Annotated in this window: 34 protein-coding genes and 1 pseudogene (2 of these 35 running past the window's edge); 17 read left to right on the forward strand and 18 right to left on the reverse strand. The window is 51.7% G+C overall.

Features of this window, described 5'->3' with window-relative positions:
• Positions 1-270, reverse strand: partial view of an ISL3 family transposase gene (locus JMI88_RS01840; RefSeq protein ID WP_201360149.1) — the start only. It extends 1,347 nt beyond the left edge of the window; only the first 270 of its 1,617 coding nucleotides appear in the window; the start codon lies at positions 268-270; its stop codon lies off the left edge, out of view.
• Positions 271-507: 237 nt separating this feature from the next.
• Between JMI88_RS01840 and JMI88_RS01845 the strand changes: the two genes are divergently transcribed.
• Entirely contained in the window at positions 508-2,145 is a 1,638-nt protein-coding gene (locus JMI88_RS01845; RefSeq protein ID WP_201360044.1) for an IS1182 family transposase, read from the forward strand.
• A 75-nt stretch (positions 2,146-2,220) separates the two neighbouring features.
• Here the strand turns inward: JMI88_RS01845 and JMI88_RS01850 are convergent, their stop codons facing one another.
• Positions 2,221-2,505 carry a hypothetical protein gene (locus JMI88_RS01850; RefSeq protein ID WP_201360045.1) on the reverse strand — a complete coding sequence of 95 codons (285 nt, stop codon included), beginning with the start codon at positions 2,503-2,505 and terminating at the stop codon, positions 2,221-2,223.
• 472 nt (positions 2,506-2,977) lie between these two features.
• On the opposite strand from JMI88_RS01850, the gene JMI88_RS01855 reads away from it, so the two are divergent.
• A complete protein-coding gene (locus tag JMI88_RS01855; protein WP_201360046.1) occupies positions 2,978-3,796 on the forward strand; it encodes a nucleotidyltransferase domain-containing protein in 819 nt (272 codons plus the stop codon).
• On the opposite strand, the gene JMI88_RS01860 is transcribed toward JMI88_RS01855, so the two are convergent.
• Positions 3,752-4,726 carry a hypothetical protein gene (locus JMI88_RS01860; protein WP_201360047.1) on the reverse strand — a complete coding sequence of 325 codons (975 nt, stop codon included), beginning with the start codon at positions 4,724-4,726 and terminating at the stop codon, positions 3,752-3,754. The two genes, JMI88_RS01855 and JMI88_RS01860, sit on opposite strands and share 45 nt — an antisense overlap.
• A 177-nt stretch (positions 4,727-4,903) precedes the next feature.
• Between JMI88_RS01860 and JMI88_RS01865 the strand changes: the two genes are divergently transcribed.
• Positions 4,904-6,232: a transposase gene (locus JMI88_RS01865; RefSeq protein ID WP_201360048.1), complete on the forward strand. Its 1,329-nt coding sequence runs from the start codon at positions 4,904-4,906 to the stop codon at positions 6,230-6,232.
• Here JMI88_RS01865 and JMI88_RS01870 read toward each other — a convergent pair.
• The 5 genes from JMI88_RS01870 to JMI88_RS01890 form a co-directional block, all read right to left on the reverse strand.
• Complete coding sequence (locus JMI88_RS01870) at positions 6,204-7,346, reverse strand: AfsR/SARP family transcriptional regulator (protein ID WP_201360049.1); 1,143 nt, start codon at positions 7,344-7,346, stop codon at positions 6,204-6,206. The genes JMI88_RS01865 and JMI88_RS01870 overlap by 29 nt on opposite strands.
• A gap of 278 nt (positions 7,347-7,624) precedes the next feature.
• Complete coding sequence (dnaE, locus tag JMI88_RS01875) at positions 7,625-11,149, reverse strand: DNA polymerase III subunit alpha (RefSeq protein WP_201360050.1); 3,525 nt, start codon at positions 11,147-11,149, stop codon at positions 7,625-7,627.
• A gap of 175 nt (positions 11,150-11,324) precedes the next feature.
• Positions 11,325-14,597 (reverse strand): lantibiotic dehydratase, encoded by a 3,273-nt coding sequence (locus JMI88_RS01880; protein ID WP_201360051.1) that lies wholly within the window; start codon positions 14,595-14,597, stop codon positions 11,325-11,327.
• Positions 14,598-14,677: 80 nt separating this feature from the next.
• Complete coding sequence (locus JMI88_RS01885) at positions 14,678-15,988, reverse strand: lanthionine synthetase C family protein (protein WP_201360052.1); 1,311 nt, start codon at positions 15,986-15,988, stop codon at positions 14,678-14,680.
• A gap of 83 nt (positions 15,989-16,071) precedes the next feature.
• Positions 16,072-16,254 (reverse strand): hypothetical protein, encoded by a 183-nt coding sequence (locus tag JMI88_RS01890; protein ID WP_201360053.1) that lies wholly within the window; start codon positions 16,252-16,254, stop codon positions 16,072-16,074.
• Positions 16,255-16,890: 636 nt separating this feature from the next.
• Here JMI88_RS01890 and JMI88_RS01895 point away from each other — a divergent pair.
• From JMI88_RS01895 to JMI88_RS01905, 3 genes are all read left to right on the forward strand, one after another.
• Positions 16,891-17,664 carry a class I SAM-dependent methyltransferase gene (locus JMI88_RS01895; protein ID WP_201360054.1) on the forward strand — a complete coding sequence of 258 codons (774 nt, stop codon included), beginning with the start codon at positions 16,891-16,893 and terminating at the stop codon, positions 17,662-17,664.
• Positions 17,665-17,685: 21 nt separating this feature from the next.
• Positions 17,686-18,036 carry a hypothetical protein gene (locus tag JMI88_RS01900; protein ID WP_201360055.1) on the forward strand — a complete coding sequence of 117 codons (351 nt, stop codon included), beginning with the start codon at positions 17,686-17,688 and terminating at the stop codon, positions 18,034-18,036.
• Between the two features lie 412 nt (positions 18,037-18,448).
• Entirely contained in the window at positions 18,449-19,666 is a 1,218-nt protein-coding gene (locus tag JMI88_RS01905) for a hypothetical protein (RefSeq protein WP_201360056.1), read from the forward strand.
• Between the two features lie 739 nt (positions 19,667-20,405).
• Here the strand turns inward: JMI88_RS01905 and JMI88_RS01910 are convergent.
• The 6 genes from JMI88_RS01910 to JMI88_RS01935 all read right to left on the reverse strand — a co-directional run bounded on the left by JMI88_RS01910 (position 20,406) and on the right by JMI88_RS01935 (position 24,559).
• Entirely contained in the window at positions 20,406-21,068 is a 663-nt protein-coding gene (locus JMI88_RS01910; protein WP_201360057.1) for an alpha/beta hydrolase, read from the reverse strand.
• Between the two features lie 293 nt (positions 21,069-21,361).
• Complete coding sequence (locus JMI88_RS01915) at positions 21,362-21,628, reverse strand: hypothetical protein (protein WP_201360058.1); 267 nt, start codon at positions 21,626-21,628, stop codon at positions 21,362-21,364.
• Positions 21,606-21,893 (reverse strand): hypothetical protein, encoded by a 288-nt coding sequence (locus JMI88_RS01920; protein ID WP_201360059.1) that lies wholly within the window; start codon positions 21,891-21,893, stop codon positions 21,606-21,608. The genes JMI88_RS01915 and JMI88_RS01920 overlap by 23 nt, the downstream gene beginning before the upstream one ends.
• Positions 21,894-22,400: 507 nt before the next feature.
• Entirely contained in the window at positions 22,401-23,192 is a 792-nt protein-coding gene (locus JMI88_RS01925; RefSeq protein WP_201360060.1) for an LLM class flavin-dependent oxidoreductase, read from the reverse strand.
• Between the two features lie 133 nt (positions 23,193-23,325).
• Positions 23,326-23,463 (reverse strand): YceI family protein, encoded by a 138-nt coding sequence (locus JMI88_RS01930; RefSeq protein ID WP_201360061.1) that lies wholly within the window; start codon positions 23,461-23,463, stop codon positions 23,326-23,328.
• Positions 23,464-23,488: 25 nt separating this feature from the next.
• A complete protein-coding gene (locus tag JMI88_RS01935; RefSeq protein ID WP_201360062.1) occupies positions 23,489-24,559 on the reverse strand; it encodes a Gfo/Idh/MocA family protein in 1,071 nt (356 codons plus the stop codon).
• Positions 24,560-24,692: 133 nt separating this feature from the next.
• On the opposite strand from JMI88_RS01935, the gene JMI88_RS01940 reads away from it, so the two are divergent.
• Positions 24,693-25,211, forward strand: coding sequence for an Lrp/AsnC family transcriptional regulator (locus tag JMI88_RS01940; RefSeq protein ID WP_201360063.1), 519 nt, complete (start codon positions 24,693-24,695; stop codon positions 25,209-25,211).
• 733 nt (positions 25,212-25,944) lie between these two features.
• Here the strand turns inward: JMI88_RS01940 and JMI88_RS01945 are convergent.
• Both JMI88_RS01945 and JMI88_RS01950 read right to left on the reverse strand, forming a co-directional pair.
• On the reverse strand, positions 25,945-27,000 hold the full coding sequence (locus tag JMI88_RS01945) for a gamma-glutamyl-gamma-aminobutyrate hydrolase family protein (RefSeq protein ID WP_201360064.1): 1,056 nt from the start codon (positions 26,998-27,000) through the stop codon (positions 25,945-25,947).
• 130 nt (positions 27,001-27,130) lie between these two features.
• A complete protein-coding gene (locus JMI88_RS01950; protein ID WP_201360065.1) occupies positions 27,131-28,528 on the reverse strand; it encodes a WD40 repeat domain-containing protein in 1,398 nt (465 codons plus the stop codon).
• 274 nt (positions 28,529-28,802) lie between these two features.
• On the opposite strand from JMI88_RS01950, the gene JMI88_RS01955 reads away from it, so the two are divergent.
• The 6 genes from JMI88_RS01955 to JMI88_RS01980 all read left to right on the forward strand — a co-directional run bounded on the left by JMI88_RS01955 (position 28,803) and on the right by JMI88_RS01980 (position 52,640).
• A complete protein-coding gene (locus tag JMI88_RS01955; RefSeq protein ID WP_201360066.1) occupies positions 28,803-30,167 on the forward strand; it encodes an IS701 family transposase in 1,365 nt (454 codons plus the stop codon).
• A 160-nt stretch (positions 30,168-30,327) separates the two neighbouring features.
• Entirely contained in the window at positions 30,328-31,110 is a 783-nt protein-coding gene (locus tag JMI88_RS01960) for a hypothetical protein (protein WP_201360067.1), read from the forward strand.
• Positions 31,111-31,871: 761 nt separating this feature from the next.
• Positions 31,872-39,704, forward strand: a complete 7,833-nt coding sequence (locus JMI88_RS01965; protein WP_201360068.1) for a SpvB/TcaC N-terminal domain-containing protein — start codon at positions 31,872-31,874, stop codon at positions 39,702-39,704.
• Positions 39,705-40,461: 757 nt separating this feature from the next.
• Positions 40,462-49,536, forward strand: coding sequence for a Tc toxin subunit A-related protein (locus JMI88_RS01970; RefSeq protein ID WP_201360069.1), 9,075 nt, complete (start codon positions 40,462-40,464; stop codon positions 49,534-49,536).
• 1,443 nt (positions 49,537-50,979) lie between these two features.
• Positions 50,980-51,744, forward strand: coding sequence for a hypothetical protein (locus JMI88_RS01975; RefSeq protein ID WP_201360070.1), 765 nt, complete (start codon positions 50,980-50,982; stop codon positions 51,742-51,744).
• On the forward strand, positions 51,738-52,640 hold the full coding sequence (locus JMI88_RS01980) for a protein phosphatase 2C domain-containing protein (protein ID WP_201360071.1): 903 nt from the start codon (positions 51,738-51,740) through the stop codon (positions 52,638-52,640). The genes JMI88_RS01975 and JMI88_RS01980 overlap by 7 nt, the downstream gene beginning before the upstream one ends.
• 78 nt (positions 52,641-52,718) lie before the next feature.
• Here JMI88_RS01980 and JMI88_RS01985 read toward each other — a convergent pair whose 3' ends face one another.
• The gene (locus JMI88_RS01985; RefSeq protein WP_201360072.1) at positions 52,719-53,192 is read right to left on the reverse strand and encodes a hypothetical protein; all 474 of its coding nucleotides are present in this window, start codon (positions 53,190-53,192) and stop codon (positions 52,719-52,721) included.
• 5 nt (positions 53,193-53,197) lie between these two features.
• Complete coding sequence (locus JMI88_RS01990; RefSeq protein WP_201360073.1) at positions 53,198-53,410, reverse strand: hypothetical protein; 213 nt, start codon at positions 53,408-53,410, stop codon at positions 53,198-53,200.
• A 172-nt stretch (positions 53,411-53,582) separates the two neighbouring features.
• On the opposite strand from JMI88_RS01990, the gene JMI88_RS01995 reads away from it, so the two are divergent.
• The 4 genes and pseudogenes from JMI88_RS01995 to JMI88_RS02010 form a co-directional block, all read left to right on the forward strand.
• Positions 53,583-53,798 carry a helix-turn-helix domain-containing protein gene (locus JMI88_RS01995; RefSeq protein WP_201360074.1) on the forward strand — a complete coding sequence of 72 codons (216 nt, stop codon included), beginning with the start codon at positions 53,583-53,585 and terminating at the stop codon, positions 53,796-53,798.
• A gap of 107 nt (positions 53,799-53,905) precedes the next feature.
• Positions 53,906-54,835, forward strand: coding sequence for a phosphotransferase enzyme family protein (locus tag JMI88_RS02000; protein ID WP_201360075.1), 930 nt, complete (start codon positions 53,906-53,908; stop codon positions 54,833-54,835).
• A gap of 104 nt (positions 54,836-54,939) precedes the next feature.
• Positions 54,940-55,071, forward strand: a pseudogene (locus tag JMI88_RS02005) (transposase); the annotation flags it as partial.
• A gap of 97 nt (positions 55,072-55,168) precedes the next feature.
• Positions 55,169-57,671 carry the 5' portion of a S41 family peptidase gene (locus JMI88_RS02010; protein ID WP_201360076.1) on the forward strand. Its footprint extends 746 nt past the window's final position, so only the first 2,503 of its 3,249 coding nucleotides appear in the window; the start codon lies at positions 55,169-55,171; its stop codon lies beyond the right edge, outside the window.

A 57,671-nucleotide genomic window follows, 5' to 3' on the forward strand; every position in this document is an offset into this window, starting at 1 on the left:
CCGCTCGGTAAACACTTTCTGGGAGCAGTATGGATTACGGCAGTAGAATTTGCGCACAGTCAGGATCAGTTGAACCTGGCGACCCACACAGGGAGCATCTCGTAACGTGCGGCGATAGTGCGTCTTGATGGAATCTGAGGATTGAGTACACAGTGGACAACACGATGTGGGATGCGAAGCCTCGACTGCAATCACCAAACCATGTTCAGTGATTTGGATCTGCTCGACACGCATCCCTTCTGGTAAAGAAAGTAGAGATGCCTCTTCCATCATGGACTCCCTCTTGCGAGAAAAACACATGTTTAGATGAGACTATATCACCATTTCCCGATATATAGCAAAGCAAGCGAGCAGAAAACCCCAAGAGTGGACAAGAGCCATATCCTGACTCTTACGCAACCTGACACTGTTGGCGAACTCCCTTCCCCTCGCTAAATGAGAGGAAACCTGTTATGCTCGGACAAGAAGAGATCGTAAAGCAAGCTCTGAGCCAAAGAGGAGAAGGATATGTCACTCAAACCAGAACCTATTCATCCCGTACCTCAAGAAACAGCGCGCGTTGCCAAGGCAGCCTTCCCAAAAGGGAGCACCTTTATCCGCATGCGAGACGAACTCGGTATTCTCTACCAAGATGAAGCGTTCGCTGCCCTTTTTCCGCAAAACGGTCAACCCGCTCTGGCTCCTTGGAGACTAGCCTTGATTACCATTATGCAATTCGCTGAGGAACTATCTGATCGACAAGCGGCCGACGCAGTGCGCGCTCGCCTCGATTGGAAATACGCACTCAGCTTAGAATTAGAAGATAGTGGCTTTGACTTCTCGGTCCTGAGTGAGTTTCGCTCACGACTCCTTGGAGGCAATGCTGAATATCTCCTGTTTGACACGATGCTCGATCATTTCAAACAACGAGGTCTTGTCAAAGCCGGTGGGAGACAGCGCACAGATGCCACCCACATCTTAGCCAAAGTCCGTGCCTTACATCGCGTGATGTGTGTTGGTGAGACCTTTCGTGCCACCTTAAACAGCCTGGCTGTTGTTGCTCCCACCTGGCTTCAGTCGTTTGCTCCAGAAGAATGGCATATCCGCTATGACCATCGGATGGAGGAGCATCGCTTCCCACGGGACACAATCAAGCGCATCGCAGCGGCTCAAACGATAGGAGCTGATGGATACCAGTTGCTCAATGCAATTGACACCACTCCAGAGCTCCACTGGTTGTACCAGGTTCCGGCGGTGCAAACCTTGCGACGCGTGTGGCTCCAGCACTTTGAACTGGTCGATGGACATGTCCACTTTCGTTCCGATGACAATATTCCACCGCCGGCAACGATGATTTGCTCCCCCTATGATACTGAGGCGACATATGGTCGCAAACTCACGACCTGGTGGGTGGGATACAAAGTGCATCTGACGGAAAGCTGTGATGAGGACCAACCTCGGCTGATCACACATGTTGAAACGAGTCCTGCTGGGAAGGGAGATGTCGATGTGACGCCAGTGATCCATCAAGCCTTAAAAGACAAGCAATTACTGCCCAAAGAGCATTTGACCGACACGAACTATGCAGAGTCCAAACAATTCGTCGCCAGCCAGGTGGACTATGGAATTGATTTGATCGCTCCAACCAGAGCGGATAACAAGTGGCAAGGCCAGGCCAAACAGGGTTTTGCAGCCAGCAGTTTCCAGATCGATTGGCCTGCACAACAAGCCATCTGTCCAACTGGGCACCCAAGTTCAAGTTGGACGCCAGCCATTGATCGACGTGACAATGAGGTCATCAAAATCAAGTTTTCGACCAAGGATTGCCAAGCATGCCCTTGCCGTTCTCAATGTACCAGGACGGATCGACGAACGATTACCGTCAGGAAAGAGGAACATCACATGGCCTTAGAGAAGGCCAGAGCACGCGAAAAAACTTCTGAGTTCTGGAAGGTCTACGACCAACGAGCTGGGATCGAGGCGACGATGTCACAGGGAGTACGAGCGTTTGACATGCGCCGAAGTCGGTATGAAGGATTTTCTAAAACCCATCTCCAACATCTTGCCTGTGCCACAGCAATGAACATCGTGCGTGTGTTAGCCTGGTTGGAAGAACCGTCCGTTGCCAAGACACGAACCTCTCACTTTGCAGCCTTAGCTGCTTGAGTTTGAGAAGTTCGCCAACAGTGTCAGGTTGCGTAAGAGTCAGGATATGTGTCACCAGCGAGGACAAAGAGATTGTCAAATCACACTTACGTACCGAGACATAATCAGACGCACATCTACCTGCTCACGTGGCATATTAAGCAGACCAGCTACCGCTTGCCGAAGCGCAGGAACATTATTCGCCAGATCTTCAATACCTGTTGTCGGTGCCAAACCAACTTTGGCCAGAATAGGATTGACCACATCAGGATAGATCGCATTGAGCACCTGAACCGTCTGTCCCGACATGCTTACCGCTTGCATCAGCTTATAAATCAATGCAAGATGCCAGGGAAGTCGAGGACCAAGTTGGGCTGACAACAAACGCTTTGCTACAGGACCCGGAAGATCCTGAAATATGTCCTTTTTGAAGTGTTGCAGCACATACAATAATATCTGGTTGAAAAGCTGCGATGGTTTCTGCCGTTTGCTCTCTCTGCTCTAGATCAAGATACGTACAGGCAATGTCTGGCTCATAGCCAAGTTGTAAAGCGGACAAAAGGGAGAGATTTGTGCGCTGCTGTAGATAGTCCAGGTTTCTTCCCCCAACAAGGAATGAATGTCGTCCGCTAGTGCGAACAAGCGGGTCAAACATGTGAGAACCAAGGTCACCCAGGCCAATAAACAAGATGCGTTTTGAAGCCACATTTCCTCCGTACACTATTGAATTTAGTATGTATATCTCCGTCGCAGAAACGATAGAAAGAGATGACATAAGCAGCTTTGTTGTATCTATCCAGGAACAATCTCAACCTTAAAGTAGTGTATAATTCATAGAAAGTTCAGTTTTGCTATGAAAGGTTCAACAATGGCATCTGTATCTCCATATCTGTCTGATGCATTTTTGCAAAAACTGGTTGCTGACATCGACGATGAAACGGTTACAGCTATCATTCTTCATGGCAGCTATGCACGTGGAGATGCAAAACCTCCATATAGTGATATCGACATCGTCAGGATCACACGAGAGACACCTGAACGGCCTCAACAAAAACAATTCATCTGGTATGAAAGCTATCTCCTCAATCTTTCAAGCCGTCCACTCTCTATTTATCGAGAATGGCTACGCATTCCACAAGAGGCTATTTTCCGAGTATCGACGATTCGAGATGCTCACATCCTACTTGACAAAGAGGGGATATTTCATGCATTCCAGGAAGAAGTATCTCATTGGACATGGGATCCTCTGCAAACAAATGCAGATATATATGCAAGCAAAGTACTTGTCGAGTTATCAGAAGTTATACTCAGAACATTGGGAGCCATCCAGAGGAACGACACAACAATGCTTGTCGAACGCATCTGTCTACATATTCTTCCAGCAGTGATGGAAGCTGTCGGCGTACAAGGCGGAATTCTTGCGAAAGGCGATCATTACCTCCAACAAGTTCAAGAGGTACTGGGTCTCCAATCAAACTGGACACGATATTATATGGAAGCAGCAGGAGTATCCCCTTCCTCACCTTTTATGAGACAACGAGGAATTGCCGCCATCCGCCTTTATCAAGAAACAGTATTCAGACTCAGAAACCATATTCAACCGGAACATCAGGATACAATAAACACATTAATCAACCAGATTGATCATGCGCTGCAAAAAAAGGTTCCCTAGATCATATATACGTGCCTCTGTTGGCCATACTTCTTTCATCTGTTGAAAAACGGTAAAGGCTTCTTGAAAGCGTTTACGACTGCCAATAACAGTAGAAGCTTCTACAGCTGTTTTAATATAAGCACATGCTTGCTCTAGATCTCTTACAGCAGCCAGGGCCTTCGCCTGATAGTTGAGCAATTCAACTCGAATGCGCTCAGGAATTTGTTCTGTAGGCTCAAGCGTAGGAATTTCTTGGAGGATCTTGTGCGCTTTTAATGGTTGCCCCAGTTCCAAATGGTTTAAACCATCCCATAGTATTAGTGTATGATAGCTCGCATTAATAGTGCGAAGATATCCAGGCTCATTTTGTCTATCGCCGGGATACTTTTCATATGCTATCCCCATAAAATGATGCGCTTCTTGCTCTTGTTGTAATTGGGCATACACACCAGATAAGGCTGAATAAATACATGCTTGCAAACGCGGAGAAACATCTTTCAGAAGTGGAAGAGCTCGTTGATAGGTTTGTAAAACGTTTTGGGGAAGCGCCAGGTAATCGAATGTAACAGCGAGCTGCCGAAGAGCTGCTACCTGCAACTCCACATTTTGAGCACATTCTGCATACCATATTGCTCTTTCACTATAACTTTGTCGGGATTGCAAATCATTATGATGCCCTACTAATGATGCCGCTAATACATACGCCTGAGAAGTTATTGCAGCGGCCGATTTCTGATGGGGAGATTGAACTTGCGCAAGCGCTTCAATCTGTGGAAGATACGACCACAGCACACGTTCTGCTGTCTTCAATTCATTCCCTTCACTCAAGCTCCGACAAGTCTCTGTTAATTGAGAAAAATCATCCAGGGTCTCTGTGGAAATCTTTCGTGAAGAACGTTGCTTTACAGTTGGAAACTCTGAGAGGGGTGCAACTAAAGTATTTTTCAAAATGGGCTTTCCGAACGACTGTTGATTGTTTTCTCATTCTCTAAAAACGAGAGCAACTAAATCGCTGATCGAAAAGTCCACCTGTTTTCTCTAGAAATATCGTTTTTGCTTGACAAAAGAGAAACTCCTTTGCAGTGTATTCATATCACAACAACTGCTCCAAAGGAGTCGCTAGATATGATACCTGTTTCTCACATCTTTGACCAGTCCATCCTGGCCGCTCTCCTTGACCATGATCCTGTGGTTCAGGAGTATCGTGCCTTCTTTTCCTTGATTGATTGGTCCCTGGTTGACCGCTGGGAACGTTGCCAATCTTCGCATCGACGACCACCACTTCATCCTGAAAGCGCCTACATCAAAGCCTTTCTCTTGCGCATTCGAGAAGGGCTGCTCTATTCAACGCAACTACGACAGTTTCTGCTCAAACATCCTCTGCTCATCATTGACTTCGGCTTTCATTTGGTGCTTGATCCTCAGGCTCCCTACGGCATTGATGCTTACAGGACCCTCCCCTCGCGCTTTTGGCTCGGGAAAAAACTGCGTCTGCTGGATCAGAGCCTCCTACAACAGATGCTTGAGGCCACCGTGTCCGCATTACAGGCCCAAATCCCTGGACTTGGAGAAACGGTGGCCTTCGATGTCAAACATATCTACGCCTGGGTCAAAGAAAACAACATGCGGGCGTATGTGAAGGAACGTTTCAACAAGGATCAGATCTTGGTGGGCGATCCTGACTGCACGCTGGGTGTCAAGCGCAGTACCAACCAGGAACAGGAGGATGGATCAAGCAAAGAGAAAAAAGAATTCCTTTGGGGCTATGGTTCAGGTGTTGCCGCTGCCACGACCCCTGACTATGGCGATGTGGTGCTCGCTGAATATACCCAGCCTTTCAATGAAGGCGATATCACGTATTTTCGTCCGCTCTCTCACCGAACGGCGCTCGCTTTGCAACACTTTCCCACCCATATTACGGCGGATGCCGCCTTCGATGCCTGGTATGTCTATGAAGCGGCGGTTCGTCATGGCGGGATTGCAGCCGTTCCGCTCAATCAGCATGGACATTTGGTCTACGAACGAGCCTCCGATGGGGTTCCATTGTGTCCCAAAAAGCTCCGGATGCAGCCAACCTATCAATTTGATCATACCTACGGATATCGGGCTCAACGTTTTCGCTGTCCCCTGCTGTTTCCGCACGCCACTGGAGAGGGGTGTGATCATGGGCAATTTGTCAAAGGCAAAGGCTGTGTCAAAGACGTCAATTGGGAAAAAGGAGCACTCATGCGTGTCACCTTGAATCGCGAGAGTCCGCTCTACAAGGCCATCTACACACAACGAACGAGTTGCGAACGCATCAATAGCCAGGCAAAAGAGCTTGGGATCGAGCGCCCCAAAGTGCATAACCGCCGCTCTGTGGCCAATCTAAATACATTAACCTATGTGATTATTAATGTACGTGCTCTCAGTCGAGCCATTTCGATCAATAGAGGACTTCTACCAATGATTTAGTTGCACCCCTCAACTCTGAGGGATTAAAACTACACAATGCATTCACATCTACCGAGACCATGGGGGACAAAGCAGTCGCCCCCATCCAACCAATGAAGTTTTGAAGCATAGTGCGACGAGATGTATTCAAGGGAAATGCTCCGTCTAAAACATGCGGTATCTCCAGGTTATCCTGAACAGCACGAGTAAAAGAAGAGGATAATATTTGTTGTTGACATTGCTTGCCTGATATTGGGTAGTCTACAGATCCGTATTGAATCTGCTTCACTTTACAATACTCCGCACTATCTTTCGTACGTTCATCAGGCAAAACACCATCCTCTTGCAAAATACTACAGAGTTGATCATAATATCCAAGCGCCTCTTGATACCGATCTTGTTGAATAAGAATTTGCATCAGGAGACGTAATGCATCTTCATCCTTTGGATGTTGCTGCCAATACGTACGCAGGAGAAGGAGTGCTTCAGAAGCTCCCGCTGTACCATAGCGAGATAGGAACAAATGGGCTAGAGCATGAACGGTTTGACGATAATAGCCCTCAACCTCGTTTCGTCGCTGCACTGCCCAATCAACATATCGATCATCAGGCAGAAATACGCCACGCTTGCCAAGAGCATAGGCACGTTCCCAGAATGGCTGGGCATCATCACCAAACCGTTCCATACGAGCGGCCTGCTCAACATTCCATATCAAAGCATCGACATCTAGCCACAGTTGAGGAGCCTCAGCCAGTTGATAGATCATGCCATTCTCTTTTCCTGCACGAAAAGAACGTAACAGGCTCTCACCAGTGACAGGATGGCAGACCATCTTACGCAAAACAGAAAAGATATTTTCTAACCGGTGGGCTGCTGCATTGCGTCCATTCTCAGGCCAGAATTGCTCCATAATCCAGTCTCGATGTGCTCGCCGCTGTGGCTGACACAACAGTAATTTGAGCAACGAGAGTGCTGCCGCATGATCTCTTCCTCTACCAGAGAGATCAGCCTTGGAAAGAGCTTCTCCTGTCACGGGGTCCATCCACTCAACTGTACAAGCACCACAGAGCCAGATACGTACTAATGGAGAGCCTAGCACGTTTCTTTCATACCTCTCATACTGTACATCTCCCATAGCTCATTCTCCCCCAGAAACATATATTCTGCCCTAAAACGTTTCTCTCGTATTATAGCAGTGGGGTGCTCTGTAGGGATACCCCTTCTACAGAAATACTACCCGGCCTTTTTCCTCCCAAACTCCTACCAAGCAATAAAAAAAGCGGGTGAACTCCTCATTCACTCCTCACACTGACAAAGATGTGCGAAAAAAGGCCTTTCTGAGCCATACACATGGGCAGCGAAGGTTCAGAAAAGCCTTTTCCTTGTGGACCAGAATCAAACAATTATATTCGTTCAGAAATCAGTTGATCGTACCTCGACCATACCAGTCCCTAGCAGTTGTTCTAAGGACGTTACGAGTGTCTCACTATAGCCGAGCGTATTGTTGCCTGGAGTCAAAAGGGCCTGCCATTCATGGTTTGAAACGATAATGTCATAGTGATCACGTCCCGGGTGCTGCTGGATGCAGTGCTTCAAATCTTGTATTTTGATCAAGTCGTCTGAAACGGAAAGCTCATCGTCGCCACTGAGTTGGAGGTGCAGCCAGACATGATAGCGTTTGCGATTCATCTCTTCTTCCACTGCCTGCAAGGCTGATACGGCATTGCAAAGGATTAATGGCTCATCTCGACGAATCTGAACCTCGCCATGAATGATGAGCACCACACCCTCTTCCCATTTCTCACTACTTTCAGCATATAGACGAGGAAAGACTGTTACACTTATTGAACCAGTCATATCTTCTACCTGACATACACACATAGCATCACCTTTTTTCGTGGTGATCTTGCGTACATCTTTGATCAAGCCACCCAAAACGACCTTTTGTCTCTCCAGTTCCGCACTGATCTCTCCAGCAGTGCATGTGACCACATCCTTCAACACCTCTGCCAAATAGGAAAGAGGATGATTCGAAAGATACACGCCCAGCACATCTTTCTCCCAATTCAACAGGTGCTGACGCGAAATCTGCGGATACTGCTCATTGAGTTGAAAGCCAAAGGCCTCAGGCACTGTTTCGGCACTTTCAAACAAGCTCACTAAACCTTGCAACCGTGCCGTACGTTCGTGTTTACCAAAGAGCATCGCTCGCTCTAGAGAACCAAGCAGCTTTGGACGATTGCTTGCCGCCAAACAATCCATCGCCCCTGCTTTGGTCAGTGTCTCTATCACCCCTTTCCCAACACAGCGCGTATCAACACGGGCACAAAAATCTCCCAGTGAGGTAAAGGGTCCACCATCAATGCGGGCACGTACAATTTCAAGAATAGGTCCTTCTCCAACACCCTTGATCGCACGAAGTCCAAAGCGCACGCCACCCTGCTCAATTCGAAAACCCATCTCACTTTTGTTGATGTCCGGTCCCAAAATTTCAACCCCTAAGCGCTTGCACTCCAAAACTGCATTGGCGATCTTTTTCGCATCGTCAGACACAGCAGTCAGGGTTGCGGCCATAAATTCGGCTGTGTAGTTGGCTTTGAGATAGGCGCAATAAAAAGCAACCACGGCATAACTGGCGGCATGAGGCTTGTTAAAACCATACCCACCAAACGGCTCAATCAGGGTGAAGAGCCGTTCAGCATTTTCTGGAGCGACGCCATTCGCGATACAACCACGAATGAAATCACTGCGATAGCCTGCCACCTCATCCATTTTCTTTTTGCTGAGAGCCTTGCGAAACTTATGTGCTTTGCCCCAGGAAAAGCCTGCAATATGTACGGCTATAAACAATACTTGATCCTGATAGACAATAATGCCATAGAATTCATCAAGCCAGGTCGCCAAACGAGGATCAAGATACGTCACCTTTTTGCGCCCATGCTTGGCATCAATAAAATCTGGAATGCTCTCCATCGGGCCTGGGCGATAGAGGGCCACCATCGCCATAATGTCTTCAATTCGATTGGGAACCAGTTGCTTGATATATTCGCGCATCTTGGCACCTTCGAGTTGAAAGATTCCAGTCGTTTCTCCAGCGGCAAGCAGGGCAAACGCTTTAGCTCGGCGTGCATTTTGTCTCTCGTCACCAGCAACTTCTTCCAGTGGGATTTTCTCTAGTACGACCTCTTCCTGTCGTTCTGCACGCACGAACGCAATGGTCGTGTCCAGGATCGTCAGGTTGACCAGGCCAAGGAAGTCAAACTTGATCAGCCCTAACTCCTCAAGATGGATCTGTTCATATTGAGTCACGCGTCCCTGCGCAGGATCTTTGGGATCCTTCGAACGAAGCGGAACAAATGCTTCCAGCGGTGCATGGCCAACCACGACGCCAGCGGCATGCACGCCAGTCGAACGCACCGTCCCTTCTATCTTCAACGCCTGCTTGAGAATCTCCTGAGCCTGTTCATGGTGTTGGGCAAGCTGTTGGAGCTCTGGCACCTCATCTATGGCTCCCTGTAACGTCACATTGGGGCCCGTCGGAATCAATTGACTCATCCGATCTCCAACCTCTTGCAATGCAAGGACGCGAGCAACATCTTTGACCGCATTCTTGGCTCCCATCGTATTAAACGTCACTAGTTGAGCCACACACTCAGGTCCATATTTTGCGCTCACATAAGCAATCACCTCTTCGCGGCGATTGTCCTGAAAATCCATATCAATATCAGGCATGTCTTCACGTTCAGGCGTAAAGAAACGTTCAAACGGCAACTGATAGCGTAATGGATCCACATTGGTGATTCCCAGCACATAGGCCAGTAAACAACCTGCTGCTGAACCCCTCGCCGAACAGCGTATGCCACGCGAACGCGCATAATTGACAAAATCCCATTCAATTAAAAAATAATCAACAAAACCTTTCTGAGCAATGACATTAAACTCGTAATCCAGCTGCCGCTGCACCGGCTCAGTCATTTCTCCAAACTGCTCTTTCACTCCTTGCAAGCATAGGGCATACAGATATTCATCGGGTGAGGCATAGTCTGGTGGAATCGGGTAAAAATGCGGCAGGTGTGCTTTTACAGACAAAGGATCGACGTCACACTGCTCGGCGATACGGACGGTATTCCATAGCGCCTCTGGCAGTTCCGCAAAGAGCTCGAACATCTGCTGGGGGCTCCGTAAAAAGAATTCGGCACTTTCAAACTGAAAATGTTTGGGATTTGAGAGGGTATCTTGTGTCTGCACGCACAGCAATATTTCGTGCGTATGGGCGTCCTGGGCGTCAATATAATGTAAGTCATTAGTTGCAATCAGTGGCACATCCAGTTCTTTATGCATCCGATAGAGTTGCTTATTGACGACTTCCTGCTCGGGATAGCCCTGATGGACCTGCAGCTCTAAATAATAGTTGTCTGGACCGAGCACATCGCGATACCATCGCACGACCTTACAGGCCTCTTCATATTGTTCTTTCAATAAGAGTTGTGGCACCTCACCGCCGAGGCAGGTCGAGGTCGCAATAATGCCCTCACCATATTGGGCTAACAGTGCTTTATCCATGCGCGGCTTATTGGCGCGCAACCCCTCGGTATTCGCAATGGTTACCAGGCGCAACAGATTCCGATATCCCGTGGTATTTTTTGCTAACAAGAGCAAGTGAGAATAATCATGCCGCCCTGCGGGGAGTCGCTTGTGCTCGTGCATATGGTCCACCAGATAGCTCTCAACCCCAAGCACTGGATGCACTCCCTCAGACCGGCACACTTTATAAAAATCCAATACCCCATACATCGTTCCATGGTCAGTAATTGCAAGATGGGACATCCCTAGTTCTTTTGAGCGTTTCGCCAGTTTCTTTACGCGGCTCAAACCATCGAGCAGCGAATACTCAGTATGAACATGCAAATGGGCAAACTCAGGGGCACTACTCCTCATAATTTCCTACTTCCTCTTCCTCAAAATACAACAATCTGTAGAGTTAGCCAGGTCGCCATAGATAGAATATATGTTCTAATCATAACACAACAAAAAATACTGTTTTCTGCTCTATCCAGCACACCATAGCCATACAAGATAGCCAGATTGGATCATGTTACAAAGCTCAAGATAATCACATAGGAGGACGCCTGCTGACTGCTTCCAGCACATGGCGCCAGAGGTCATAGACGACTTGTTCTTGCTTGCGATCAATTCCAAGCAAACGATTCAGATGGAGATGAGCCAGGCTTCCAAGGATATGCTCAGGATTATTCCAGAGCAGGTTTTGTTTTGTCAGAACATGGATTCGCTTCATGATGTGTGCAGCCATCGGCTCTTGGGAGGCAAACAGCGAAGTGATGATTTGCCGCTGTGCAACAAGAAATTCATCTTGATCATCTTCATGGCGCCAGGGAAAAAGAAGCGACGTCAACTGTTTACGATGAGTGCGAAATGCCTCCCTGGAAGCATAGGAGTGGCTATGTTTCCGAGCATACCCAAGTCGAGCTGACAAATCATATCCCCAGAAGCGAAAAAGAAGATCCAGGCTCATCACAGCAACGACCAGAGGAGCGCAGGTCAGCCGTTTGGTATACTGTAACGCAACAAGCTCACTGAGCACATCGCTATTCGAAGAAAAGAAACGCTCAATATCTCCCATCAATGCTGGCCCACCATAGCGTTCAATTTCTCGTTCATAGGAGGCTATATGCAAATTCGTCACCACCCCAGCATGCACAAGCTGATTGGCCCAGGAAAGCACCTGCTCGAGCAATATTCCCTTGACCTCAGGTATCCTGGCACGAAAACGCAGGCGCAGGTGGGGGTCAGGATCAGCATACCGGAGATAAAACCACTCATCGCACAGATGTTCATTACGCACTTGCTTCACAATTTCGCGCAATGGGCCTGTAATCAATTCATCCTGGAACAGTGGTGCAATATATACCTTGAGATACATCCATTCCTCGCCAGGAAGAAAACGCCGGTCTTCGGTTGGGACAATCAACGGGTACATCGATGGCAGCTTATCAACTGCTCCAGGCTGCGTGGAACTAGAAGACCGAAGGACTAGTGGCATGACCATCTCAGCTGTGTAGGGTGCCTGCTGTGCATCACGGCAAATCACATGCTCAAAATCGGGAAGCATTTCTTGTAAACACACCGGTGATCCCTGCTGCGCTTGCTTCAATTCAGACCACAATTCCAGAGCCAGAAGGGGATTTTCAAGATCGAGCAACAGGCGCTGATCAAGTGTCGTCAGATAGACATAACGAGGAACACGCCAGCGTTGCCGCCATCGCTGAAGGCCAATAAACCAACGGACCTCTTCGTTGCCAGTTCCCTCTGGCTGAATATCCATCAAGCGCACATGCCATTGTGCAAGGCTCAAGACAATTTTTTTATAGACGACCCGCGGTAAAAAAGGAGCGATGCGCATCATCCCCCAATTAAATGACTCAGGGTAGGGCGAACCATCTTCAGCAATTTCCAATAAAAATCGACAAATATTTGGCGCAAAGCGTACATTCAGCATACTCCGCTGATATACCTTGACCTCTTTGCCCAAACGCAATGAGCGTACATAAAAGCGCTTCCCTCGTACACCAACCACCAGATCCTCAAGAGACAACACAAACTCCTTGGGCCGCGATGGCATCGTGTTCACGGCAATCTCATATGGATGCAACGGTGGGCGCAACGAAACGTTGGCACCACGTACATCGGATGGCAAATAGGAAAGGTCAGCAAACACGACATCTGGGAATAAGGCTTCTACCTCACGGGCGGCAGCTTGAAGAGTTGTCACTGCGGATTCGCCCAGAACCTGAGCAAAACGGCCAATAGCTCGTCCACCTGGCACAATCCCCTGGATGATCAGCGCGTCCCAGTTGCCCTGATTGATTGCCGCCGCAGAAGTGGCCTGTACCTGAAAAAAGACATCAATTTCTGGGGGTGCAGGATATCCAGACGAAGGCATCCATTGCGTCAGTTTTTGAATCAGATCGTCGGTGAGCACAATTTCAATCTGCTGTTTATTCAAGGCTTGAAACAGAAGACCGCACAAGAGCCGATCGCGTGCCTGCTCTTGTTTGAGTGGAGATTCTACGGCGGGTAACGGATACTCTCTGGAAGGGCGGGTATAGTTTGGAGGAGCACCCAGGCCCTCCTCAATGCTTAATAAACGCAGCAGCGGCACCTCCTCCATCCCGTATTTATGCACAAACGCTGCTCGATAACGCTCAAGGGACTGAAGCCCCTTTGGATGAGTGCCAAGACGTAATAACACATCAGCCGCTTCTACAACAGAGTCAGCAATGTTCACATGAAGAGTCGGCTTCTCCATTGTCAGTGCCGCATCAACCTGCACCAGTGGATGCCGATATCCTGGAACGAGCGTTTCCTGACACGCAAACAATGCAGAGAGATCTTTCTCCAATTGATCACAATCTGACACACCCGATCGTTGAACGTTTTGAAGCGCTTGCTCCAATACAGTAAGTTCATCCTGCACATGTTGCATCCAAGAAGATGGTGGTAATGTGTGCAGATGCTGCAGCATAAAGGCAGTTGGTTCACCGCCTGTCAGTGGTGGGTGGAACGTACTGATGAGAGCATGGGCATTCCAGAGTTGCTGAAGCACAAGATGGATCTGAGGTTCAGGTATCTGAGGAAATGCAAGAGACAGGGCAGTAACGAGATCAACATACAAGATCGGTTGGCGTGCAAGCTCAAGAATAGAGCGTAAGAGCGGAACAGCGCGGAGAGAAAGTGTCTCTTTCCCATTGTTCCCAGGCTCATCAATAGAAGTGATAAGTACCCGATTTCCAACTACATGTGCCGTTGAGTTCACCATCAAATGCATCTGTCCCAAAGCCGGCTTTTGTTGCTCGCGTTCACGCACAAAGGCATACAACCATCCAAGGTCCGGTCGCACATGGAGATGACCAAGTGCTCGTTCTCCAAGGGAAAGCTGCGTTGAATCATCGGTAATAGTGCCAAGAGCTACTCCCGCAAATAACCCAAAGGGTGTTGCTCGGGTGCTCATACGCACAATATACCGAACAAGTCGGGAGTAGACGCGTTTCATACGGGCAGGCGAAACAGTATCATGCTGAAGACGTGCAAACCCCTGTACCAGATCCTGGCTAGCCAACAATACTGCCATACGCAAAAAGGAAGAATCTGTCATCAGCGTACACACCTGTTCATATCCTTGTTGCAGCACGCCCGAAAACCGCTCATCAAGATCATCTATCTGGTTCGTATCAAGTGGGCAATCCTGTGTCGTCAGACGCAAAAATACGGTGAGAGGTAACGCTGGCACACGCACCAAAAACGCCCCAATTGTACGATACATGGGTTGATCCTGTGCCGGAGCAAGCAACGGATGATCGGTTTCCATGAAAACTTCCCTTTCTCAAATCAAAGAAAGACCATGCTCACTCTTTGAAATTTTCTGCATCAATACCAATCAGGGGCAACTCATGAAAGCAACAGAGCACGATCCCATACAGGCGGAACATCTGTGCTCGCAGCCAAAAGAGCCAGCAAGGTGCCAGATACACCAAGAAGAAGACCAAGAGAATTGACGTGTCGTTTCGACTGGAATCTATATCGAAATCCCAGCGGGGCATCCATGTCCGCTTCACCAAGGATCTGTTCAACTAAGTGAATGACGAGTTTTCGTACATCATACCGGCCAGTTTCCTGAAAAAAATGCGTACAGATCAACAACAACCCGGCCTGGCCATGACAGAGAGTTAAAGGGTCAATCCGACGAGTTTCGGCGGGGCGCTTCAGCAGAGCATCCAGACCATGGTGGACACGTTGCTGCAACTTCAGATCAGGCAATGCTTGCTCAGCAATCCACAAGCTTCTGAGAACGCCTGGAGCCCCATAACACCAACCAGACCTGGCAGGAATCTGAGACCGATCAGGATTTGCAAAGGATGTCACTGGAACAACATCCGGCCAATCAATCCCCCAGGCAGTCTCAACATACTGTTCTGCCAACCAGGAAGCCAGAAGCCGAATGGCGGTATCCTGCCCCTTCATCCGATAACCAGCCCGCCATGCCAAAGATAGGGCAGCTAAAGGGCCTGCGATACCATGAGCCATCCCACAATTAATCACCGGTGTTGTGAGTTGCCGTCGGTGCGCTACTGGGAAGAAATCAGCTGGGACAGCCCATGATTGATAGTGCTGCTTCTTTTCGCTCATCACAAATTGGATCAGGAGATGAAGCAGACGCTCAATTGCTTCCTGAATAATACCAATATGAACACCCGTGCGTACCAAAGATGCAAGGACACCAGAAACGCCAACAATAAGATCGTATTGGAACAGCATTTCGTCATCGGTCAGCGTGCACCAATAGCAATCCAGGACCTGTCGAGCTAAACGTTGATCCAAATCGTGTCGAACCCAGATGAAACGATCATCCTGCTCACCAAACAGGGACAGCAGCAACGTCATCCCCGCCGTTCCTTTGGAAAGGTTGGGATGATCGAAGGAGTGATCATGGGTAGATTCAACGGCCCGATCAAGATATGTATGCGCGACATCCAGCCATTTCTGTTCCTGGATACAACGCGCAAGAAATAGATAGAACAGTGCCAGGCTGGGAAATCCAGCTACCAGCGATGTATCCCACCAATACAAAGGATCTACGTCATGTACCAAAGCGATCACAGTATTTGGATCTGCCAACCGATCTGCTACAGGCAAAATAACCTGAAAAACGCGTTCGCGTAGCGCCGGGTCAATCGATACCATCCAAGCATGCTGCATCATGCCCACAACTCCTTTCCATCAGTAAACCCACAACGGCCCAAGAGAGCCGCTGTGAGTGTGGGCGCAAACCACCAGAAGCATGATCAACAGGCATCAGACCCATCACATGTCGAATCAGTCTTGCAGGTGAGGTAGTCAGAACCCTGAATTAATCCAGTAATAGTAGGCTGGGTATGCTCAGTAACACGAATGTCTAGATCAATACCATCATAAGCATCCTGTTGCTCAGCCTGGAATGAACCATGCACGAATGTTGTGTTTGCCATGACTAGTTTTCTCCTTCTTCATGTAGAGATAAAAATCAAACAACAGATCAAGAAGAAATAACAGACAAAGTACATTCACACTGTGTACTCGTCGCATTTCTCTGCACGTAGAATAACAAAATGCACTCCTTTGCCACTCCTACTATCGACCCTATTTGCTCCGTTACCTCCTACTCCACTCTACGCAGAAAAAACCTTCCAAACATTTCCAGATATCACAGGCATTTAAATGCTTGGAGTCGTTCAATCGGATCTAGCCAACAGTGTGGTTCGGTAGGAGCGAAGAAAGCTTTTTCAAGCCAGGTGTAGGAGTTGAGTAGGAAACACAATTGCTACTATGAGAAGTGGTCACCATCAATACAAAATACGCTCCCCCAGGCAAGAAGAGTTTGGGTATGGGGCAAATAGGAAACAGAGGTTGAACCTGGCTCCATGTGAACACATTCGTGAAAGTTTACATCCTAGAAAGCTTACAAGTGAACCACTGTGATGAAGAAAGGTCGGAAGCAGACAATGGGAATTCTTCTCCATCTCTTTCATAGGAAACGCAAAACACGATCCACAACACACCTCATACCTCGGAGTCCAATTATCACGATCGAAGGTCGGGCACACCGCAGAGACATCCCATACCTCTTGCCTAAAGATGAACAAGAGACGCATCGCCTTGATTTTCAGCACTTCGGGCTCAAGTTACTGCTAGGAGGCAATTACAAAGCACCAATTGATCCAGCCAGGACGCATAGTATCCTTGATGTTGGGTGCGGAACTGGACGATGGATGGCTGAAATGGTGCAAGAGTTTCCACAAGCACATATCTACGGCATCGATACTGATGCTCCTGCACCACATATTCAGTTTTCAGCACGTTGCCATTTTAGCCAAAACGATATTCTCCAGGGATTACCGTATGCTGATCATACCTTCCACTATGTGCATCAACGGCTCCTTGTTGGAGGGATTCCAACCTATTACTGGCCAGCCACCCTACAGGAGTTGGTGCGTGTCACCCAATCCGGTGGCTGGATTGAGTTGCTAGAGACAGGCAATGTGTATCATAACGCAGGTCCCACCACCAAACAGTTACAAGCGTGGTGGGATGAAGGGATGACGACACGCGGCTTTGATCTCTCCATTATGCCAACAATCGATGTCCTGCTTACCAGGCATGGTGTCATCAATGTGCACATGGAAAAAATCCAGGTCCCCCTGGGAACGTGGGCCGGCCGCCCAGGAGAACTTTTAGGCCTCGACCTGTTCGAAGTATTCAAATCCTTGAAAGCCGTCTATACCGAAAAACTGGGCATCCAACCAGAGCTTTTTGACCATATGGTTGCACTCCTACCCAAGGAATGGGAGAGCCATCGTACCACTTATGAAATGTACTCGGTGTTTGGGCAAAAACCATAAGGCATACATCAAAAGAAGAACATGCGGCAAGAAGAGTTCAGGAAAGGTGAACAGGAGGCACATATGGTTGGAGGCAATAGCTGGCCCACGCCACAAATCTTTGAAGTCTATCGCGTCTATGCGCTTAAAAACGAACGGCCACCAAAGGAACGCATAGGCATCTATACATTTCAATTTGCGCCCGATCACAATGGCGTGATCATACAACGAGGAGTATATAGCACAGTTGAAAAAACCTGGGAAATCCACCAGCCCAGCCTGGGAAGTAAAGATGATGCCGTAAAACACCATTGGGAACTGTTAGTGCTGATGTCTCATAACCATTTTCCAGAGGTCGAAGCAGAGCTCAACAGGCTCGCGCAGCAAGAATAAGGGAAATGCAAGGCACAACCAGGCGGGTGAGTACATATAAGTGTTGTTCAGACAGTGAACCGCTCTCTACAGTACGCGTGGTGCTACTTCTTCCATGTCCACATCATTCGTCTGGTGGTGTCTTGCATTTCCGCCAAGACAAAAATCATACTCGAAAAAGAGTTAAGCAAGCAAACAAACAAACAAACAGACAGACATCTCGTAGTACACCGACCCTGCCTCTCGCTACCCTACTCCTCCTTTACCATACCCTACTTCACCTCTACCAATCACCTGCGCCCTCACTTCTGCTCTCTGCTCAGTAGACTTATCCATGAAGACAAAAAGCCGGAGTGCAGATACGCCATAGTCGCGTGTCGCCTTACATCCACAATTGAAACTTACATACATCCTAGAGAAAGAAGGGTATGCGATGCAACAAAAGCCACCAGAAGATGCACAGGATCAAACTGTTTTCACATCAACACCATCTATGTCCGGCTCCCAACAACCGCTGAAGGGAGAAAAAACGCTCCCAGAAGGGAGTCAACCGCTGTTCTATACGCAGGAGGATGATCTTGATCTCCATTTGCCACGTATTGATGAGCAAGACGATCAGGCAGATCAAAGTTCGCCATTCGTTATCCCTTTCCAGCATTCCGGGGCGATGCCAACGATGGCGACGATGCATGCGCAAAACCAGGGATCAATCGGAACCCCACCGCCAGCAACCACATCAACAGGAAAAAAACGCTGGGGATCGTTTCAGCTGCTCAAAATCATACTCATTGGGGGCGTTGTCTTCATCACCATCATCGGCGCCAGCTTATTCGTTTTTGCTCAATCAGCACCCTCGCCAAATACAACGCAAGTAAAGAGCACGCATGCGCCTTTGACTATAGGAATACATCCTACAAAAACATCGAAACCGACACAAGAACCGCCAACGAAAAAGCCGACGCCAACGCATCCATCATCACCATCAGCAACAACTTCGCCTGCTCAGCAACCACAAGGGACGCAAGGATCAGGCAGTTCACCTTCAGGGGCGCTTCCATCAACACAACTCCTGAACCAGATCGGATGGACAAACGCTGGTCTCACGTTAGGAGATGCTATTGAAGCGCTCCGCACAGGCAATACCTTTACAGATCGAGAGATGAGCTATGACTATCGCAACATCGGAACACCAACACACCATAGTGGAACGCTCACGGGCGCGACCTTCCTACTCACTTCAGGAGGTCAAGTCCGCTTCATACATAATGACGTGCGCATGATAAATAATGTGCTCTACGACAAAATTCATACAGGAAAAATCATTCAGCAGGTTGTAAATGCCCAGCCATCCCTCGTCCAATTTAAGATCGTACAGGTTCAGGGACAGCAGCACAAGTTTGCCTGGATAAACGTTGCATTCGAGTTGCTTCAATCAAAGATCGATCCTGCCAGTGGTAAGCGCATAGAACGCATCCAGGTCGATCCTGCAACAGGTCAGCCGCTTCTACATCACATGGCAGTAATATTAGTACGAATCTCTCCACAGAGCCAGGGCATCAACGCCCCAATGGGAGGCACCGGTTGGCTAGTTGACACGTATGAGCTTGATACCAGCACCTTTCTAGCTATCGCAACCGATCCTTCTCTCTAAGCAAAGATCATGTTTTGTTCACCCATGAAACGTCTAAATAAGAGCAATGAACCATAATTCATAAAGAACAACGGCGTCAAAAAAGCTCTTACTATCAACAAGCAACGGTCTTCTTTTTGAAAATAGTGGCCATGGAAAAAGACCTCAACCATAAAGAGACATTTCATGATCACTATTTTTTGCTCTCTGAAAATGTGCAATAGGGGCTTTTTTGAATACATGGGAAATAGTTACTCACTTACAAACTATCTCAAGAGGGAAAGCCAATACCATTTTCGATACCATAGGAGAGCACAAGCCAGTTGTATCAAGGCCAAGAAATTGCAGGACTTCTTGTCATAGCGTACCAGCAACGCGCAGCATTTACTTAACCATGCCAGTGTTCGCTCTACCGCCTATCGTCGTGCAAGCACGATGCCTCGTCCACGTTCTCATCTCCACGTGATTGAGGAATCGGAAGATCGCCCACGTATCTAAACGTGGGGAACGCGCAGAAGTACCTCATGCTTTAGATCTCCCGCCCTTGTCATATTAGTAAATAGCGTGAATGTGTAAGAGCCGAATGTTCGACGATTTTTCGGGTGAAATCTGGGAAATCAGCAAAAAACCAGGCGCAAATACAGTATTGATGAGCCGATGCGGCACCAAATGAGCAACATGTTGTAACACAGAGCGATCTAACCTACGCTCAACATTTCCAAAGAATTCTTCAGCAAATTCTTGATACGTAGAAGGCAATTTATTCGCGTCCAAACGCCCATGCCACCATCAGCGGGAACTCTTTTCGCCAGAACGCGCCACCGTGCGATCCGGCCCGCTCTTTCATGACAACGTCCGCACCTGCATCGTGCAGCGCGTCCGCCCACCTCGTCGCGTTCTCAAGGAAGAACGGCTCTTGCGTGCCAGCAACAAGGTACGTGCGCGGAATCCGACTCGGCATCACTTCAGTTGGTTTGTAGCCCCCGCCCGGCGAGGCGCAGAAGATCGCACCGTAGACGTTGGGATGCCGGAGACCAAGAGCGAGCGCGAGCTCTCCACCCGCCGAGACACCGAACACCGCGGTGCGTTCGGTGGGTAGCGCGACTCCGAACCGCGACCGCGCCCATCGGCCGACGTCCTCGACGAAAAACCTCTCATGTGCCGCGAACCGTTCCGCGTCAAAGACCGGTGAGTACTCCTGGAGCCGCAGCATCTCATCGGTCAGCCCATGTACACCGACGATCATCGTGGACGGTACGTCGGCCGCTTCGAGGAACTGGCCCCACTGCGAGATCCCCTGACCGTCACCAGCGAAGACGACTGCCTCGGGCGGATCTGGCGGGACGTACACCGTCACCTGCCGACCACCGTCGTAGTCGAACGTCTCGGTAGCAAACTCTCCCGCGATTGCTCGGTCATTCATTTTCGCACCTCTGCCCTGTAAGTTTTTCTGAAATCTTGCGCATATATCTCCTCTCACTGAGTGTACGTTAGATCGCTCTGTGTCACAACATGTTGCTCATTTGGTGCCGCATCGGCTCATCAATACTGCGTTTGCGCCTGGTTTTCTGCCGCTCGATACGACACAGAATGATCACAAAAATACGACACGAAATTTTGTAATTTACACCCCAAGGAAGAATGTAGCACAGCAGAAAAGACAGAACTTCTCCGATCTTGCTCTTTTGCTGGAGTCTTCTATGAGGTTTTGCGCCATCATGCCTCTCGTCTGGAGAGAATTGAACGCTCATCGGGGCCGTCTTCGAGATCGCACGCTCCAGTTGGGCAAAGCCTGGGTCGTTCAATGGTCACGGCTTGCACCCGATACCAGCGCGAAAGGCCGCGAAGCTGGACCAGCAGTTGTCCCCGACTGATTCTTGCCGCCATCACTTGCGCTGTGCCCCACCGCACCCGTGTACAAGGATGATAGGCTTGCTCCCAAAGCGCCACCTTGATTTCTTCAAGATCCGTTGATTGCATCATTGCCTCCTTCTTGATGTGGAGTGGCCGGGGACACGGTGAGCGTAAAGAGACAGGCACAAGGGGCTGGCGGATGGAAGAAGGTAAACACATCAACCACGATCTCCGTGGCAAGCTGGACGGCGCAGGCGGCATGATACACCTTTTGTTCCGCTTCCTCGCTCAGGATCAAAGGATAACCCGAAAGCGGTTGACAGCAGGAGGGGTACGGTTCCTCCAGGCTCGCCACACCTGCTCGGAGGAGTTGGTTCTTGTTGATGATGAGCATGACGGTTTCCTCTCTTACTCTCTCCTACACACCTCGTAGGAGATCGGACTGAGCAAAGTATACCAGCCTTGCCCTTTACACGGGCTTGCTCAGAGAGGTGATCGTTCTGCAATCGTCGAGTGCAACTATGTGTAGCCCAGGTCGTGAGCAAGTATCCCATTGGCATCCTGTGCGTAGCCTGAAGAGCGTCAAAAACCGCACTCTGATTGACACGCAGTCTCCCGGTTGGCTTCGGTGAATCATACGCCCACAGGATGGGTTCGATCTTCGACCAGAGATCATCTGATACTCTCCAGATGGTTGGGAGTGAATCCGAGCTCTGCTTGTTTGCGCTACTCATTGCTTCTCCTGTGTTTTTCCAGTTCCAAAGATGACTCTGCTCTTATTCACGTAAGCATCAGCACTTCTGAACCTGTTCGTGCATCTCTGCTATCTTGATCGCTTCACATTGCTTGCACTGGTTGCGACTCAAGAGCACCATAAGGACTCATGTGGGGAGAAACTCCTTCAGATTTTCGGTGGGCCAGAGCGAATGCGCGTCCGCATATCGTAGTTGCGGGTGACACCCTCCCACTCCCACATGCTCTCCAGCCACCAGGTAGCTCCCGCCTCGGCATAAGGACGCACGATGGCAGCGGCGCGCGCAGGGTCGTCGGGAGGCGTCTCGCCTTCGGTAATGATATCAAGCGAGGAGGAACTGCTGCGCAGAGCCTCAATTGCGGCTTTACGCACACGCAGTTCTTCGGGCGTGCCACCAATTACTGCACCATCCCAGCGGGCTGCGCGCCGGAGTTGACTCTGTTTTGAGCCACCAATCACCCAGATGGGGATACGCGGTTTCTGCTGTGGTGTGTACGTGCCTATCTCGACGCTACTATGCATCTGCTGCAAGTGAGCGTAATGGCCTTCAGAAACTGTGCGCAGAGGCTCGCTGCGCCACCGGCTTGCGAGGATCTCCAGGGCCTCATCAAGCCGCTGGGCACGTACCTTGTTGTTCAGTGAGCCAGCCTGGTCCCGTTCCAGAATGCCCAGGCCAGCCGTGAGGATCACGCGGCCACTGGAGAGTTGATCGAGCGTGGCAGTTTGCGCGGCTACATACCAGGGGAGTTGTTCTGGCAGCGGCGTCAGCATGGTTCCAAGGCGGATACGTTGGGTCCGCATGGCGATTGCGGTCAGGATGATCCAGGCGGTCATCCAGTCATCGGAGAGGAAGACGCCATCCCAGCCAGCAGCCTCCGCCTCCTGGGCCAGTTCAACGACTTCCAGGGGATTGCCCATAAGAATAAAACCATATTTCATCGTGTGAAATCCTCCTTTTCCTTGTGAGGAGATAAAACAACAACTGGAGTCTCTGTGCGTCTTCGCGAATGTACAGGTGAGTGCCATCGCCTTATTTCTGCCCGTACCACAAGTGGTGGCACGGGCAGCCTGATCACAGCGTCTCCTGAGAGACCGCTTGCAGGTCAAGATTGAGATTGACCTCCTCACCAACGAGCACACCACCGGTCTCAAGCGCTATGTTCCATGTCAGGCCAAAATCCTTGCTGTTAACTTGGGTTTTCGCATTCAAGCCGGCACGAGGCTTTCCTGAGAAGTCACTCCCCTTCCTTGAGCAGCGGCCAGGGGAAGGTCGAAGTGATCTGAATACGGTGCCCAGTCTTCGCGGCGCGCAGGGCTGCCAGCATCACCTCCAGCACATGCACGGCATGCTCGCCGCTCAGAAGCGGTTTCTCCCCTTTTGCCAGGCACTCTGCGATATAGGTCGCTCCCCCCCAGAAGACATAGCCATCCGGCCCTTGCCAGACGGTTTCCCACTGCCCAGATGCCTTCATCTGATCCCCGATATAGATGCTGACATCCCTGGGGCTCCAGGCATAGCCGCCCATAGTCATTGCCCCATTAGTGCCGATGACCTGAATCGTCCAGTCGTCGCGCTGTGCCGCATAGACGAAGCCGGTCTGGATGACCGAGTAGACCGCGTTGCCGTGATCGAGGATCAGAGCCGTGTTGTCATCAGCTTCGACAGGGATGATCTCGCCGGCAATGACCCGCTCTTGGATCGCTGTGCCAGCCATCGCCACTACGCTGTGCGCAGGACCCAGCAGCCCGGTCAGCATGGTGAGGTTATAGACTCCCAGATCAAAGAGGCTCCCGCCTCCCTTCTGGTAAAACCAGGCGCTTCCCGGCCAGGTAGGACCGCTCCAGCCAAAGATCCCGTGAGCAACATAGACTTGCCCCAGGGTGCCGGTAGAGAGCACTTTCGCCATGGACTGAAATGCAGGCGAAATGGGACCACTGGGAGCGCCCCACAAGCCAACGCCCTGCTGCTGTGCAAGCGCGAGCAGCACCTGTGCTTCTTTCAGGTCTGTAGCGATGGGCTTCTCACACCAGACATGCCTTCCTGCTTCCAGGGCTTTGCGATTGAAAGATGCATGCAAGGGCATGGGCGTCAGATTCACCAGCAGCTCAAAATTCATCTCGCAGAGCATCTGATCGATATCCTGAAACGCGTGCTCAATGCTATAGGCTTGAGCATGCCTTTGAGCTCGCTCAATTAGAGGATCGCAGACTGCTACCAGTTCCACAACAGAACTCTGCTGTAAGTGTGGGAGATAGTGCTCCGAGACCTTGCCACAGCCGACAACGGCCACACGCACTTTTCTCATCTGTTGCTTCCTTTCCAAGAGGTTATACGTTGATTCTCTGTGTTGTTTATGATACCGGGGAAGGAGCCAGGAGTGAATGCAGAATAAAAAGAAAAGATAGTATACTTCTCAAAAAAGAAAGGTAAATATGAGAATGGCTTTGCAATCAGAAAGACTGCTCGATAGCACCGACTGGAAGATCTTGCGTGAGCTGCAAAGGGAGGCTCGCCTCTCCTACAACCAACTAGGGCAACGCGTCGGACTGTCTGCGCCTGCCGCCGCCGAACGGGTGCGCAAACTGGAGGATGCTGGCGTGATTACTGGCTACGGTGCGCAGGTGAACCCAGCGAAGGTGGGGCTACCACTGTTGGCCTTGATCCAATTGCATTGTACTCCTGGTAAGTGCCTGTTAAAAACCAGCAGCGCCGAGGAGTTCCCGGAAGTGCTGGAGATGCACAAACTGAGTGGCAGCTACTGCTCCCTCCTCAAGGTGGCCCTCTCCTCAATGCAGCATTTGGAAGCCTTCAGTGAACGGTTAGGGGCACATGGAACGCTCACTGTCAACATTGTGACCTCCAGCGCGTTGACCAATCGCATCCTTGACTGGGAACAGCCCGACGTGAACCTCAATCCTACACCCGATCCGGGTTGGCATAGGAGCAAGGAAATCTAAACAGAGGAAGCACGCCGAGAAGGATGGTAGCGAGCATCAGACCTATGGACTTGGAGCGGGGATTTTGGGTGGTGAAAGGATGTGGTCGGATTGAAAACCCCACCCGTGCTCGCCGCGATACAATGGTAGACCATGCGAGGCAAAGTTTGCCACCCATCGTCGCTGTGAAGAATTGGCTATTGAAATCACGATCAGATCGAATGGCAATGAGGGTTGTATCTTCCTGGGTGCTCGTCCTCACAAACTGGACAAGCCCTGGAGCGCGTTGATACAACCCAGGATGGTAAAGGGCGCGTAGTTGTTGAAGTAAAAAAGTCATCGAATGCGGCTTCGCAGCAAAGCCAATAGATCAGTCACACCAGCCACGTGCGGTAGAGCAGCAAGGTGCCGCGACAATGATTGAAGCTTATTCATGTTCTGTTCTATCAACATGTTGGAGCCATCAGATGCCCGGGCATGGGATCAACGTTTCCCTCTGGGAACTGGTTCTTGAGTACCTTAAGAGATTTGCGTGCTTCAGAATGACGGGGCAACATAGAGATACTCCGAGAAGTCCAGGATTCAGCGAAAGCGCGGGTCAACCCAAAGCCACAAGGGCAACAACCACAAGCACAATCATCATTATGTGACGTCGCATGACGATCCTGGCCCAAGCGTTCTGCCGTTATCGTGTGGCCATCTTCAACCGTTGACGCCTCATACGATTCAATTCTTCTTTAGCTGGTTGGTGAGATCATTGACGCAATCGTTCTTGCGGCCTCGTCGATCCTGGAGATACAGTGGAGATAACCAGCGAATCAGAAGAATAGAGCCGCTTTTCTTCATGTGCAATCTCAGAAACGGATATGAGGGGTTGACCCTGTGTCACGAGAGTAGAAACCCTGGAACAGAGCTCATCCCGCACAGTTCTCCAACCATCCTGTTGGCTTCGGGTGTGGTCAAAAGAGCGGCAGGCTTGAAGAAAGGCGTCAAACACGGTCGTTCCATAGTCCTGATCGAGCCCCCAGTCAAGTCGCCCAAGCATGCCCAGACCAAAGGCTCCATCTCTACGCTCAAAAGCAGCCACCGATCCATCTTCAGCCTGTGCACAGGATCGAAGCCCGGGCGCCAATTGCTCCACCCCCTGTTGTGGCATAAACGCCAGATCCCAGGGCTTCTGCTCACCATCATGAGAACGAATGGCTGGTTGAAGGGCAGATGCCAGCGCACTCTGCGCACGGACACGGATCGTATGACGGTCCCAGCTATCTGGCGTCATTGAAGCCATCTGTTCTCTATCTCCTGGTGCTTCGCTTCGTTTCCCTCCCAGTGCACTATTCCATTTTTCCGCACCGTCAGCGATCGCGAGTACAGGCATGCCCATGTAGGTAGCCAGTTGTGCTAGCGCAATCTCCCACGCAATAGGCCAGCTATCCAGACCAGGCTCCTGTTCACCTGCTTTCCACACAGCGTACCAGTCAGTCCCCTGAATGCCAGCCAGCAACAACAAACCATCCATGGACTGTATTAGCGACCAGAGCGATTGGTACATATGCTTATGCGTCGGGAAAGGCCATAATGGAATCAGAAAGACTCGTGCTTGCATGCGCTCAACAGCCCAGGCACCAACCGCATCCACCATAAGCAAAGGTCCTTGACTCCCTTGCTTCACAGGAATAGGAATACCGACAATGGGTTGATGCTCCAGAGAACCGTCTGCACTCCACGCATCCTGCGGCTTTTCCTGTGGTCCATCATAAGTTTCTGTCATCTCGTGTACAGGGATGGTCAGCATAGAATCCGTCATCATCGTTTCCTTTCTGCAATATGTGTTCTCTAGTTGACTGCCGTGAACGTTCATCATCTGTCAACAGTTGTATAGGAGGATGGATGCCCTTCCCAATAAGCACATAGTGAGAGGATGCGTGTAATTCATTCTCTTACACCTGAATATGCCAAAGCGCCACGTGTTTCCCGAATGCACTCCCAAGAAGCGAGCCAGAAGGTGACCACGCAAGGGCTGCAAGCGTATCCTGTTGCCGTTGTATCAGTAGTGACTTCATCGTCTGCATGGACCAAATGATGAGTTGCTTATCGTCCCCGCCAGATGCCAGCCACATTCCATCTGGAGAAAAAGCCAGGGTCCGCACAGATTGTGTGTGTTTCTGCAGGTGGATTGCGCCGTCAAGACAATGCACGCCAAAGGCATCTTGCACCTGGCGCTGACAGGTTCGTCCATCACCCCACAGAGAAATCACACCATCATCTCCACTAACAGCGAGTAACCCTTTTGAAGAGAAGGCAGCCGCGCGCAATGGACGCGAGTTCTGGAAATAATATCCATGGATCTCCTGTCCGCTAAGCGCACTCCATATCCGTGTCACCCCACCATCAGAGGCAGTCGCCACCGTTGTTGCAAGGATCGTCAGCGTCTCAATGGGTGAGGTATGTCCGCGAAAGAGCGCCAGTGGCTGATGCGACTGCGCACTCCATACAATGGCCGTTTTATCTGTACCAGCAGAGATAGCCTGCGGTACAGTTTCCTGTGTCCATCCAAGAGACGTAATCGACGCCGTGTGGTGAGCTCTGTCTTCAGCAAGCAGTTCCCCTGTTTGCGCATTGAAAAAGAAAACGACGTTAGCCGCTGCGGCCAACAATTGCGCGCCATCAGGCGACCAGGCAAGGGAACGTACATGAGCTGAAAACAGATGCTGGTACAGCACTGTCCCATCCACATTCCACACAAACATCATGCCGTCATTGCCTCCCGATGCCAGCATACGCCCATCAGGCGACCAGGTCAGCGCTCTGACTACTTGCTGGTGTTGACCAAACACCGTACTTCGGGTGATTGGCGTATATATCTTTGCAGGTAATGACATAGGAGGACGACGAACGAAAAGATGTTGGGCAAAGGCAGTCGTCATACCAGATCCCAGGCCAAGAAAACTGAAGGAAGCTAGCACGCTGATCAGCGATCGCCGGGAAAGACGCACCGCAGCAACCGACACCGGAGTGGTGCTGCTCATCTTCCACCTTTTCACCCCTGGCTGCAGCGCCTCCGGCTTCACTGGCTCGAGAATAAAACAGCTTCCAGAAGGAAAGCGGACATCCGCAAATCGGCCCGTTGCGGGCAACGTCTGCCCTCCAGATGCCAAATGCAGACGATAGGTAAGTGGAGAGCCAAAGGGATCGACCAGCGGATATCCCAATCGTGCAGCCATGGTCGAGACCCACGGACCAATGGCTGCTTGATCATCTACCCACACATGAACGCTTTTTGATGTGTGCTTCCCCTGAAGTGAGGGCCGCACGATCACAAGTTGCCGCAATGCCATCGCTGCTTTCTTTTCCTCCTCTTCCTACCAGATAAATCCTGATGTATTCCTGTATAAAGGACAATCAACACGAGCAAGTATAGCGAAACGAGAGAGGCAGCACAGGGAGAGGGTAGGGGCAGGTAGGTGTAGCACACTACAGCCGCACTTGTTAACCCAACCGGAAGAGGCGAGATAGGCCAGAAAAAAAGCTTCATCGCTCTCAATTTCCAGATGTGACATTCTGTAAGGGCCAATCCCAAACACAGAAGACTCCATCTGAAAGGAGAGAAACATGAAGCCGTCTGACCATACCATACCACAGTCAACCAGGACCACACTGACCGATGTCGTGCAATGGAACCAGGAATTAGAGCACGTACATACCCGCATTGCTCCTCGTTTTGCCCGGCCTGAACCCTGTCTTCGCGTGCTTGCCTATCTGCACGGTCTGCTCAGCGAGATCCCGCGCAAAAATGGCTGGCAGATTGCCGAGCATGCCAGGGAAGCGCGTCCTGATGGGATGCAGCGTTTGCTGACCAGCACCGTTTGGGATGCCAATCTGGTACGCGACGATCTGCGTGCCTATGTCCTGGAACGCTTCGGTGACGTTCGAGCGATCCTGGCCATTGACGAGACCAGCTTTCCCAAACGAGGACGCAAGTCCGTAGGAGTCAAGCGTCAGTATTGTGGGACAGCCAAACGGCTCCAGAACTGCCAGGTCGGCGTTTTTGTCTCCTACATTGGTGCGCAAGGACACACCTTACTGGATCGTGAACTCTACATTCCCAAATGCTGGTTCGAGGATCCTGAACGCTGCCGTGAAGCGGGGATTCCGGAAACGACTCATTTCCAGACCAAATGTGAGTTAGCCAGACGGATGCTTGAGCGGGTTGACCAGACGCAGATCCCCGTTGCCTGGGTAGTCGCTGATACAGTCTATGGAAGTAATCAGGATCTGCGCACCTGGCTCTTTCTCCATCACTACAACTATGTGCTGGCGGTGACGTGCGATGAACCTGTAGAAATCATGACCCCTGAGGGACGCCAGCGCATGACGGTGGCACAAGCCCAGACGCGCTTTCTGCACGCACACGATTGGCAGTGCCTCTCGATGGGTGAAGGAACCAAAGGGCCACGTTGGTTCGACTGGGCAGTTTTGCCCATACTGTATCGATGTGAGGAGGATCAGGAGCACTGGTTGCTCATTCGCCGCAATCCGACCGACTCCACGGACAAAAGGTATTACGTTGTCTTCGGACCAGAGGGAACACCCCTTCCCGTGATGGTGAACGTCATGGGAGCAAGGTGGGGGATCGAAGAGGATTTTCAAACAGGCAAAGATCTAGGGCTTGATCAGTATGAGGTACGCACCTGGACCGCTTGGTATCGACATATCACGCTCGTGATGCTTGCTCTTGCCTTTTTGACGGGTCTGTGTGCACAGGATCAAACGACCAGGGCAGCAGGGCTGGATAACCCGCAACAAGAGATCTCCCAACATCCATTGACGAGACCTGAGGTGTGTCACCTGCTTGCGCAACTGATCTGGCCTGCTCCTCACAATGTCCCTTTGCTGCTCGCTTGGTCCTGGTGGCGAAGATGCCACCAGAGTCGAGCAAGCTATTATCATACCAGACGGCGTCTCAAGGCAGGGTAAGCCTCCTGTCCTCTTGCTCACTCCCGTTCCTGGTTCGTGTGCGCATCTGTATCCGCTGTCGATTCTGGGGAAAAATCCCAGGGAATCTTCTCAGGGATTTTTCCCCGGGATTTCTCAGGGAATCTTCCCAGTGCTGTTTTCTCGCCTGAAAGGAGAACTGATGATGACAACCTTTCCGTTGTTGACGTGCTGTGAAATGCTCAGCATTGATCCTAAGACGTTACGAAACTGGCTACGACAAGCCAATATGTCACTGCAGATTCATCCCGCAGACCGGCGTGTCAAATGCCTAAGCATGGAGCAAGTCCAGCATCTGGCTGCCCTGCACAGTCGCGCCCTCAAGTCAAACCGAACTGACACATCATCTGTGAGCGAGCCCCTTCCCTTCCCAGAGGAGGTCGCACGGCTCAAGCAGATGGCTCATTTGGAAGCACAAGTGGCTTCGTTGCAACAACAGCTTGTTCAACTGCGTCATCTTCCTCCTCCGGTCACGTTTCCAGCTCCTGTCCAGCAGGTCATGCAGCAGGAGGATGGGCAAGCAGCCTGCCAGAAGGTGAGCGTGGATGGCACACCTGATGCAGGATGTCATCGCAGCTGGACTCCTCTTCCTGCTGAAAGCCGACGCCGCCGGGTCCTGCCTCTGATCGAATACGGGGCAGCCGACACCTATGTGATCGTGTGCCCGCAGCAAGGAGAACTGCCGCTCGCTCCGGATTCTCCTGAGTGGTTTGCCTGGTTAGCTTCCCTCTCATCCTTTCGTTTTATCGGGAAGTCTGGGCGTTTGAGTGCGTGCCGAGGATATGATCAGGGGCCAAAGCGGACCTGGTATGCCTATCGCACAATCCATCAGCAGGACTACAAACAGTATCTGGGCACCACGGATCATCTGACGATCTCGTGTCTGGAACAGATGGCGGCAAAACTCCAATCGTACGCAGAGTAGTGCTCCTTCACTGAGCCATTCTACGTTCCTGCTGCTCTCTGCCTTCACACAAGTGCGGCTGTAGTGTGTAGCACTACAGTTCACTACAGTTGCACTTGTGAACAAGGTGAAAAGTCGTAGAGAAATCAAAAATCGTCATCATAATCTTCTTATTCATGTGACATGTGGTCTACACCAACACAGACTCATTCATGTGAAAGGAGCATATGATGACACTTTCTTACCATATCACATCTGAGGAGAGGGTGACGACATAACTATATGAAACAGAATTCAAGATATTGATGGGGTGAAAGACGAGGCAACATATTACCGTCACATCATCTTTCGCTATAGGAAATTTACATGTTTGCTATGTAAATTTGTCTTCTTAGCATCCTTCTGCCATTCAAAACAGAACATCAGTTTAGACTTAGCCACATAATGGTCAAATAAATATGTTCAGAATCCATTACAAAAACGTGTATCAGGATATGAGCAACAAAACAATGCATATATTTGTTAATTGGAATAAAAACGGTTTTTACACAACTTTGATAAAACAGTGAGCGCTTGTTTTGAAATAGATTGATACGGCCAGGAAGAAGATCAGATCAACGAGCTAAAAATCTATCATAAAGTAATTTGTTATATTTCCCCTCTCTTTGAGGTCAGAATAAGAATAAACGCGTGTGCAAAAAATTCTCTACCCCGACGTTTGCACAATATACCAACGATCAGAGGATTATTGTCTCTCCTCTCTTTCATAAAAGAGGTGTCTTATGGTATCCCAGGGTACGCCGCCTAGGGACGGACAACAAAGTTCTGCAAAAGATACCAGCGCAAACGAGGATAAAGCGTTATTGACGCCTCCTTCGATCTCACTGCCCAAAGGCGGCGGTGCAATCCGAGGTATTGGTGAGAAATTCGGTGCCAACCCGGTTACTGGTACCGGATCCATGACTGTGCCTGTTGCCACCAGCCCTGGCCGCTCTGGCTTTGGTCCACAACTTTCGCTCTCGTATGATTCCGGCGCGGGCAACGGCCCTTTTGGACTGGGCTGGAATCTCTCCTTGCCAGCGATCACGCGTAAAACGGATAAAGGGCTCCCACGTTATCAGGATGTCCAGGACATAGATTCGGATGTGTTCATCCTATCAGGTGCCGAAGATCTGGTACCCGTGCTCAAGCAGGATATGCCGGGTGGCACATGGACATATGAGGAACTGCCACCGCGAACTATCAATGGCACCACCTATCATATTCGCCGCTATCGCCCGCGCGTCGAAGGTCTGTTCGCCAGCATTGAGCGCTGGTCAAACACGGCCAGGCCAGACGATATCTTTTGGCGTTCCATCTCAAAAGACAACCTCACTACCTGGTATGGTAGAAGCGGCAATTCACGCATCGCCGACCCCACCCATCCTGAACGTATTTTCAGTTGGCTGATCTGCGAGACCTACGATGATAAGGGCAACGTTATCACGTACCACTACAAAGCGGAGGACGCCGACAATGTCGATCTTGCGCAAGCTCACCAGCACAATCGTGGCGACAGGCTCGATCCACGGCGTACCGCCAACCGCTATCTCAAGTATATCCACTATGGCAATCACACGCCCTATCTGCCCAAACTTGAGGCCGACCAACCATGGCCAGAACCGCCGGGCGACGGCAACTGGTATTTCGAAGTCGTATTCGACTATGGCGAGCACGACCAGACCAATCCCACACCACAAGAAGCCAGCACATGGACGTCCCGTCTGGATCCCTTCTCGTCTTACCGCTCGACATTTGAAGTGCGCACCCAGCGCTTGTGCCAGCGCGTGCTGATGTTCCATCATATTCCGGATGATCCACACGGCTCACAGCAGGGGTACGATGGCCTTGTGCGCTCGACCGACTTCACCTACGAGTACGAGCAGGACCCAGCGAACGCCCGCGTGCCCATTTTTTCCAAACTCATTGCGGTAACGCGGTATAGCTATCAACGCCACGCAGGCGGTGACTATCTCTCCAGGTCGCTTCCTCCAGTTGAGTTTACCTACAGCGACGCGACCATTCAGACGGAACTGCGCGAGCTGCGTGGCGAGAGTCTGGCACAGTTGCCTGTTGGCATCGATGGCGCGCGCTATCGCTGGATTGACCTTGATGGCGAAGGGCTCTCGGGGGTGTTGACCGAGCAGGCCGATGCCTGGTTCTATAAACGCAACCTCAGCCCGACAAACGTGGTTGGTAGCGATGGCGATGCACACATCGAGGCGAAGTTCGCGTCGGCTGAACTTGTCTCGCCAAAGCCTGCGCTGGCATTGACCGGGCGTGCACAGTTCCTCGATCTGGCGGGCGACGGCCGCCCGGACGTGGTGCAATTTGCGGGCCCGACGCCAGGGTTTTACGAACGGACCATGGATGAGCAGTGGAACTCGTTCGTGCCGTTTGTCTCCCTGCCCAATGTGGATTGGAGCGACCCCAATCTCACGTTCATCGACCTCGACGGTAATGGTCTCGCTGATATCCTGATCAGCGAGCACGACGCCTTTCTGTGGTATCGCTCATTGGGCGAAGAAGGCTTTGACGCTGCGCAGCGCACAAACAAGCTCTGGGACGAAGAACAGGGTCCATGCATCGTCTTTGCTGATGGGGAACAGTCCATCTCTCTCGCGGACATGTCGGGCGATGGCTTGAGCGATATCGTGCGCATTCGCAACGGTGAGGTGTGCTACTGGCCCAATCTCGGCTATGGCCGCTTTGGCGCGAAAGTCACGATGGACAACGCACCTCTGTTTGACGACGTCGATCAATTTGATCATCGCCGCATCCTGCTGGCCGATATCGACGGCTCGGGTACAACCGACATCGTCTATCTGCACGCTGAGGGTGTGCGTGTCTATTTCAACCAATCGGGCAATAGCTGGAACGCAGCAACTACAATCACGCACTTCCCTACGCTTGATGACGTTGCCAACGTGCAGGCGCTGGATCTGTTGGGCAATGGCACCGCCTGCCTGGTCTGGTCGTCGTCGTTACCTGGAGAAGCGCGCCGCCCGCTGCGTTACCTTGACCTGATGGGCGGGCAGAAGCCACACCTGCTGGTCAAGACAGTCAACAATCTGGGCGCGGAGACGACGGTGGCGTATGCGCCTTCGACCAGATTCTATTTGCAGGACAAAGAGGCGGGCAACCCCTGGATCACGAAGCTGCCGTTCCCGGTGCATTGTGTGGAGAAGGTGACGGTGCATGACACGTGGCGCAACACCACCTTCTCCACCACGTACAGCTATCACCACGGCTACTTTGATGGGCCAGAGCGCGAATTTCGCGGCTTTGGTCGCGTCGAACAGGTCGATGTCGAAGACTATGGCACATTTGCCGCGGGGAATACCAGCAGCCCCTACATCACCGATGATCACACACTCTATCAGCCCCCGGTCAAAACCGTGACCTGGTATCACACCGGCATGTTTCTCGACCGTGAACGCATCCTGAGCCACTTTCAGGACGAATACTTCCCGAACTGGTTTGAAGATGAGCAATCTGGCCAGCACGTGGTGGGTACGTTCCAGGAGCATGCGCTATCCGAACCCGATCTTGATGCCCTGGATCTGACCGCCGATGAGTGGCGCGAAGCGCTGCGGGCCTGTAAAGGCATGATGCTGCGACAAGAGGTGTATGAACTGGATGTGGATGCGCTGGCGGCAAGCACACACACGTCGGTCAAACTGTTCTCAACTGCGTATCACAATTGCCACATTCACCGCGTGCAGCCGCGAGCGATCAACCAGCATGCGGTCTTTCACGTCACCGAAAGCGAAGCGATCACCTATCACTATGAGCTCGACCTGCGCCCTGAACAACTGACGCCCGATCCTCGCATCGCGCATACGCTCAACCTGAGCATCGACGAATATGGCAACATCCTGCAATCCGTCGCCGTGGTTTATCCCCGCCTGGGCACGTATGTCGATGCCACATTGCAGGATGGAGCGCAGGAGTTGATCCAGCACGTGCAGTCCGAACTGCACCTGGCCTATATTGAGACGCGTTACACTAACGATGTGAACAACGTTCTCGAGCCAGATAGCTATCGCTTGCGCCTGCCCTGTGAGGTGCTGACCTATGAGTTGACCGGCATCATGTCCCGGGACCGCTACTTCACGTTGGACGAATTGCGCGCCTACAAACTGAGCGATACCTATCAGACCGGCAGAATGGCGGTCGAGGAGATTGCTTATCACCTGCTGCCTAACCGCACCTCGCCGCAAAAACGCATCGTGGAGCATGCACGCACGCTCTTCTTCGCCACTACCCTGGATGCGCCGCTGGTGCTGGGGCAACTCAATGCGCTGGCGTTGCCCTACGAGAGCTACAAGCTGGCACTTACCAATGATATGCTTGAACTGATCTTCAAAGACAAGATCCAGCCAGACGTGCAAGCAGCACTTACAGACAAGCAAACCGGCGGCTACCTGAGCGGTGCTGATCTTACCACACGTTTTGGGGGAAACACGACGGATCAATACTGGATATGCTCGGGTGTGGCTGGCTTTAACGCTGATGCTGCCCAACACTTCTATGTGCCCGAACGCTACACCGATCCATTTGGGAACCCAACCACGCTCACCTATGACCTCTATGATCTCTTCATCCAATCCAGCACCGATGCCCTGGGCAATCGTACTGAAGTGACCGAGTTCGACTTTCGCGTGCTGGCCCCACATAAAATGAAAGATGCCAACGACAATCTTTCGGAAGTGCGCTTCGATGTTTTAGGGATGCCCACTGCGATGACAGTGATGGGTAAAGGGAATGAAGGCGACAACCTGAACGCCTTTGATGCCGCACTGCTGAACCCCGATCTGACTACCATGCAGGAGTTCTTCGTCACCAAAGACTATAGCGTTGCTGATGCCAAAAAACTGTTGCGCGGTGCCAGCACGCGGAACGTGTATTACTTTGGCGAAATCAGCACAGACGGCAAGACGCTCTGGGGACAGCATCCCGCTTGTGCCTACAGTATTGTGAGAGAGCGACATGTTGCCGACGAGCCTGATAGCGCGGTACAGAGCGCGTTTGAGTATTCGGATGGCACAGGCAACGTACTGGTGAAGAAGGTACAAGCTGAACCAGAACAACCCGGCGGCTCTCTGCGTTGGGTCGCCAGCGGCAAGACCATCCTCAACAACAAAGGCAAGCCAGTCAAACAGTATGAGCCGTATTTCAGCCCACCAATGGTGGGGCATCGCTTCGAGGAACCAAGCGAAGTGGGCGTGACGCCCGTAATGTATTACGACGCAGTCGGACGTGTGATCCGCACCGAGTCGCCGGATGGCTCCTACAGCCGTATTGAGTTCTCGCCCTGGCATGTGACCCACTATGATGCCAACGACACTGTGAGCGAAACGGGGAATGCCTGGTTTGCCCGCAAGAGTGCGCCAACCGCATCGGTGGCAGACCAGCGCGCGGCGCGTCTGGCCGCTGAACATGCGGACACCCCTGCCGTGACGATCCTTGACAGCCTCGGGCGCGAGGTCGTCGTGATAGCTCACAACCGTGTGGAGTCAGCCAACGCGCTGGTCGATGAGAAATACATCACCTTCACCAGGCTCGATGCCGAGGGCAAACCACTGTGGGTGCAAGACTCGCGTGGCAACCGTGTGATGCAATATATTCTGCCGCCACTGCCCGACGGCGTATACCCATTCAACGACGCCAGTAACCTGAACGCGCAAGGTTTTGCGCCGTGTTACGACATCGCTGGCAACCTGCTCTTTCAGCACAGCATGGATGCCGGTGAGCGTTGGATGCTGAACGACGCAGCCGGCAAGCTGATGTTCGCCTGGAACAGCCGCATGTTCCTCACGCACATGCTCTATGATGAACTGCACCGCCCGACCGCCTCGATCGTGACCGACAAAGATGGTAGCACCTTTGCCGCCGAACGCATTGTGTATGGCGAGACAGCCTTCGGCCCTGCGAAGATAGACGAAGCAGCAAGAGCGCGTGCGAAACAGACTAATCATCTGGGCAAGCCATACCAGGTCTATGACAGTGCGGGCGTTGTCACCAACATCAGCTATGGCTTTAAGGGCAACCTGATGCAGAACGAACGTATATTGCTGCGTGACTATAAAACCCAGGTCAATTGGCCAGAACTGCAATCGCCTCCGCAGTCGTTGCCACTCCTCCTTGAAAACGAGGCGTTTGTCAGCCGCACTCGATACGACGCATTGAACCGACCAATCCAGATTTTCGCGCCGCACATCACGGTGGGCAGCCCACAACGCATCAACATTACCCAACCCGTGTACAACGAAGCTGGTCTGCTGGAGCGCATAGACGTGTGGCTCAACCAATCCGTCGAGCCCATGGTCTTGCTCGATCCAACCACCGCCAGTCTGCATGCCGTCACCAATATCGACTACGATGCGAAGGGCCAGCTCGTCTTGCTGCAATATGGCAATGGCTCAGAAACGCGCCATGACTACGAGCCAGACACATTCCGCCTCAGACAACTGAAGACCACGCGTACCAGCGACGGTGCGCTGTTGCAGGACCTGAACTATACCTATGACCCGGTCGGCAACATCACCCAGATTGTTGACAACGCCAATGACCGCGTGTACCACAGCAACGCCTGTGTCTTGCCGGGCGCGGAGTATCGCTATGACGCCCTGTATCGTCTGCTCGCCGCCAGCGGGCGTGAGCATAAGGGCAACGGCCAGCAGTATGACTGGGATGATAGTTCCCGCTCTGTTTCAACACTGCCCAACGATTGCCAGTCCTTGCAGAACTATGTTGAGACGTATCGCTACGACCCGGTCGGCAACATCATGCAGATGGTACATCAGGCGGGACGCAACCTTGAGCAACCGGGCCAGGTGCTGTGGAACCGGCGTTACCAGTATGCGCTGGACCGCAACCACTTGCTTGCCACCAGCCTGCCCGGCGACCCCACCAACCTGCCCGACTACGTCGCCACCCCTGGCTACAGCGCCAGATACACCTACGACCTGCACGGCAACATCATGGTCATGCCCCACCTGCCACAGATGAACTGGGACTTCAAAGATCAACTGAGCGCAACAACAGGGACGGTCAGGAATGATGCCCCACCACCCGACCAGGTGCCCGCGACGACGTACTACGTGTACGATGCGGCTGGCCAGCGCGTGCGCAAGGTCACCGAGCGCCAGAGTGGCACGCGCCAGCACGAGCGCATCTACCTCGGCAGCTTCGAAGTCTATCGCGAATACGACAGCAGCGGAACCAGCGTCACCCTGGAGCGTGAAACCTTGCACGTGATGGACGATAAGCAGCGTATCGCCCTGGTAGAAACCAAGACCATCGACACTAAATCCTCAATCCCTGCCCCTCAATCTCTCATCCGTTACCAGTACGGGAACCATCTCGGCTCGGTCTCTCTGGAACTAGATGACGCCGGGCAGATCATCTCTTATGAAGAATACACCCCCTACGGCAGCACATCGTATCAGACGGGGCGCAGCGCAACAGAGGTAAGCCTGAAGCGATATCGATTTACGGAGATGGAGCGCGACGAGGAGAATGGGCTAAATTATCATGGGGCACGGTATTACGTACCGTGGTTGGGGAGATGGACGAGCGGAGATCCCGCCTGGTTGATTGATGGAACGAATCTCTACCGATACGCGCGCAATAATCCCCTCAGATTGACCGACCCAATGGGTACTAAACCCTACCCGATGAAAGTCATTCATATGGATAGTGACCCGCCCGGCGTGAGACTGCCAACGGTGAGCGAGAAGAATCAGCTACCGGTTATTGTCAACAACCTAGACGAAAATCGGACGGAATTATCAACTATGGATGCAGTCCGCTCCTCGACAGAGTACGTCGACAACGGGCTGAGTAGTGTTGGTGCAGAAATTGATAATATTGCATATTTGCATATTACAGCGCTGAGGTACAAATACAAAACCAAGGCTGATGCACTAATCCCAATTAGCGCTATCAATTTCGAATCCCGCGGAACGGCATCCGAGTTTTTCAAGCTCAATGGCGTGATCTATCCGGTCTCTGCGAATGGGGAAGTGGCGTTCAACGAAATCAATACGCCGAACATAGTCGCGGGCGCTCGCATGAAACAAAGCGACCGTGCGAAAGTGCTCGCAGAGCGCGAACAAATAGGATGGACCGTCTACGCGTTTGCAAAGGTTATTAGGTTCCTTGGGAACTATGCAGCTTCAATGGGCACAAACCAATCGCTTTTTGATTCTGTTGCAAAATTAAAATTTCGTAAGCCTCCCAATCCTTGGGGATCCAAGGGAAACCCATCAGTTGTAGACCAAAACAAAGAGATAGCGGATAAGTTGGAAGAAGAAGGCTACACAATCATAGGCGGTGGCGGAAAAGAGAAAGAAGAATGGATACCAGGACCAGGAGGGAAGAACCTTGGTTCGGTAAGACCAGATATTACCGCGGAGAAAGATGGTGACATAATTCGTGTGCAAACCGTGGATACCCGAGGAAAAAATAGCTCGGTACCAGATAAGCGAGAGATGAGAAATATCGGAAAAATACTTAAGGCAAAGAAGAATGAGGGAGGGGTGTTCATCATCCCAAAAAGGAATAAATAAGGGTCAAGCCTCAACTTTTGACAGAATAAACTTCTTTGATGTGTTTTGGAAAAGCTCAGATCAAAAGAGGAAGCGATGGCCAGGCTGGTACGAATCGAATATCCTAGCGCATTTTACCGTATCATGTTGTGAGGAATCGAACAAAAGGACGTTTTCAAGAGCCAGAAGGACTGGAAGAAGTTTTTCTCATACTTGGAATCAGCAGTAGTGAGGTATGGGGTGGTAGTGCATACTTGGTGCTTGATAAGCAACCATTATCAACTGCTGCTGGAAACCTCGTCGGGCAACCTTTCGCAGATCATGCAGAGCGACGATGTCGCCCACGTTCAGCAGGCGCTTCAGGTGCTCGGAAGAGGGTATTCCGTACTCCGAAACACTAGGCTGATTTCTGGGCGCTAGCACGATTGCAAACCTGAAAGGGCTTCAGAGAGGGCTAGGAGGCAGTTTCCAGCATTAACAATGCCAACATTAACAATGCCAAGCTCTGCCACTGCGATCCATGACAAGGCTACCAAATTTGACATTGATCCACGGGTGGTTTGTGGATCGGTGCATGACGCAAACGCTAACCGTTAACAAATGGCTTCCCGATATTTGTTGAGCGTCGAAACAAAAAAAGTAATTATCACCTTCTGGGAGGGCAGTTGAAATGAAACCAGTGATTTCACCACCGTCAGTTCAAGGAGGGTGGCTGAGATAGTCGCCAAGCACGCAGGTAGAGGGAAAAACGTAAAGCAGGATAAGAGGGAGGGAAACCATGCCAGATATCAACACTTTGCGCCTCAGTGGTGCAGCGCTGGACAAGAGCATCCTGGAGAACCTGACCGGGAACACGGACAGCAAAGCCTTCATCGCGGAGACGCTCAACACAACATTGAGAAACAAGCTTGCAACTGCACTCAGCGCTCGTGGATATACCGTCCTGGCCGACCTGATTTCGAAGACAGGGCCGGTGGATCTTGCCGTCAATAAAGATGTACCACTGCGCACGTTTGTGACAAACCAGGTACAAAGCAGGATGCCAGGCGACCCCACCTTGAAGAAAGCGGTCGAGGATGCGATCAGCCAGCTTTCGAATACGACAACGGTAGGCGATCTGCTTGGGCTGAACGAGCCTCTGACGGAGCATCCCGAATTCCGGGGAGAGGTGCAGAAGGTACAATTGAGCGCTGTCCTCGGCACCTCACCGATGCTGGCCAATCCCGACCTGCAAACGAAGTTGATCAACCTGTATGCTACGCACGAAGGGACAGCAGAGCAGTTCTGGGATATGCTGCGTCAACAGCCTGACTTCAAAGCCCCCGGCCTCGTCGAGAATATACAGTTCACCGGGCAGCTAGATGCGCTGACACTTGGCAGTGTCGCAGTCATGAAGGCACTGCAGGACATGTACCAGCGAAGAAGCATACAAAGCGTCCGTGATCTGACGAAACTCGATAGCAATGCCTGGAAACAGATCGTGAGCTCCTCAGCCGATGGCATCCCGGCGCAGGTCCCGGGCGCAACGCAAGATGAGCGTGTCATCAATTATGTCACTATCATTACCAGTACACTGCGCGAAGCGTTTCCTACCGCGTACATCGCGCAGAGCATCGCTCAGCCTGTACAGGCGGACCTTGCCCTGGTGCAGCGCGTACTTGGCCTGAACCCCGGCTTGAACCCTGCCGCTTCCCTGCCTGCCATGCTGAATTTGACGGGGCTGAGCGCAGATGAACAGCAAAAGGCGAAGGACGCACTCGCGACGCTACGTCAGGAGATCAAGACGTATCCAGCCTTTGAGTACCAGACCGCCCTTGCCGCAGGTGGCACGGCACTACAAAACCCAGTACGGCAGGCAGTCGCTCAGTTCTTCATCAATGCTTCAGATTTCGACTTCCGCGACACCCATATTGCCACCTATATCAACAACCATAAAGATACTGCGCTTAAGGGCATTGATGACAAATACAAAGCTGCCGTTCAGGCGCAATTGGAACGCATACAGCGTGTGTTCCGGGTCACTCCCCAGGTCGACGCGATCAATACCCTGCTCGGCGAGGGACTCGACTCAGCGTACAACATCGCCAGTATGCCGGAGACAGTCTTCATGCAGCGGTTTCAGTCGAAGTTGAGCGGTGAGACGCAGGCCCGCCTGGTCTACTCGCAGGCCCAGTACCTGAACTCCATGACGCTGCATACCTTTACGCAAATACGTCAGACCGCGAACGACGTGTTCCCGGCCGTCATCGGCTCAAGCAACGATGTGGCGGAAGTGGTCAAGCAGATACCGAACTGGGAAACCCTCTTCGGACCGTTGGAGCTGTGCGACTGTGATCACTGTCACTCGGTCTACAGTCCCGCCGCCTACTTCGTCGACCTGCTGCAGTTCCTGGCAAAGTCGGCACCTACCAACAACCTGACCCCGCTGGACGTGCTCTTCGAGCGCAGGCCGGACCTGCAGTACCTCAAGTTGACGTGTGAGAACACGAACACGCCGCTTCCCTACATCGACCTGGTCAATAAAATCCTGGAAACCTACGTTGCACTCGATGACAGTACCACTATCAGCCTCGACGACGAGGTGACTGCCGGCCAGGCCACCGCTCAAAATACCTCACCTGGAGTTACCACTGAGGAATTACAGGCCAACCCGGAGTACACGCGAGAGGAAGCCTATGAGAAGTTGAGAACAACGATCTACCCGCTCGCCCTTCCCTTTCATCGCCCACTCGAGATTGTGCGTACCTACCTGAAGAATCTGGGCAGCAGTCGCTACGAGGTCATGAAGACGTTCCAAAGGAATAGCGGGCCATCCGATCAGGCAATCGCCTACGAGTATCTGAAGCTCTCCCCGGAAGAATACAATATCATCACTAGTACAACATTGACTTCGGCTCATTCACTCTGGGAATTTTACGGCTATTCAGCAGCAGTTGTTCTTACGAAAAGCTGGGAGGTACACATCGCGAGCGTGCCGGAGTGTCTTGACAGACTAGGTATCACCTATCTTGACCTGGTTGAGCTGGTGAAAACACGATTCCTCAATCCCGCGCAGAGTATTACGCTCGACTTCGAGCCGCCACAGGACGCGATCATGCCTGATCCGTGTGACTTGCGCAATATGAAACTCAAAAATCTGGATACTACTGATACCTTCCTCGGCAAGCTCCATCGCTTCGTGCGACTATGGAAGAAGCTGGGCTGGTCAATTCGCGACCTGGACAGGACGATGTCAGCCCTGGGCGCGGGAGATATCGATGCCACCTTCATACAGAAGTTGGCACTCGTTACGCAGCTACAGGACAAACTCAACGTTCCTCTCGCGCAGTTGCTCAGCTTTTGGTCGACCATCGACACCGCCGGAGACGATGCTCTCTACATCAAACTCTTCCTGAATCGGGCCGTACTCAAGCCGACCGATCCAGTGTACAGCGCCTTCGTTCTCAACTCAGACGGCACTGAGTTGCAAAATATCGGCGCAAAGCTTTCGGACTTTCTGCTGGTCATTCTCGGCGCTCTACGCATCACCGCCGCAGACTGGGCACTCCTCAACGCCACCAACACGCTCTCCGATGATACGCTGAACCTGAAGAACCTCTCGATCCTCTACCGCTACACTGTACTGGCACGGGCGCTGGGGCTCTCGATCAAAAACCTGCTCACGCTGAAGGATCTGACCAGCAAAGATCCCTTTGGGGCGCACGAGCCGGCCTCCACCCGCGCGTTTGTGGATTTTGCGCAGAAAGTACGCCAATCGGGCTTCTCTCTCGCACAACTGGACTACCTGTATCGCCACCACGCCGAACCAAACGGCGGAGTAGCTCCTTTGCAGGAAGATACCAATTTCCTGATCAAAAATCTGCAGGCAGGCTTACAAAGGATTGCCAGCGAGAACGTGGTACAGCCAGACCCAAGCGGTGACCTGGTGCGGCGTAAACTTTCGATCATCCTGGAGAGCAAGCTCGTCGAACAGGCCATGAGCATTATCGATGGCAGTTCTACGCAAAGCAAGACGGACCAGGAAACCTTCATTCAAAAGCACTTTGCTGTATTCTTGACCGCCTCCAGTGGCCCGGGCAGCGTATCTGATGCTCAGAGCACGCTCATCGGCAATACAAACATGAGCAAGGAAGAGCGCTTGGCCTACCTACTCACGCCCCTCGTAGCGTACCTGGCCGGCTCCCTCAGCCAGAGTTTCATCAAGCAGAGCCTTGGTAACGCGCTCAAGCTCGATGCACCGACGATCGATGCGCTGCTCACCAGGATCATCAAGACGCAGGAGCTCACGGATACGAACAGACCCGTCCTGGCAGATTTCCTGGCGCTCGTGAACGATAGCCTTACGTCCTTCACACAAGCGGTGCAGGCTTACCTGCTGCTCAAGAAGGCTGCCATGCTCATCAACGGCTTCAGCCTCTCGTCGCGGGAGATTACGTACCTGGCTGCAAGCGGCAGCCAGTTCGCAGGCTTTGATTTCAATGCCTTACCGCTAGCGACACCCGAGAAGACCGAGACGTTGCTGAAACAATGGGAACTCCTCTACGACTATGCTACACTGCGCAACAGTTTACCTAAAGGCGAGACGGGGCTAATCGATGTGTTTGAAACGACGTCCCTCAGTGATCTCAAAACGAAGCTTTATAAGGCGACGAACTGGGATCCTGCCCAGCTCGATGCGTTGATCGGCCAGCAAGACATCAACCTGACCACGGTTGACGCATTCAGGCAGATTGCGCTGTTGGTACAGTTTCAGGCATGTATGCAGTTAAGTCGGCGCCTTAGTGTATCGGTCGATCATCTTTTTGAGTGGGCAGCTAATACGTCAGACGCGAAACAGGCGCAGGAGGTCAAGGACACCGTCAAGGCCAAATACGATGATGTCTCCTGGCTCGACGTGGCAAAATCGCTCAATGATGAACTGCGCGAACAGCAACGCGATGCCCTGGTCGCCTTCCTCCTGACGACAGGACGCATGAAGCAGCATCAGGTACATACCGACAGCCAACTGTACGAATACTTCCTGATCGATGTGGATATGAGCGCATGTATGCTCACCTCGCGCATCGTGCAGGCGAACGCGACCATCCAACTCTTCGTCCAGCGCTGCCTGATGAACCTGGAACGCCAGGTATCCCCGACAGCAATTGATGCCAGACAGTGGAGCTGGATGAAGCGCTATCGCGTGTGGGAAGCCAACCGCAAGGTGTTCCTGTACCCAGAAAACTGGATAGAGCCGGCACTGCGCGATGATAAAAGCCCTTTCTTTAAAGAACTGGAGACGGAACTACTGCAGAAGGATATCACGGCGGATTCGGCGGAACAGGCCTTCTTGAACTACCTGAGCAAACTCGACGAGGTGGCGCGCCTGGAAATCTGCGGCCTCTACTGGGAAGAGGAGGCACAGGGAGTCCTCGACTGGCGTGACCTCTCCGATCTGCGCAAGACTGAAGAGGAGAATATCCTGCACGTCTTCGGGCGCACCTTTGCCACTCCGCATATCTACTACTATCGCCAGTACCGTTTACATGACAACTCAGGGTGGACACCCTGGGAAAAGGTGACTGCCGATATCGAAAGCGATCATCTCATCCCCGTGGTCTACAACCGACGCATCCACCTCTTCTGGCCCATCTTTGCGGAAAAGAGTGACCCAGATGCACAGAACACATCTCAAAGTAACCCGGCCCCCAAACCTGCCAAGTATTTAGAGGTCAAGCTGGCCTGGAGCGAGTACAAGCAGGGAAAATGGGCCGCCAAGCAGGCCTCAAAGGTCGGCATCGTTTCCCAGATCCTGGAGAGGGAGAAACATTTCTTTCGGGCGCTTGTAGATAGCAACGGGGACCTGGTCATTCAAGATGTGCAAAAGGATAGTATTCCTCTAGGGGATGTCAACTCCACGGAAATACTCCGGATCGCGACATTCCAGTTTATGGGTTGTCATGGCACGATCGATGCACATCCTACAAGTGTCGCTGATGACAACTATACTACAACCATTCAGTATGCCGACAGCCTGATCAATGATGCTGTCAAAGTTGGTGTGGTGACGCTTCCGAATAGTCAGTTTCCCTATAATACTCAATCTTCTTTTATGACGTTAGTGGGAGAGAGAGGTCAGGGACTGACCTTAATAACGGGGGATTTTGATCAATACGACTACCTGGATAGTAAGACACTAGCGGGGTTAGAGGTACAGATTCCCACGCTGGAAGGCACGCCTAGCACCTACAGTATCCTGCCTGCGGACGAATTTCGGCAGTTTGCGCTGCAAGCTCCCTTCTTCTTCCAGGACGCCCAGCGCACCTACTTCGTCACCCCCTATTACAGCATCCCGATTGTCATCTTCCAGCGTCCTGACCTTGTGAGCTTCTCTTTCAACCGGAGCGCGGGAATATCACCAGCGGACGGAACAGCGAGTCGGGTTGACCCCTCTATCTTCGCATCTCATGCGGCGACGGTCGTCGAAGGGAACACGTCAACAAATGCATTAACAGGGCAGCCAGCTACGAATGGAACAGCAGTGTTACGTACGACAACGCGCCGTGCCGACGTTACCACCTCTGCCACTACATCCCAACCATCGACGACTACGAGTAGTGCATCCAGCGCAAGTGGTGCGCCTGACAACACAACTCCCGCGGTGAGCACAGCGGGCACAGGCAAGGTCACGGCCTTCTCCCCGAGTTCCATTTGGAGGCGCCGTTACCCCACGCATGTGCAGTTTACGACATACTTCCATCCCCATATCTGCGATTTCATCAAAAAGCTGAACAGGCAAGGTATTTCTGGTCTGCTAGCGCTTGCGAACCAGGAGCAGAGTGACTCGAGGCTATTTCAGCCACCCCAAGGGGTGGAAGTCTTTCTCCTGCCGGAGTTCGTCCTGCAGTATAAACCTACTGCTAGTGTGGGTACGCCCTATCCTGCGGAAGATGTTGACTTCACGTATGGCGCCCCCTACGCGCTCTACAATTGGGAACTCTTCTTCCACATCCCGTTGACCATTGCAATCAGGCTGAGCAAGAACCAGCGTTTTGAGGAGGCGCAAAAGTGGTTCCACTACATCTTCAATCCGACAACGGATGGAGCCTCGCCCTCGCCGCAACGTTACTGGAATGTCCTGCCGTTCCTCACTACAGCACCCGAGCGCATTCAGGAGACGCTGGCGCTACTCGACTACACTGGTAGTGACCAGGACATGCTGCAGCGGAAGGCGCAGGTCGAGCAGCAGGTTGATGCCTGGCGGCGCACCCCCTTCAGTCCGCATCCCATTGCCCGACTGCGTCCCATCGCCTATCAGAAGTACGTTGTCATGAGCTACATCGACAATCTCATCAACTGGGCCGACCAGTTATACAGGCAGGAGGCGCTGGAGTCGATCAACGAGGCAACCCAGCTCTATGTGCTTGCCTGCGAGATACTTGGGCCGCGTCCGCAGGAAGTACCGGACAGGACTTCCAAGGGCGACATGAACTACTATGATCTGACACACGCGAAAGATGCGAGCTCGAATCAGGCGCACTCGATTATCGATAGCTTCTCGAATGCCATGGTAAGCCTGGAGACGCAGTTCCCTTCCAGCAGCAGCACAAACCCCAATGGCGATGGACCAAGCCCTGCGGCAATGCTGGGTTCGGTCTCAAGTTTCCTCTTCTGCATTCCGCAGAACGATAAACTGCTCGGGTACTGGGACACCGTCGAGGATCGCCTCTTCAAGATTCGTCATTGTATGAACATCGAGGGCGTGGTGAGGCAACTGCCGTTGTTCGCACCGCCGATTGACCCCGCGCTGCTGGTGCAGGCATCGGCCCTGGGCGTCGATATTAGCAGCGTCTTGAATGATATCAACGCCGCGACGCCGCACTACCGCTTCACTTATATGCTGCAAAAAGCGCTAGAGATCTGCTCCGATCTCAAGGCTCTTGGATCATCGCTGCTCGCCGCATTGGAGAAGTGCGATGCGGAAGCATTGGCTGCACTGCGTGCTGCGCAGGAGACAAGCGTGCTGCGGGCAGTACAACGGGTTAAGGAGCAACAAATTGAGGAGACAAAAGCAAATCGCGAGGCGCTGGATGCTACCTTCGCGGCGACGAATGCACGCTACACCTTCTACAGTACCATCGCATTCATGAACGATTGGGAGACAACCAGTCTTGTGCTTCTCTCAGAAAGTACCATACTGCAAACCGAAGAAAACATCGTGGAGCTGGCCTCTGCTGCAGAGAGCGCATCCCCAACCATCATAACTGGTGTGGCGGGAGGTTTTGGGAGCCCGGTCGCGCTTGTGTCGGAGGGGGGCTCTAATATTGGGCAAGCCTCACAAAGTGCTGCCAGGGCCGTAGGCATTCTGGCTGCCCTTGCCAATACTGCTAGTATGATGAGTTCAACTATGGGTAGCTATCAGCGGCGCGCAGATGAATGGAAGCTACAGGCGAACATGGCGGCTAGCGAATTGAAGCAGATTACCAAACAACAGGTAGCGGCCGACATCCGCTCTACCATCGCACAGTACGAACTTGAAAATCACATGCAGCAGATCGACAACGCTGCCACCATCGAAGATTTCCTGAGCAACAAGTACACCAATAAGGATTTGTACGACTGGATGATTTCGCAGGTCTCTGCGCTCTTCTTCCAGACCTACCAGTTGGCCTATGACTTGGCGAGGCGCGCGGAGAAGGCCTACCAGTTTGAGCGCGGTCTTACCAGTTCGGACTACATCAAGTTTGGTTACTGGGACAGCCTCAAGAAAGGCTTGCTTGCGGGTGAGCGGCTCTATCTCGATCTCAAACGCCTGGAAGCGGCCTACCTGGATCAGAATAAGCGCGAGTTTGAGATTACAAAACATATCTCCCTGGTGCTGCACGACCCCATGGCTCTGATCGCACTCAAGGAGACGGGCACATGCCTGGTGACTCTGCCTGAGGCGCTCTTCGATATGGACTATCCAGGACACTACATGCGCCGCATCAAGGGAGTCACCCTGACCATCCCCTGCGTTACGGGGCCATATACGAGCGTCAACTGCACCTTAACGCTGCTAAGCAACAAGATTCGCATCGATAGCAATGCGTCACAACCCTATGCAGAGCACGAGGAGGACCAGCGCTTCATCACCACCTTCGGGGCCATCGAGTCAATTGCTACGAGCACAGCGCAGAACGATAGCGGCATGTTCGAGGTGAACTTCCGCGATGAGCGGTACCTGCCGTTCGAGGGGGCTGGTGCCGTATCGACGTGGCGTATCGATATGCCCAGGGACTGCAACGCCTTTGATTTTGAGACGATCTCGGATGTAATCATCAGGTTGAACTACACCGCACGCGGCGGGGGAGCGCGTTTGCGGGATGTGGCGAAGCAAGGAGCAACATTACCCGCGACCGGACAGCAGGGCGGCAATGTGGGAACGGTAGCTTTCCCGGAACAGGAGAATCTCACGCGGTTGTTCAGCGCCAAACATGAGTTTTCGAGTGACTGGTATCGCTTCCTACATCCAACTGAGGCAGCGGCTACACAGGTACTCAACTTGTCCTTAACAAAGGAGCGATTCCCGTTCCAGTATCGCGGCAAGAAGATCGAGATGACGACAATGATGCTTTTCTTAAAGCTGAAAGATGGAGCGACATATGATGACGGGAAGCCGCTTACCGTTGATCTAAAGCGCGAAGGTACGGCAGTGGCGGCAGGAGACGCATTCAAGGTCGCTGGAAGCCTGGTTGAGAACCTGCCATCTGTGAGCGTGGCGCTAAGTGGACAGGGTGATCTGGGGCAATGGTCGCTCGAGTCCAAGAAGGGTGATGTAAGTGCAGATGTTATCGATGATATATGGATTGTTTGCCAGTATTCAGTAAAGTGACACCACTGAGTCCTCATAAGCCGAATAGAGGTTGATGATTTGCCAGTTGTTTGTTGCTTCAGGGAACAACTTTAATAGAGGATCGTCCCAGAACAGGGACAAACAACTTGCTGGCTGAGGCTTATCTCGCTATTTATATGCATCAAGAGAGATTCTTCTTAGCCAGGCATTCAGTTTGCCTTGTTCTTGGATGGCCTCCAAAACGGAGCATATGAACCTTGACTAATAAACAGGGAGTGTAGGAAACCTCACGCATTGACTGGTGAGGAGTTCTTGCTCTGATTTCAACCCCCTCGTATTTAGTCAAAGTTCATTGTCTCCGTTTTTGTTATCAAGAAATTTTGCCGTGATCCCTTCCAGGACAACATCAAAATCCTCAATGAGGGGAAAAGTGTGAAGAGGCAATTGTTCCGCTAATGGATAGTGTTTTCGATCAAGCAGCGGAGGTAAAGGAACATCGTTGCGCCAAAATGGAGGTCACTCCGTGTCTGTATAGGTTGGCCCATCTAACATTTCAAAGAGGACTTCAATTTTCCGAAAGAATGGCTGACACCTTTGGCAAACATTTATTTCCTCGTGTTTTCCCGAGGGAAGCGTTTTCACTACAAAACGGAATAACTCTCCCCAGTCAGCTTGTTTTCCGCAAGAAGCACATTGCATCGTGTTCTCTCCTCCAGCACATCTAAACGATAGGCTCTCAGTATGCTCGGTGAGATTGTACATCATTGCTCAGTTTCTTTACAACAGAGATATATCCCTTTGTACACAACATGTCTCGTGAATCCGCACTAGGGAAGCCACACAGCTTCTCGTTCATACTTAGCTTTATATGACTACTGCTATATTCTACAAAAGCAGGAAAAGCTCATAGTACCGTATTCACTTTTATACTGATTGGTATTCAGATGCAGAGATCATCTCTTTCTTCCACGCCCTCCAGTTCTTCCTGGGCTAAACCAGCCTATTTTGCCGACTCTGGTACGCTTATCAACGCCAAAGACTGACCCTCCTGATGAATTTTTCCACATGCTCGAGCTCGAACGGCGTCTCGGTTTTCTTGAACGCTTGGAAAAGCCTTTGAAAAGGTCATTGAAGATTGACTTTGCCATAATATCTCCTTCCAACAAATCACCCATTCTTTAATAAATTATAGTGGGCTGATGAATCGCATTTCACGCGTTTAGCATTATTTTTTGTTTATTTACTATTATACTTTTCTATCCTAATCCATAGTCTTCTGTGCAGGTATCGCAGATACATTAGTAGTGTGTAGAAGACATATTTAGCCACGTCACCAAAAGTTAGTATGTGTATCGCAGTAGTACATGCATCTTTTTTAGTGAATGATATATTTTTAGCGTGTATACTTTATCATTGGATCTCCAAACACTGTATCTATATAAAAACTTGTTGTAAAGGATTACGAAATTTTCTGGGGGATGCATGGAAGATATACACTCTATCCTTATAGGCATGCTGACAAATTTTGTCTGGGTGCCTGTCGGTGCGCTGCTGGCGGGCATCGGTTTCTGGATGAAGGTGCGTCTACCGAATCGAAAGCTCTGGCGTGCGAATGATCCATCGTGTCTGACAGTATGTGTGGCAACCTCGACAATGACCAATACAGGCCCTTACAGCCGCCCTTCTACCGGTATTGGACAGGTGCGCGCTCTAGCTCTCTCTGAGGGATCATTGATCAAGGCATATAGCAAAAAGTTGGACATTCGCAATATTATTTTATCCGTTGAGCCACTCCAAGAACGTATTGAAAATGACATGCTTATCCTTGGCGGTCCGAAAAATAATAAGGTGGCGGATAAGTTCCTGAACTTACTGCATGATGAGCAACCGGCCATGCAGATCAAGAGCATGATCATCTGGAGAGTAAATCGTGTGGGTGGCAGGTGGGTGGACCAGGGTGCCATCGAATATGAAGGCCAGGCTGTAAACCGCCACGTTGAGATTGATTATGGCCTAATTGTGCGTACTCAAAGCCCCTTTACGTCACGAAGTCGGGTTGCTATTCTTTTCTCCGGTTCTCATACATATGGTACAGTAGCAGCAGCGAAATTTTTCACCGAGGATTTGCATAAGCATCTACGAAAGCTGACAAAAGACGGCAGGAAGAATTTTTCTGTGCTCATTAGTACGCACGTTGTAGACGGGCACCCCACAAAGATGAAAGTAGAGAGAAGCTACGCATGGTAGAAGATACAGATAATCCTATCCATCAGACGGATTCTATCACCACTAAATATGAGGTTGTTGAGCAGGCACTTGTCTCGAAAACAGGGAGAGAGGAAACCTGTGAAGATGCTCTGTATGTCGGTTCTCACTTCGTGGCTGTAATTGATGGTGCTACTTCAAAGACTGACCGAAGATGGGATGGTAAGGCAGGTGGCAGAATCGCGGCCGAGATCATTAAGGAAGCGTTTGACCTTGTTCCGGCAGATACCACTGCTCGTCAAACAGTTGATATTCTTACGGCTGCGATCCAGGCTCTCTACAAGCAGTATGAAGTCACCGATATTTTACAATCTGATGGTGTTCAAAGAGCGATTGCTGGTTTCGTTGCTCTCAGCATTGAGAGGAAGGAAGTCTGGTTCGTTGGCGACTGCCAGTGCATAATCGATCAGCAACTGGTTCAAAATACAAAAAAAATTGATGAGGTAACCTCCAACGCCCGATCTCTGTTTCTAGAGAGCGAGATAGCCAGCGGAAAAACGGTCGACGAGTTGCGAGAACACGATACAGGAAGAGAATTTATCTTACCCCTTTTAAAACGACAGACGATCTTTCAAAATAATCCTGCGTCTGGACACTACTGGGTCCCCGTAATTGATGGGTTTGATGTGCCAGATGAAGGTATTCGAGTTATTCCATTGCCCGCTGATGCTACCACTATCGTGCTCGCTTCCGACGGCTATCCATATTTAAAAGACACCCTGGAGGCATCCGAGCAAGCGCTCCAAGAGGTCCTCCAAGAGGACCCATTGCTCTTCCATAAGTATAAGACAACAAAGGGATTGCAGCGTGGGAACGTTTCGTTCGACGATCGAGCATACATAAAAATTGCATTGAGGAAGGATACCCCTGGAGAGTAACAAAAGAGGTGGCCGAAGAGGCAGATGGAGATAAGAGATTAAGTCTCTTCGGCCCTCACACGTTCCAGCGTCGTTTGCTTACTCTACCGGTAGTAAACATCCTTCTTTCTGTATATACCCGGGGATAAAAATACAGCCGATCTGAAAGCCGTTTGGGCAGGCAGTGTAAGAGCGATAGGATAAGTGTGAAACCTGCTCGAGCCACTTTCTGGCCAGATCTCTTGCGTGCTGCTGATTGCGTGCATAGACAAAGTGGTACGCATCAGTAGGATTTTCTTCTCCATGCGCATCCGAACTGGCCCGTATAACCCAGAGAACCTGATACTCTTCCCACACCACAATGTCTACATTTTCCAGCGATAGCTCCAAGCCAATATGTTGTGCCAGGGCTGCGACTATTTTCTCGGCATCACGTTGAAAAACCGGTTGGCGCAGAAGCGCATGATACACGGTTCTCGTCTCTAATCCTGCAAGCGTTGCCAGAGTAGGAATATCAAAAAAATGAAACGTTCTGATCTGCTCTAAAGTCGGTTTCTTCTTTCTCTCTTCCATTATGACTATCCTATCGCTTGAATATAGATCTCAACAGTGATTTGTGCCGCTTCTTGCTCACCAACGATAGCCGCTAACTGCGCCTGTATATCGCCGATCGAGGTGTATTGATGATTGATGATGTCGTGAGATGCCGTGATCTTAAAGCCGCTCATTGCTTGCCTCATTGCCTCACATTCCATCTCTATTTTCCGCCTCAACAATGCAATTTCACTCAAGAGATGCTCCTTTCTATCCGATACGATGAAGAAAAAGCTCTAACATCACAATGATAGCATTACAATGTATAACATTTCAATGATATCCCTTAAATACTATCGTTATTACCATATTCTGCTAGTCTTTTCGCTCTGATACACTTGCTTTGAACGAATACATAGGAGCGTTATCATGTTGCGTCTCAGAGTAAAAGAGGTGGCTGAGGAGAAGGGGATAAGCATAGCTAAGTTAGCACGGAAGGCCGATTTAGATAATCGCACGGTCTATCGTATCGTCCACGATCCATTTGCTGAGATTACGACGATTACCCTTGCACGATTGGCTGAAGCATTAGAAGTATCGGTAAAAGATCTCGTGGAAGACGTTCCTCCCTCCTCTAACAAATAAATTTAAACGAGCCATATCTTTTTATTCATTTATTTTTTCTACTCTTGTTTGCGTTCCCTTACATTGACAAGTTTATAACAGTTTTATAACCACACAAAAAGGAATGCATGATGCATTTTACGTTGCCGGATGGAACACTGATAGCGGCACTCAGTGCCTGGCCGCTTCCCCAGCCTTTAACGATTACACGCATCCCCGGGGGATTCACAGCTGACGTTTGGTACGTTGATACCTGTCAGGAACGCTTTGTGGCAAAGTTTGCCTATGATACCCAGCAGACGTTCGAGGCTGGACTACAAGCTGCTGAGATTGTCGAACGTGCTGGTATTGCGAGTAGTGCTCCGTCACGAACAGCGACTGGGAAACAAACAATCATGGTGGAGGGCCCACCTACCCTCTACCACCCCTTAGCCTTACTCCATTTTGTGGCAGGAGAACGCCTGAATGTTAAACAGCCGGAGAGCGCATATCTCACAGGTTCTCTGCTCGGGCGCATCCACACTATTTTGCTCCGTGAACAGTTTCGTCCACAAAGCGGGGATCGCCTCTTTGCGTATCTAAAAGAAAACACAGCAGAGGTACAAGTTCAGGCAGGCTTGTCAGCACTGATCCATCAGGCAGTTAAGGCCGTAGAAACCTTTGAAGAAAACACCCCGGTCACCTATGGCACGCTCTATGGGGATAGCTTACAGGTTCTTTATGACCAGACCACACGGCAAGTAGGCCTGATCGACTGGGGAGCAGTCGGCTGGGGGCCACTGCTCTTCGATGTCGCTCTGACTGCAGAACATTTCACTTCCAGCCAGGCTCAAACTGACTATTTCTTACAAAGCTATCTGGCAGAAGCGCCAATCAATCCGCAAGAGTTGGCAGGGTTACAATACTACCAGGCGTTACACTCTGCGCAATTAGCCAAACTTTTCGCCTGGCGCCTAGCACATCAGGCAACGCTTGGAAATCCCGATCCCCTCGCCAATGAAATGGCGCTACGAGAAAATCGGATGATGCTTGAGCAACGCCTAAAGGACATCGTCTAGAGTCTGTTATGAACTTTTGATGAATGACGAGAGGGGAGAGAAAGAGAAGCATGACGGATTGCCTCTCCTCCCCTTTCTCCAAACCTTTTGGTATACTTTGAGGTATGAACAGAACCCCATATCTCAGCGATGTCAGTGATGAAGAATGGAGCTTTGTGGCCCCTTACTTGACCTTGATGACCGAAGAAGCGCCCCAACGGGAGCACAGCTTGCGCGAAGTCTTTAACGGCTTGCGATGCTGTTTGTCGAACTCCTCAGATTTTTGCTACAATAACACATATTCTCTCACTCAGCCTCGTTTCACGGCTGGAGTACGTTCCTGAAGGAGGATTCATGGGAACCACCGGCTATCTTCGCTTTCCGACCATCTATCGCGATCAACTCGTCTTTACAGCAGAGGATGACCTCTGGCGTGTCTCCATCAGCGGCGGCCGCGCCGAACGATTGACCGCTGGCGTGGCGGCGGCCACCAGGGCACGTTTTTCGCCGGATGGTCAGCAGATTGCCTTTACCGGCAGTGGCGAAGGCCCAGATGAAATCTATGTGATGCCCGCCGATGGCGGGCCGTCGCGCCGCCTGACCTATCATGCCGGGCGCTCTGAAGTGATTGGCTGGCAGCCCGACGGGGCACAGATCCTCTACGCCAGTTCGGCCGGGTTGCCCTCGCCCCGCTGGCGCATGCTCTCTGGCGTCTCTCCCCAGGGTGGTGAGCCAGTTCGGCTGCCCTATGGCATCGCCAACGCCATCGCCTTTGGCCCCGACGGTGCCGTTGTGCTGGGCCGCAATATCCGCGAGCCAGCCTTCTGGAAGCGCTATCGCGGTGGGACCGCTGGCTACCTGTGGATCGATGCGCAGGGAACAGGCGAGTTCAAGCGGCTGCTCAACCTCAACAGCAATATCGCTGCCCCGTGCTGGGTGGGTCATCGTATCTTTTTCCTTTCTGATCACGAGGGCATCAGTAACGTCTATTCCTGCCTGCCCACCGGCGAGGATCTGCGGCGCCATAGCAGCCAGGAAATGTTCTATGCTCGTAATCTCGCCACCGATGGGCATCTCTGTGTCTATCACGCGGGTGGCGATCTGTTTGTGCTCGACCCAGCCACCAACCGCGAGGTGCGGCTGGAAGTCGATCTAGCGGGATCGCAAACGCAGCGGGCGCGCCAGTTTGTCCCTGCGGGCAAATTCATGGACTCCTATGCGCTGCATCCCAGGGGCCAGGCAGTAGCCCTCACCACGCGCGGCAAGGCCTTCAGCTTGAGCAATTGGGAAGGAGCCGTGTTCCAGCATGGGCAAACCGATGGCCCGCGCTATCGCCTGATAGACTGGCTGGCCGATGGCAAGCGTCTGGTCGCTGTCAGCGACGCGGGCTATGAGCCGCACCTGGTTGTCTTTCGTGCCGATGGCTCATCACCTGATCGCATACTGAGCCAGCTTGATATCGGCCATGTGACCGCGCTGTGTGCCGCGCCGGTTGGCGATCAGGTGCTATTGGTAAACCATCGCAACGAACTGCTGCTGGTGGACCTGGCGGCAGAGACATTGCGCGTGCTTGACCAGAGCGACTATGGCCGCATTGAAGATAGCGACCTCGTGAATGGTATAGCCTGGTCGCCTGATGGACGCTGGGTCGCCTATGAACAGGCTATCCGCGCGCAGCAGATCATCATTAAACTGTGTCGCCTCGAGAGTGGCGAAACCTATCAAGTGACGGACGCGGTGCGGCGCGATACCAAACCGGCGTTCGATCCTGCCGGGCGCTACCTCTATTTCTTGAGCGCGCGCGACTTTGATCCGGTGCCCGATGCGATGCACTTTGAATTCAGCTTCCCCAGGGGCGTACGCCCCTATCTGATTACGCTGCGCAAAGATCTGCGCTCGCCGTTTCAGCCGGAATCGGCGCTGCTGCGCCCGGAAGATGAGGTGAAGCAGGCTGAGGAGAGGCAGAAAGAGCACGCAAGCCAGACACCCGCGCCTGAACGGGTGGAGATTGACCTGGAGGGCATCACCAACCGCATCGTGGCCTTCCCCGTTTCTGAGGGCCGCTACGGACAGGTTTTCGGCACCCGCGACGGCGCGCTCTTCACCTCGCTGCCAGTCGAGGGATTGCGTGCTGGTGAGATGTCCGACTTCAAACCGAAATCGAATGGCAGTCTGGAGTGGTATGACTTCGAGAAGCGCAAGCAGGAGCATATCGCCGATGAGATCGGAGATATCAGCGTCACCACCGATGGCACAATGATGCTCTGTTACTCTCATGATCGGCTGCGCGTCCTCAAGGCTGGTGAGAAGCCGCCAGAACTTTCCTCCCATGCCGCTGACAAGCCTGGCCGGGAATCAGGCTGGCTTGACCTGGAGCGCATCAAGGTTTCGATCCGCCCGGGTGCCGAGTGGCGTCAGATGTTAGGCGAGGCGTGGCGCCTGCAACGCGAGCAGTTCTGGGTGGCTGATATGGCGGGCGTGGATTGGCAGGGCGTCTATGCGCGCTATGCACCGTTGGTGGAACGGCTGACCTCACGTGGCGAACTCTCGGACCTGTTCTGGGAGATGCAGGGCGAGCTTGGCTCATCGCACGCCTATGAGTCTGGGGGCGAGTATCGTCCCCATCCCGACTATCGCCAGGGTTTCCTGGGTGTGGACTGGCGCTTCGATGCAGACGAGGGCGTCTATCGTATCGCTCATATCCTGCGCGGCGACCCCTGGAATCTGAAAGAGACGTCGCCGCTGCTGGCGCCAGGAGTAGATGCCAGGGTAGGCGACGCGGTGCTGGCGATCAACGGGCAGCGTCTCACGCCGGAACAGGGACCGCAGCATCTGCTGGTGAACCAGGCGGAGACAG

The organism is Dictyobacter formicarum (assembly GCF_016587435.1).

Coding starts and splice junctions, on each gene's coding strand:
- JMI88_RS01845 (WP_201360044.1), top strand. CDS start 508: ATGTCACTCAAACCAGAACCTATTCATCCCGTACCTCAAGAAACAGCG.
- JMI88_RS01855 (WP_201360046.1), top strand. CDS start 2,978: ATGAAAGGTTCAACAATGGCATCTGTATCTCCATATCTGTCTGATGCA.
- JMI88_RS01865 (WP_201360048.1), top strand. CDS start 4,904: ATGATACCTGTTTCTCACATCTTTGACCAGTCCATCCTGGCCGCTCTC.
- JMI88_RS01870 (WP_201360049.1), bottom strand. CDS start 7,346: ATGGGAGATGTACAGTATGAGAGGTATGAAAGAAACGTGCTAGGCTCT.
- dnaE (WP_201360050.1), bottom strand. CDS start 11,149: ATGAGGAGTAGTGCCCCTGAGTTTGCCCATTTGCATGTTCATACTGAG.
- JMI88_RS01880 (WP_201360051.1), bottom strand. CDS start 14,597: ATGGAAACCGATCATCCGTTGCTTGCTCCGGCACAGGATCAACCCATG.
- JMI88_RS01885 (WP_201360052.1), bottom strand. CDS start 15,988: ATGATGCAGCATGCTTGGATGGTATCGATTGACCCGGCGCTACGCGAA.
- JMI88_RS01890 (WP_201360053.1), bottom strand. CDS start 16,254: ATGGCAAACACAACATTCGTGCATGGTTCATTCCAGGCTGAGCAACAG.
- JMI88_RS01900 (WP_201360055.1), top strand. CDS start 17,686: ATGCGGCAAGAAGAGTTCAGGAAAGGTGAACAGGAGGCACATATGGTT.
- JMI88_RS01905 (WP_201360056.1), top strand. CDS start 18,449: ATGCAACAAAAGCCACCAGAAGATGCACAGGATCAAACTGTTTTCACA.
- JMI88_RS01910 (WP_201360057.1), bottom strand. CDS start 21,068: ATGAATGACCGAGCAATCGCGGGAGAGTTTGCTACCGAGACGTTCGAC.
- JMI88_RS01915 (WP_201360058.1), bottom strand. CDS start 21,628: ATGATGCAATCAACGGATCTTGAAGAAATCAAGGTGGCGCTTTGGGAG.
- JMI88_RS01920 (WP_201360059.1), bottom strand. CDS start 21,893: ATGCTCATCATCAACAAGAACCAACTCCTCCGAGCAGGTGTGGCGAGC.
- JMI88_RS01925 (WP_201360060.1), bottom strand. CDS start 23,192: ATGAAATATGGTTTTATTCTTATGGGCAATCCCCTGGAAGTCGTTGAA.
- JMI88_RS01935 (WP_201360062.1), bottom strand. CDS start 24,559: ATGAGAAAAGTGCGTGTGGCCGTTGTCGGCTGTGGCAAGGTCTCGGAG.
- JMI88_RS01940 (WP_201360063.1), top strand. CDS start 24,693: ATGGCTTTGCAATCAGAAAGACTGCTCGATAGCACCGACTGGAAGATC.
- JMI88_RS01945 (WP_201360064.1), bottom strand. CDS start 27,000: ATGATGACGGATTCTATGCTGACCATCCCTGTACACGAGATGACAGAA.
- JMI88_RS01950 (WP_201360065.1), bottom strand. CDS start 28,528: ATGGCATTGCGGCAACTTGTGATCGTGCGGCCCTCACTTCAGGGGAAG.
- JMI88_RS01955 (WP_201360066.1), top strand. CDS start 28,803: ATGAAGCCGTCTGACCATACCATACCACAGTCAACCAGGACCACACTG.
- JMI88_RS01960 (WP_201360067.1), top strand. CDS start 30,328: ATGATGACAACCTTTCCGTTGTTGACGTGCTGTGAAATGCTCAGCATT.
- JMI88_RS01965 (WP_201360068.1), top strand. CDS start 31,872: ATGGTATCCCAGGGTACGCCGCCTAGGGACGGACAACAAAGTTCTGCA.
- JMI88_RS01970 (WP_201360069.1), top strand. CDS start 40,462: ATGCCAGATATCAACACTTTGCGCCTCAGTGGTGCAGCGCTGGACAAG.
- JMI88_RS01975 (WP_201360070.1), top strand. CDS start 50,980: ATGGAAGATATACACTCTATCCTTATAGGCATGCTGACAAATTTTGTC.
- JMI88_RS01980 (WP_201360071.1), top strand. CDS start 51,738: ATGGTAGAAGATACAGATAATCCTATCCATCAGACGGATTCTATCACC.
- JMI88_RS01985 (WP_201360072.1), bottom strand. CDS start 53,192: ATGGAAGAGAGAAAGAAGAAACCGACTTTAGAGCAGATCAGAACGTTT.
- JMI88_RS01995 (WP_201360074.1), top strand. CDS start 53,583: ATGTTGCGTCTCAGAGTAAAAGAGGTGGCTGAGGAGAAGGGGATAAGC.
- JMI88_RS02000 (WP_201360075.1), top strand. CDS start 53,906: ATGATGCATTTTACGTTGCCGGATGGAACACTGATAGCGGCACTCAGT.